The organism is Streptomyces sp. NPDC058671 (assembly GCF_042716475.1).
Taxonomy (GTDB): Bacteria; Actinomycetota; Actinomycetes; order Streptomycetales; family Streptomycetaceae; genus Streptomyces.
On the sequence record NZ_JBHXSA010000019.1, the window covers coordinates 1 to 56365 of the forward strand.

Annotated in this window: 49 protein-coding genes, 3 tRNA genes and 3 pseudogenes (1 of these 55 cut by a window edge); 29 read left to right on the forward strand and 26 right to left on the reverse strand. The window is 72.0% G+C overall.

Annotated elements, in window-relative coordinates:
• Positions 1-94: 94 nt before the first annotated feature.
• The 6 genes from ACFWV2_RS22965 to ACFWV2_RS22990 all read right to left on the reverse strand — a co-directional run bounded on the left by ACFWV2_RS22965 (position 95) and on the right by ACFWV2_RS22990 (position 6826).
• A complete protein-coding gene (locus ACFWV2_RS22965) occupies positions 95-1672 on the reverse strand; it encodes an aldehyde dehydrogenase family protein (protein WP_384407149.1) in 1578 nt (525 codons plus the stop codon).
• A gap of 65 nt (positions 1673-1737) precedes the next feature.
• Entirely contained in the window at positions 1738-2190 is a 453-nt protein-coding gene (locus tag ACFWV2_RS22970) for a hypothetical protein (RefSeq protein ID WP_384407151.1), read from the reverse strand.
• Positions 2191-2198: 8 nt separating this feature from the next.
• Positions 2199-2759, reverse strand: a complete 561-nt coding sequence (locus ACFWV2_RS22975; protein ID WP_384407152.1) for an RNA 2'-phosphotransferase — start codon at positions 2757-2759, stop codon at positions 2199-2201.
• 115 nt (positions 2760-2874) lie between these two features.
• Entirely contained in the window at positions 2875-3804 is a 930-nt protein-coding gene (locus ACFWV2_RS22980; protein ID WP_384407154.1) for a MerR family transcriptional regulator, read from the reverse strand.
• 311 nt (positions 3805-4115) lie between these two features.
• Positions 4116-5981, reverse strand: coding sequence for an SDR family oxidoreductase (locus tag ACFWV2_RS22985; RefSeq protein WP_384407156.1), 1866 nt, complete (start codon positions 5979-5981; stop codon positions 4116-4118).
• Positions 5981-6826: a M24 family metallopeptidase gene (locus tag ACFWV2_RS22990; protein WP_384407158.1), complete on the reverse strand. Its 846-nt coding sequence runs from the start codon at positions 6824-6826 to the stop codon at positions 5981-5983. The genes ACFWV2_RS22985 and ACFWV2_RS22990 overlap by 1 nt, the downstream gene beginning before the upstream one ends.
• Before the next feature lie 250 nt (positions 6827-7076).
• Here ACFWV2_RS22990 and ACFWV2_RS22995 point away from each other — a divergent pair, with 250 nt between their 5' ends.
• The 5 genes from ACFWV2_RS22995 (at position 7077) to lpdA (ending at position 12330) form a co-directional block, all read left to right on the forward strand.
• Positions 7077-8042, forward strand: a complete 966-nt coding sequence (locus ACFWV2_RS22995) for an ABC transporter ATP-binding protein (RefSeq protein ID WP_384407376.1) — start codon at positions 7077-7079, stop codon at positions 8040-8042.
• A complete protein-coding gene (locus ACFWV2_RS23000) occupies positions 8039-8950 on the forward strand; it encodes an ABC transporter permease (protein ID WP_384407160.1) in 912 nt (303 codons plus the stop codon). The genes ACFWV2_RS22995 and ACFWV2_RS23000 overlap by 4 nt, the downstream gene beginning before the upstream one ends.
• Positions 8947-9858 (forward strand): ABC transporter ATP-binding protein, encoded by a 912-nt coding sequence (locus ACFWV2_RS23005; protein ID WP_384407162.1) that lies wholly within the window; start codon positions 8947-8949, stop codon positions 9856-9858. The genes ACFWV2_RS23000 and ACFWV2_RS23005 overlap by 4 nt, the downstream gene beginning before the upstream one ends.
• Positions 9859-9872: 14 nt before the next feature.
• On the forward strand, positions 9873-10592 hold the full coding sequence (locus ACFWV2_RS23010) for an ABC transporter permease (RefSeq protein WP_384407164.1): 720 nt from the start codon (positions 9873-9875) through the stop codon (positions 10590-10592).
• A 334-nt stretch (positions 10593-10926) separates the two neighbouring features.
• On the forward strand, positions 10927-12330 hold the full coding sequence (lpdA, locus tag ACFWV2_RS23015; RefSeq protein ID WP_384407166.1) for a dihydrolipoyl dehydrogenase: 1404 nt from the start codon (positions 10927-10929) through the stop codon (positions 12328-12330).
• A 387-nt stretch (positions 12331-12717) separates the two neighbouring features.
• Here lpdA and ACFWV2_RS23020 read toward each other — a convergent pair whose 3' ends face one another.
• From ACFWV2_RS23020 to ACFWV2_RS23060, 9 genes are all read right to left on the reverse strand, one after another.
• Complete coding sequence (locus tag ACFWV2_RS23020; RefSeq protein ID WP_384407168.1) at positions 12718-13524, reverse strand: HAD family hydrolase; 807 nt, start codon at positions 13522-13524, stop codon at positions 12718-12720.
• Positions 13521-14810, reverse strand: a complete 1290-nt coding sequence (gene serS, locus ACFWV2_RS23025) for a serine--tRNA ligase (RefSeq protein ID WP_360787979.1) — start codon at positions 14808-14810, stop codon at positions 13521-13523. Before serS ends, ACFWV2_RS23020 begins: the two co-directional genes overlap by 4 nt.
• Before the next feature lie 496 nt (positions 14811-15306).
• The gene (pheA, locus tag ACFWV2_RS23030) at positions 15307-16242 is read right to left on the reverse strand and encodes a prephenate dehydratase (RefSeq protein ID WP_384407171.1); all 936 of its coding nucleotides are present in this window, start codon (positions 16240-16242) and stop codon (positions 15307-15309) included.
• 48 nt (positions 16243-16290) lie between these two features.
• Positions 16291-17562, reverse strand: a complete 1272-nt coding sequence (efeB, locus tag ACFWV2_RS23035) for an iron uptake transporter deferrochelatase/peroxidase subunit (protein ID WP_384407173.1) — start codon at positions 17560-17562, stop codon at positions 16291-16293.
• A 3-nt stretch (positions 17563-17565) separates the two neighbouring features.
• The gene (locus tag ACFWV2_RS23040; RefSeq protein WP_384407175.1) at positions 17566-19557 is read right to left on the reverse strand and encodes a copper resistance CopC/CopD family protein; all 1992 of its coding nucleotides are present in this window, start codon (positions 19555-19557) and stop codon (positions 17566-17568) included.
• Positions 19558-19601: 44 nt separating this feature from the next.
• Positions 19602-20060 carry a copper chaperone PCu(A)C gene (locus ACFWV2_RS23045; protein WP_384407177.1) on the reverse strand — a complete coding sequence of 153 codons (459 nt, stop codon included), beginning with the start codon at positions 20058-20060 and terminating at the stop codon, positions 19602-19604.
• A complete protein-coding gene (locus tag ACFWV2_RS23050) occupies positions 20057-20764 on the reverse strand; it encodes an SCO family protein (RefSeq protein WP_384407179.1) in 708 nt (235 codons plus the stop codon). Before ACFWV2_RS23050 ends, ACFWV2_RS23045 begins: the two co-directional genes overlap by 4 nt.
• A 53-nt stretch (positions 20765-20817) precedes the next feature.
• The gene (locus ACFWV2_RS23055; protein WP_384407181.1) at positions 20818-21600 is read right to left on the reverse strand and encodes a YcnI family protein; all 783 of its coding nucleotides are present in this window, start codon (positions 21598-21600) and stop codon (positions 20818-20820) included.
• 142 nt (positions 21601-21742) lie between these two features.
• Entirely contained in the window at positions 21743-22531 is a 789-nt protein-coding gene (locus ACFWV2_RS23060) for a hypothetical protein (protein ID WP_384407182.1), read from the reverse strand.
• A 204-nt stretch (positions 22532-22735) separates the two neighbouring features.
• On the opposite strand from ACFWV2_RS23060, the gene ACFWV2_RS23065 reads away from it, so the two are divergent.
• Complete coding sequence (locus tag ACFWV2_RS23065) at positions 22736-23191, forward strand: ATP-binding protein (protein ID WP_384407184.1); 456 nt, start codon at positions 22736-22738, stop codon at positions 23189-23191.
• Between the two features lie 106 nt (positions 23192-23297).
• Here ACFWV2_RS23065 and ACFWV2_RS23070 read toward each other — a convergent pair whose 3' ends face one another.
• Positions 23298-24758 carry an aminopeptidase P family protein gene (locus ACFWV2_RS23070; RefSeq protein ID WP_384407186.1) on the reverse strand — a complete coding sequence of 487 codons (1461 nt, stop codon included), beginning with the start codon at positions 24756-24758 and terminating at the stop codon, positions 23298-23300.
• A gap of 103 nt (positions 24759-24861) precedes the next feature.
• On the reverse strand, positions 24862-26313 hold the full coding sequence (locus tag ACFWV2_RS23075) for a PP2C family protein-serine/threonine phosphatase (protein WP_384407188.1): 1452 nt from the start codon (positions 26311-26313) through the stop codon (positions 24862-24864).
• A gap of 510 nt (positions 26314-26823) precedes the next feature.
• Between ACFWV2_RS23075 and ACFWV2_RS23080 the strand changes: the two genes are divergently transcribed.
• Together ACFWV2_RS23080 and ACFWV2_RS23085 are read left to right on the forward strand one after the other, a co-directional pair.
• On the forward strand, positions 26824-27504 hold the full coding sequence (locus tag ACFWV2_RS23080) for a bifunctional DNA primase/polymerase (protein WP_384407190.1): 681 nt from the start codon (positions 26824-26826) through the stop codon (positions 27502-27504).
• 167 nt (positions 27505-27671) lie between these two features.
• On the forward strand, positions 27672-28313 hold the full coding sequence (locus tag ACFWV2_RS23085) for a hypothetical protein (RefSeq protein WP_384407192.1): 642 nt from the start codon (positions 27672-27674) through the stop codon (positions 28311-28313).
• A gap of 220 nt (positions 28314-28533) precedes the next feature.
• Here the strand turns inward: ACFWV2_RS23085 and ACFWV2_RS23090 are convergent, their stop codons facing one another.
• The 3 genes and pseudogenes from ACFWV2_RS23090 to ACFWV2_RS23100 all read right to left on the reverse strand — a co-directional run bounded on the left by ACFWV2_RS23090 (position 28534) and on the right by ACFWV2_RS23100 (position 31215).
• The gene (locus ACFWV2_RS23090) at positions 28534-29511 is read right to left on the reverse strand and encodes a DUF5926 family protein (RefSeq protein ID WP_360787942.1); all 978 of its coding nucleotides are present in this window, start codon (positions 29509-29511) and stop codon (positions 28534-28536) included.
• A 154-nt stretch (positions 29512-29665) separates the two neighbouring features.
• A pseudogene (locus ACFWV2_RS23095) lies at positions 29666-30252 on the reverse strand (ATP-binding protein).
• A gap of 141 nt (positions 30253-30393) precedes the next feature.
• Positions 30394-31215, reverse strand: a complete 822-nt coding sequence (locus ACFWV2_RS23100; protein ID WP_384407195.1) for a glycerophosphodiester phosphodiesterase — start codon at positions 31213-31215, stop codon at positions 30394-30396.
• A gap of 202 nt (positions 31216-31417) precedes the next feature.
• On the opposite strand from ACFWV2_RS23100, the gene ACFWV2_RS23105 reads away from it, so the two are divergent.
• The 7 genes from ACFWV2_RS23105 (at position 31418) to ACFWV2_RS23135 (ending at position 37328) form a co-directional block, all read left to right on the forward strand.
• A complete protein-coding gene (locus ACFWV2_RS23105) occupies positions 31418-32896 on the forward strand; it encodes a S1C family serine protease (protein ID WP_384407197.1) in 1479 nt (492 codons plus the stop codon).
• A 48-nt stretch (positions 32897-32944) separates the two neighbouring features.
• Positions 32945-33029, forward strand: a tRNA-Ser gene (locus ACFWV2_RS23110).
• 181 nt (positions 33030-33210) lie between these two features.
• Positions 33211-33516: a hypothetical protein gene (locus ACFWV2_RS23115; protein WP_384407199.1), complete on the forward strand. Its 306-nt coding sequence runs from the start codon at positions 33211-33213 to the stop codon at positions 33514-33516.
• A gap of 177 nt (positions 33517-33693) precedes the next feature.
• Positions 33694-33918 carry an antitoxin gene (locus ACFWV2_RS23120; RefSeq protein ID WP_384407201.1) on the forward strand — a complete coding sequence of 75 codons (225 nt, stop codon included), beginning with the start codon at positions 33694-33696 and terminating at the stop codon, positions 33916-33918.
• Between the two features lie 115 nt (positions 33919-34033).
• Entirely contained in the window at positions 34034-34555 is a 522-nt protein-coding gene (locus tag ACFWV2_RS23125; protein ID WP_384407203.1) for an O-acetyl-ADP-ribose deacetylase, read from the forward strand.
• Positions 34556-34993: 438 nt separating this feature from the next.
• Entirely contained in the window at positions 34994-35539 is a 546-nt protein-coding gene (locus tag ACFWV2_RS23130) for a SigE family RNA polymerase sigma factor (RefSeq protein ID WP_360787925.1), read from the forward strand.
• Between the two features lie 136 nt (positions 35540-35675).
• Positions 35676-37328 carry a long-chain fatty acid--CoA ligase gene (locus ACFWV2_RS23135; protein WP_384407206.1) on the forward strand — a complete coding sequence of 551 codons (1653 nt, stop codon included), beginning with the start codon at positions 35676-35678 and terminating at the stop codon, positions 37326-37328.
• A gap of 61 nt (positions 37329-37389) precedes the next feature.
• Here ACFWV2_RS23135 and ACFWV2_RS23140 read toward each other — a convergent pair whose 3' ends face one another.
• Together ACFWV2_RS23140 and ACFWV2_RS23145 are read right to left on the reverse strand one after the other, a co-directional pair.
• Positions 37390-41205 (reverse strand): PAS domain-containing protein, encoded by a 3816-nt coding sequence (locus tag ACFWV2_RS23140; RefSeq protein WP_384407208.1) that lies wholly within the window; start codon positions 41203-41205, stop codon positions 37390-37392.
• 149 nt (positions 41206-41354) lie between these two features.
• Positions 41355-41819: an SSI family serine proteinase inhibitor gene (locus ACFWV2_RS23145; protein ID WP_384407210.1), complete on the reverse strand. Its 465-nt coding sequence runs from the start codon at positions 41817-41819 to the stop codon at positions 41355-41357.
• 282 nt (positions 41820-42101) lie between these two features.
• Between ACFWV2_RS23145 and ACFWV2_RS23150 the strand changes: the two genes are divergently transcribed.
• A tRNA-Ser gene (locus tag ACFWV2_RS23150) sits at positions 42102-42192 on the forward strand.
• Between the two features lie 283 nt (positions 42193-42475).
• Positions 42476-42548 (forward strand) — tRNA-Arg (locus tag ACFWV2_RS23155).
• 77 nt (positions 42549-42625) lie between these two features.
• On the opposite strand, the pseudogene ACFWV2_RS23160 reads toward ACFWV2_RS23155, so the two are convergent.
• Positions 42626-43126, reverse strand: a pseudogene (locus tag ACFWV2_RS23160) (site-specific integrase); the annotation flags it as partial.
• Between the two features lie 50 nt (positions 43127-43176).
• Between ACFWV2_RS23160 and ACFWV2_RS23165 the strand changes: the two are divergent.
• The 3 genes and pseudogenes from ACFWV2_RS23165 to ACFWV2_RS23175 form a co-directional block, all read left to right on the forward strand.
• Positions 43177-43278: pseudogene (locus tag ACFWV2_RS23165) on the forward strand (GntR family transcriptional regulator); the annotation flags it as partial.
• Positions 43279-43467: 189 nt separating this feature from the next.
• Complete coding sequence (locus ACFWV2_RS23170; RefSeq protein ID WP_384407212.1) at positions 43468-43728, forward strand: hypothetical protein; 261 nt, start codon at positions 43468-43470, stop codon at positions 43726-43728.
• Between the two features lie 509 nt (positions 43729-44237).
• Positions 44238-44531 carry a hypothetical protein gene (locus tag ACFWV2_RS23175; RefSeq protein ID WP_384407214.1) on the forward strand — a complete coding sequence of 98 codons (294 nt, stop codon included), beginning with the start codon at positions 44238-44240 and terminating at the stop codon, positions 44529-44531.
• 47 nt (positions 44532-44578) lie between these two features.
• On the opposite strand, the gene ACFWV2_RS23180 is transcribed toward ACFWV2_RS23175, so the two are convergent.
• The gene (locus ACFWV2_RS23180; protein WP_384407216.1) at positions 44579-45811 is read right to left on the reverse strand and encodes an NAD(P)/FAD-dependent oxidoreductase; all 1233 of its coding nucleotides are present in this window, start codon (positions 45809-45811) and stop codon (positions 44579-44581) included.
• A 93-nt stretch (positions 45812-45904) separates the two neighbouring features.
• Positions 45905-46849 (reverse strand): RNA polymerase sigma-70 factor, encoded by a 945-nt coding sequence (locus ACFWV2_RS23185; protein ID WP_384407218.1) that lies wholly within the window; start codon positions 46847-46849, stop codon positions 45905-45907.
• A gap of 114 nt (positions 46850-46963) precedes the next feature.
• Between ACFWV2_RS23185 and ACFWV2_RS23190 the strand changes: the two genes are divergently transcribed.
• On the forward strand, positions 46964-47329 hold the full coding sequence (locus ACFWV2_RS23190) for a PH domain-containing protein (protein ID WP_360787903.1): 366 nt from the start codon (positions 46964-46966) through the stop codon (positions 47327-47329).
• Between the two features lie 131 nt (positions 47330-47460).
• A complete protein-coding gene (locus ACFWV2_RS23195; RefSeq protein WP_384407220.1) occupies positions 47461-48285 on the forward strand; it encodes a BRO family protein in 825 nt (274 codons plus the stop codon).
• Here the strand turns inward: ACFWV2_RS23195 and ACFWV2_RS23200 are convergent.
• Positions 48270-48710 carry a hypothetical protein gene (locus ACFWV2_RS23200; RefSeq protein WP_384407222.1) on the reverse strand — a complete coding sequence of 147 codons (441 nt, stop codon included), beginning with the start codon at positions 48708-48710 and terminating at the stop codon, positions 48270-48272. The genes ACFWV2_RS23195 and ACFWV2_RS23200 overlap by 16 nt on opposite strands.
• Before the next feature lie 211 nt (positions 48711-48921).
• On the opposite strand from ACFWV2_RS23200, the gene ACFWV2_RS23205 reads away from it, so the two are divergent.
• The 7 genes from ACFWV2_RS23205 to ACFWV2_RS23235 form a co-directional block, all read left to right on the forward strand.
• Positions 48922-49797 (forward strand): DUF2797 domain-containing protein, encoded by an 876-nt coding sequence (locus ACFWV2_RS23205; RefSeq protein ID WP_384407224.1) that lies wholly within the window; start codon positions 48922-48924, stop codon positions 49795-49797.
• Between the two features lie 102 nt (positions 49798-49899).
• Positions 49900-50235: an antibiotic biosynthesis monooxygenase family protein gene (locus ACFWV2_RS23210; protein ID WP_384407226.1), complete on the forward strand. Its 336-nt coding sequence runs from the start codon at positions 49900-49902 to the stop codon at positions 50233-50235.
• Positions 50222-51226 (forward strand): amidohydrolase family protein, encoded by a 1005-nt coding sequence (locus tag ACFWV2_RS23215; RefSeq protein ID WP_384407228.1) that lies wholly within the window; start codon positions 50222-50224, stop codon positions 51224-51226. Before ACFWV2_RS23210 ends, ACFWV2_RS23215 begins: the two co-directional genes overlap by 14 nt.
• Positions 51227-51315: 89 nt before the next feature.
• Positions 51316-52059, forward strand: a complete 744-nt coding sequence (locus ACFWV2_RS23220) for a response regulator transcription factor (protein WP_384407230.1) — start codon at positions 51316-51318, stop codon at positions 52057-52059.
• Positions 52060-52065: 6 nt separating this feature from the next.
• Complete coding sequence (locus ACFWV2_RS23225; RefSeq protein WP_384407232.1) at positions 52066-53706, forward strand: sensor histidine kinase; 1641 nt, start codon at positions 52066-52068, stop codon at positions 53704-53706.
• A 26-nt stretch (positions 53707-53732) separates the two neighbouring features.
• Entirely contained in the window at positions 53733-55085 is a 1353-nt protein-coding gene (locus tag ACFWV2_RS23230) for a glycosyltransferase (RefSeq protein ID WP_384407234.1), read from the forward strand.
• Positions 55082-56365 carry the 5' portion of an ArnT family glycosyltransferase gene (locus ACFWV2_RS23235; RefSeq protein ID WP_384407236.1) on the forward strand. The gene runs 855 nt beyond the window's last position, so the window shows 1284 of its 2139 coding nt (coding positions 1-1284); its start codon is at positions 55082-55084; its stop codon lies off the right edge, out of view. The genes ACFWV2_RS23230 and ACFWV2_RS23235 overlap by 4 nt, the downstream gene beginning before the upstream one ends.

The window sequence follows — 56365 nt, forward strand, 5'->3', positions numbered from 1 at the left end:
GGTGGTGTTCCGCCCCCCGCCCCCGGCGCCCTCGGTGTCTGTGGGCTCCGGGGGCCCGGACCCGGGGTGGTCCGGGCCGCCGGGAGCTGCTGTCTCAGGCTCCGTCGGTCCAGGACGCCGGCAGCCGGTAGGTGAGGTCGGCCTCGACGGTCGCCACGTCCATCTGGGCCTTCTGCAGCGAACCGGAGAAGTCCCAGTTCATCGACTGCCAGCGGGTGAACTGGTCGAGCACCCACACGCCGGACTGACGGCTGCCGTTGCCGGACTTGCCGTTGCCGCCGAACGGAAGGTGGGCCTCCGCGCCCGAGGTGGAGTTGTTGACGCTGATCATTCCGGCGCCGACGCCCTGCCGGAAGCGGAACGCGGTGGCCGGGTCGCTGGTCCACACGGCGGCGGAGAGCCCGTAACCCGGGGTGTTGGCGAGCTCGATCGCCTCGTCGAGCGTCCGGTACGTGGTCACGCCGACGATGGGCCCGAAGGTCTCCTCCAGGAAGATCCGGTCCGTGGGCCGGACCCCGTCCACGAGGACCGGGTGGTAGTACAGGCCGTCCGACGGGTCGCCGACGAAGCCCTCACGGGGTGACTCGGCCGTGATCCGGCCGACCGCGGTCGAGCCGTGGACCGTGTGGTGGTCGTCGATCCAGCTCAGCGCCGTCTCGTAGGTGCGCGCGAACTTCTCGTCGAGCAACGGGCCGTAGACGACGCCCTCGGACGGCTCGCCCACCGCCGCGGTCCGCACGGCCTCGGCGAAGCGGCGTACGAACTCGGCGTGCACGTCCTCGTGCGCGATGACGGTGCCCAGCGAGGTGCAGCGCTGACCCGCCGTGCCGTACCCGGAGAAGAGCGCCGCCTGCACCGCCAGGTCGAGATCCGCGTCGGGCGCGATGACCATCGGGTTCTTGCCGCCGAGCTCCAGGCACGGCGTCTGCAGGTGCCGGCCGCACAGCTCGCCGATCCGCCGGCCGACGAGCGTCGAGCCGGTGAAGCCGACCTTGTCCACCAGACCGCGGCCCAGCGCGGCGTCGAGACCCGCGAACGTCGTCTCGCCGTCGGCGAAGACCAGGTTGAGCACTCCGGCCGGCACGCCCGCCCGCCAGGCGAGTTCCGCCAGGGCGCGCGCGGTCGCCGCAGCGTACTCGGCCGGCTTCCACACCACCGCGTTGCCGCAGAGCAGGGCCGGCGCCAGGTACCAGGAGGGCACCGCCACCGGGAAGTTGCCCGCCGTCACGATGACCGCCACACCGACGGGCATCCGGAAGGTGAAGAGCTGCTTGTCGGGCATCTCGGAGGGCACGGTGTGCCCGTACAGCCGCCGGCCCTCGCCGAGGAAGAACTCGCAGGTGTCGATGATCTCCTGGACCTCGCCCAGCGCCTCCGCGTACGTCTTGCCCACCTCGCGGGTGACCAGCCGGGCGAGGGCCTCCTTGTTCTCCTGCACCAGGCGCCCGAAGGCCCCGACGACCTGGCCGCGCACCGGGGCCGGTACCCGCGCCCAGTCGCGCTGTGCCTCGCGCGCGGCCGCGCAGGCGTCCTGGAACGTTTCCGCGTCGGCCAGCCGGACCTCGGTGACGACGTCGCTCAGGAGCGCCGGATTCCGTGAGGTGTAGGTGACGCCGTCCCCGGCGGTCTCCTTGCCGTCGATCACCGAGTTCAGCGCAGTCGGACCCGCCACCTGGATTTCCTCTCACCATGTCGAATGCGGCCGCGAGTATAGCTGTCGGACCGTGGGCGGCCGGGTCAGCGGACCCGGCTGCTCATCCACGGGGTGAGCGCGGCGCCGTCGACGAGTTCCCTGAACGTCTCGTCGCCCGGGAGTGGCACGACCAGCCACCAGCCGGGCGGGAGGAAACGTCCCTTCACATGGGCGAGTCCGCCGTGCACGGAGCGGAGGAACGCGGGGACGGCGTCCCGGGGCACGTCGTCGAACGTGACGCCGTCCACGACGACCCTGGCGTCGTCCTCGGGGAAGACCTGGACCGTGACGGACGGGCTGCCGCCCAGTTCGACGTAGGCCTCGTGCGGCAGCGAGCCGTCCGCGTCGAGGACGGCGAACGCGCCGGAGGACGTACGCCGGGATGTCCGGTCGGCACCGATGTCGTCGGTCACCGTCATCTCCAGGCCGAACTCCCGGGCGATCTCACGGATCGCGGTGACGGCTGCTTCGGTGCTGGGCAGGTGAGGGAGCGTCATGGGACCGATCATGCCGGAAGGCGCAGGAACTCCGGCGGGACGGTGTCGGCGAGCCAGACCCCGTTGGCGCTGAGGTGGAAGACGTGCCCGGCCCGGTGCATGGCGCCGGCGTCGACGGCGAGCACGATCGGTCGTCCGCGGCGCGCGCCGACCCGGGTCGCGGTCTCCCGGTCGGGCGAGAGGTGCACGTGGTGGCGGTCCATGGGGCGCAGCCCCTCCGTCCGGATCGCCGGGAGCCGGTCGGCGACCGTACCGTGGTAGAGGTACGCGGGCGGTTCCGCGGCCGGCAGGTTCAGATCCACCTCGACGGTGTGGCCCTGACTGGCGCGGATGCGGCTGCCCTCGATCGCGAAGCGCTTCTTGTCGTTGGTCGCGACGACATGGTCGAGTTCCTCGCGGGTGATCGGGAAGCCGTTGCGTGCGGCGGCGTCGAGCAGTGCGTCGATCTCGGTCCAGCCGTGGGCGTCGAGAACGAGGCCGATGCGCTCGGGCTGGTGGCGCAGGTGCTGGGAGAGGTACTTCGATACTTTCACCGTGCGACGCTCGTCCGGTGGTGGTGGGTAGGTCATTCCCTCAGAATGCCGGATGGCCCAGAGGTTTGGTCCACAACCAAAGCGACTTATCCACAGGCCGGTTGAGATTTCTGTGGACAACGGCCCCGTTCCGCTGACCGAATTGAGCACCCTACTCACGAAGAGGGCGATTCGTGGTGAGGGTGTCCATCGTCCTCTTGTGCACCTCTCGTTCCGTGGCGGCGGCGACGAAGGCCGCGACCCCCTCCTGACCCACCAGGCCCTGCACCGCCCTGACGGTCCCGGCCGGAAGCGCCACCGGACGCGGCTCGTCATCCCGCACCGACGGCACGTCCGGTGACAGATGGAGCTGGAGGTGCCGGGTCGCCGACACGCGCATCGCCCGTGCCAGTTCGGCGTCCACCGTCTGCTGGGCGAGCGGCCGGAGCCTTCGCACCATCGTCGCCGCCTCGACGGCGTCCGCGTCCGTCGGCGGCCGGTGCTCCAGATAGCGGGCGAAGACGTGCTCGGTGGTGAACTCCAGGAAACGGGCGGCGATGTGCTCCACCTGGCCGCGGAGTTCCCGTAGATGGCCGGTGATCGCCACGAGCGGGACCCCGGCCGCGTACAACTCGACCGCCACGGCCAGTTCCTGGGGGCTCGGGACGAGGTACTCCTCCGTCTCCCGGTCGGGTATCCGCTCCAGGACGCCGAGTTCGACGGCCTCCCGGATGGCCTCCTCGTCCGGTGTGCCGCCGAAGCGGGCGTCCAGTTCGGCGCGCGAGATGCGGGCCGCCTCCTCGTCCGTCCACGGCCCGTGGACCTCCGCGACCAGACCGAGCACCCCGCCGAGTCCCCGGCCGGTGTCCCAGGCCTCCAGGAGCTCCTTGATCGACGCCAGGGTGTAGCCCCGGTCGAGGAGGTCGGCGATCTGCCGGAGCCGTGCGAGGTGCGCGTCCCCGTACACGTTCGCCCTGCCCCGTCGCTCCGGGCGGGGCAGCAGACCGCGATCCTGGTAGGCGCGGATCGTCCGGACGGTGGCCCCGCTGTGATGGGCGAGGTCCTCGATCCGGTACTCCGGCTGTGCTGACTGCTCGGACAAAACCGCTCCCACCGACCGCTCGCTCCACCCCGCCGCCGGGGCCCCTCCGGACAGCGATCGTACGACCGTGACCCCGAACCCACCCCCGGGCGGGCGAAGCCGCGATCGTGCGACCGCGACCCCGACCCGGCCCCCTTCGCGCGCGGGCGGGCGGTGCCACGGTCGTACGAACCCGAACCCGAACCCGAACCCGAACCCGAACCCCGACCCCTTCCCGCGTGGGCAGGCGGGCGGAGCCCCCCGACCCCCCCCCGCCCGTTTCCGGCTCCGACGGCTGCCGTCGACGAGCGGGAGCCGACAGTGCCCGCTTCCTACGCCGGCGGCTGCCAGCGCGCGAAGGCCCGCAGCACCCCCGGGCTCAGCCGGGACAGGAAGCGGACGCCCCGGGCCTCGGGCGTCACCGGTACGACGGCGCGGTCGTGCAGGACCGCGCCGAGGATCGCGTCGGCGACCTTCTCCGGCGGGTAGTTCCGCAGGCCGTACAGCCGGGACGCGTTCTTCTGGCGCCGCTTCTCCTCCGCCTCGTCCGTGACCCCCGCGAACCGCGTCGTCGCCGTGATGTTGGTGTTCACGATGCCGGGGCATATCGCGGACACCCCGATGCCCTGACCGGCCAGCTCGGCGCGCAGGCATTCGCTGAGCATCAGCACCGCCGCCTTCGTCGTGCTGTACGCGGGCAGGACCCGGGAGGGCTGGAAGGCCGCCGCGGACGCGGTGTTCACGATGTGGCCGCCCTGTCCGCGCGCGGTCATCTGTGCCCCGAAGACCCGGCAGCCGTGGATCACACCCCACACGTTGACGTCCAGGACCCGCTTCCACTCCTCGCTGGTCGTGTCGAAGAAGGAGCCGGTGAGCCCGATGCCCGCGTTGTTGACGAGGACGTCGACGATCCCGTACTCGCTCGCCACCTTCGCGGCCAGCTTCTCCATCGCCTGCTCGTCGGCGACGTCGACGGTCTCGCCCCAGGCCTCGGGGGCGCCGATCAGCCGGGCCATGTCGGCCGTGCGGACCGCACCCTCGGCGTCCCGGTCCACGGCCACGACCCGTGCGCCGGCCTCCGCGAAGGCGAACGCGGTGGCCCGTCCGATACCGCTGGCCGCGCCGGTCACCAGGACCAGCTGGCCGCCGAACCGCTCCGCGTACTCCGGCCTCACCCCGCCCTTCGCCGTCGTCGCGGTGGCCGGCCGACGCGGACCCGCCCCCTTGGCCGCCGGTGCCTCGTTGGCCCGGACGAACGCGCCGATCCAGGCGGACAGCTGGTCCGGCCGGGTGCGCGGCACCCAGTGCTTCGCGGGCAGCGTGCGCCGGGTCAGGTCCGGCACCCAGCGGCCCAGGTCGTCGTGGAGCCGCTCGGAGAGGAAGGCGTCACCGGTCGGCGTGATCAGCTGCACGGGCGCGTGCGCGAACGCGTCCGGGCGCGGCCTGCCGAGCCGGGCGCGGACGTTGTCCCGGTAGAGCCAGGCACCGTGGGCCGCGTCGCTCGGCAGCGACGGCGTCGGGTAGTCACCGGCCGGGACCTTCTCGATCCGCTCCAGGATCCTGGGCCAGCGCCTGCCGAGCGGCCCGCGCCAGGCGAGCTCGGGCAGCACGGGCGTGTGCAGCAGGTACACGTACCAGGACTTGGCGCCCTGGCCGAGGAGCTGTCCGACCCGGCGCGGGGTGGGCCGGGTCATCCGCTGCTTGATCCAGTGTCCGAAGTGGTCGAGGGAGGGCCCCGACATCGAGGTGAAGGACGCGATCCGGCCCTCGGTGCGGGGGACGGTCACGAACTCCCAGGACTGCACCGAGCCCCAGTCGTGGCCGACCAGGTGCACCGGCCGGTCCGGGCTGACGGCGTCGGCGACCGCGAGGAAGTCGTCCGTCAGCTTCTCCAGGGCGAAGCCGCCGCGCAGCGGGGCGGGTGCCGTGGAACGGCCGTGGCCCCGTACGTCGTACAGCACGACGTGGAACTCCTCGGCGAGCCGGGTCGCGACCTCCGACCACACCTCCTTGGAGTCCGGGTAACCGTGGACGAGGAGGACCGTCGGCCGGTCCGTCTCACCGAGCTCGGCGACGCACAGTTCGATCCCGCCCGTACGGACCCGGCGCTCCCGCGCCCCCTCCAGCCCCGTCGTCGTCCCCCCGGTCCGCGTCGCCGGTCCCCCGGGCCCCGTCCTCGTTCCCTTGCGTCCTGCCATCAGACCGCCCCCTCCTTCCAGCGCCGCACGTGCGGCAGATCGTCGTCCAGCCAGAACGCGCTCTGCTCGGGGTCCCGGGAGTCGGTGACGACCAGGATCTCCTCGAACTTCGCGCCCGTCCCCCGGAATCCGAGGTGCGGCTCGACCGCCCACAGGCCGGGCTTCGGCGGGTGGTCGGAGAACGTGTACGGCGACCAGAGGGGCGACCAGCCGTCCCGGTGGCCGTGCAGGGCATCGCTCGCGAGGCCCTTGAGGGCCTGGGTGCCGAAGCCGAAGAGCGTCGGGGCCCAGCGGCGCTCCTTCACCCGGTCGATCTTGTGGGCGATGACGCCGAAGGGATAGGCCCGGTGCCGGTTGGCGTACCCCTGGCGGACCATGAGCCGGTCCACGTCCTGGTAGATCTCGCGGAGTGAGCGCCGCTCGCGGATCTCGCGCAGGATCAGCTCGCGGTGGTCCCGGAGGTCGGCGAGCAGCCTGTCGTGCAGGGGGTTGAGGCCCAGGCAGCCGCTGTAGCCGATGTCGGCGGTGTACCCCTTGTGGACGGGGGCCATGTCGAGGATGAAGGGCATGCCCGGTTCGAGGCGCCGGTTCGTCGGGAAGAACTGGAGCGGGATCCTGAAGTCCACGAAGGCCGTGCGGTCCCCGAACCAGGCGAACGGCCGGTGGAACCAGTCCCGCACCCCCCGCTCGCGCAGCCACTCCCGCTGCATCCGTGCGGCCTCCCGCTCGGTCACGCCCGGTGTGAGCCGGGCCGCGACGGCCTCCGCGCACGCGTAGGCGAGCCGCTGTACCTCCCTGAACCCCCGCAGCTCCGCGGAGAGTTCCCCTGTCACTGCCGAGGCCATGCCACCCGCCGTCCCGTGTGAGCGTCCGATCGCGCTACGCGTTCGTAACGTGACATCGATGAATGTGACAATGCCTGGCGGCTACGTCAAGGGGTCGGACCGGCGCCTGTGGAAAAGTCCGACGCCCGGCCCGGGGAAAAGACTTTCGTCGCGACCCCCCTACTGGGTTTGTACTCCTGTAGTCGGACAAGGATCGAGCCGTTGGGCTGACGACCGCTGTGGCGCACCCCACTACCGTCGAAGCGTGACTGTGATCGCGACCGAAAGCCTCAGCAAGCGGTTCCCCCGGGTGACCGCTCTTGACCGGCTCTCCCTGGACATCGGACCCGGTGTGACCGGACTCGTGGGTGCCAACGGAGCCGGCAAGTCCACCATGATCAAGATCCTGCTCGGGCTCTCCCCCGCCACGGAGGGCCGCGCGGAGGTCCTGGGCCTCGATGTCCGGACCGCCGGCGGCCAGATCCGTGAGCGCGTGGGATACATGCCCGAGCACGACTGCCTCCCTCCCGACGTCTCGGCCACCGAGTTCGTCGTCCACATGGCGCGCATGTCCGGGCTGCCCCCGACCGCCGCCCGCGAGCGGACCGCCGACACCCTGCGCCACGTGGGCCTGTACGAGGAGCGGTACCGCCCCATGGGCGGCTACTCGACCGGCATGAAACAGCGGGTCAAGCTCGCCCAGGCCCTCGTCCACGACCCCAAGCTGGTCCTCCTCGACGAGCCGACCAACGGCCTCGACCCGGTCGGCCGCGACGAGATGCTGGGACTGATCCGCCGGGTCTGGACCGACTTCGGCATCTCCGTCCTCGTCACCTCGCACCTCCTTGGCGAGCTGGAGCGCACCTGCGACCACGTCGTCGTCATCGACGGCGGGAAGCTGCTCCGCTCCAGTTCCACCAGCGACTTCACCCGGACCACCACGACCCTCGCGGTCGAGGTCACCGACTCGGACGCACACCCCGACGGCACGTCGGCGCTCCGCGCGGCCCTCGCCGCGGCGGGTGTCACCCTCCACGCGGGCGTGGAGGAGGGCCTGCCCGGCGCCGGCCACATCCTGCTCCTGGAAGCGCCGGGCGAGGAGACGTACGACCTGGTGCGGGACATCGTCGCCGACCTCGGTCTCGGTCTGGTCCGCATGGAGCAGCGCCGCCATCACATCGCCGAGGTCTTCCGGCCCGAGGCGTCCCCGCAGCACGAGGAGGTGCCGGCCCGATGAGCACCCAGATCCCCCAGCCCTCCCAGGCCGCTCCCGACACGACGCAGATCCACAACATCGGCTACCGGTCGTACGACGGCCCGCGCCTCGGCCGGGCGTACGCGCGCAGGTCGCTGTTCTCGCAGTCGCTGCGCGGCGCGTACGGCCTGGGCCGCAGTGCCAAGTCCAAGGTGCTGCCGATGCTGCTGTTCGCGGTGATGTGCGTCCCGGCGCTGATCATCGTCGCCGTCGCGGTCGTCACGAAGCAGTCGAAGCTCTCCATCGAGTACACGCAGTACGCGATCTTCCTCCAGGTCGTCATCAGCATCTACCTGGCCTCGCAGGCGCCGCAGTCGGTCTCCCGCGACCTCCGGTTCCGGACGGTCCCGCTGTACTTCTCCCGGCCGATCGAGCGCGCGGACTACGTGCTCGCCAAGTTCGGGGCGATGGCCTCTGCGCTCTTCGTCCTCACCGCCGTGCCGCTGCTGATCCTCTGGATCGGCTCGCTGCTCGCCAAGATGGACTTCGCCGAGCAGACCGGGATGTTCGGCCAGGGACTGCTGTCCGTGGCGCTGCTCTCGCTGCTCTTCGGCGGGATCGGTCTGGTCATGGCGGCCCTCACCCCGCGCCGCGGCTTCGGTGTCGCCGCCGTGATCGCCGTCCTGACGATCTCGTACGGGGCGGTCTCCACCCTCATGGGCATCGCCCACGCCACGGAGAACGAGAACGCCATCGTGTGGCTCGGCCTCTTCTCGCCGATGACCCTCATCGACGGCGTGCACACCGCCTTCCTGGGCGCGCCCAGCGCCTTCCCCGGCGGTGAGGGCCCGGGCGCAGGCGCCGGCGTGGTCTATCTGCTGGTCGTCCTCGCGCTGATCGCCGGTTCGTACGGCATCCTGATGCGCCGCTACCGAAAGGTCGGGCTGTGACCACGCTCCACATCGACCACGTCTCCCGCTGGTTCGGAAACGTCGTGGCCGTGAACGACGTCACGATGACGGTGGGTCCGGGTGTCACCGGCCTCCTCGGGCCCAACGGCGCGGGGAAGTCCACCCTGATCAACATGATGGGCGGCTTCCTCGACCCCTCCACCGGCTCCGTCACCCTGGACGGGCAGACGATCTGGGGGAGCGAGTCGGTCTACCGCGAGATCGGTGTCGTGCCCGAGCGGGAGGCGATGTACGACTTCCTCACGGGCCGCGAGTTCGTCCTGGCGAACGCGGAGTTGCAGGGCCTCGGCGCAAAGGAGGCCCAGCGGGCCCTGGGCACGGTCGAGATGGAGTACGCCCAGGACCGCAAGATCTCCACGTACAGCAAGGGCATGCGGCAGCGCGTGAAGATGGCCTCCGCCCTCGTCCACGAGCCGTCGGTGCTCCTGCTCGACGAGCCGTTCAACGGCATGGACCCGCGCCAGCGCATGCAGTTGATGGATCTGCTGCGGCGGATGGGCGCGGACGGCCGCACGGTCCTGTTCTCCTCGCACATCCTGGAGGAGGTCGAGCAGCTCGCCTCCCACATCGAGGTGATCGTGGCCGGGCGCCACGCGGCCTCCGGCGACTTCCGCAAGATCCGCCGGCTGATGACGGACCGGCCGCACCGCTACCTCGTCCGCTCCAGCGACGACCGGTCGCTCGCCGCGGCGCTGATCGCGGACCCGTCCACGGCAGGGATCGAGGTCGACCACGGCGAGGGCGGTCTGCGCGTGCAGGCGGTGGACTTCGGGCGGTTCACGGAACTGCTGCCGAGGGTCGCGCGCGAGCGGGGGATCCGTCTCCTGACGGTCTCGCCCTCGGACGAGTCCCTCGAATCGGTCTTCTCATACCTCGTCGCGGCCTGAAAGGAGCCTGACCGATGTACAACCCCACAGTCGCCCGGCTCACCTACCGGGCCCTCCTCGGCCGCCGCCGGGCCATGATCCTCTTCCTGCTGCCCGGCATGCTGCTGCTCATCGCGGCGGCGGTCCGCGCCTTCAACGGCGCGGACGACCAGGTCGCGGCCGAAGTCCTCGGCGGCTTCGCGCTCGCCACGATGGTGCCGCTGATCGGCGTGATCGCGGGCACGGGAGCGATCGGTCCGGAGATCGACGACGGCTCGATCGTCTATCTGCTGTCCAAGCCGGTGAAGCGGTCCTCGATCATCTTCACGAAGCTGATCATCGCGATCGCGGTGACGATGGTCTTCTCGGCGGTGCCGACGTTCATCGCCGGATTCATCCTCAACGGCAACGGCCAGCAGGTGGCCGTGGCGTACACGGTGGCGGCGCTCGTGGCCTCCATCGCGTACAGCGCGCTGTTCCTGCTGCTCGGCACGATCAGCCGGCACGCCGTGGTCATCGGCCTGGTCTACGCCCTGGTGTGGGAGACCCTCTTCGGCTCCCTGATCGCGGGCGCCCGCACCCTGAGCGTCCAGCAGTGGGCCCTCGCGCTCGCGCAGAAGGTCACCGGTGACGGCCTCGTCACCTCCGACGTCGGCCTCCCCACGGCGGTGGCGCTCCTCGCTGGCGTCACGATCGCGGCCACCTGGTTCGCCGGCCACAAGCTGAGCAGACTGACCCTGGCGGGCGAGGAGTAGCAGCGGGCACACACCGACGCGGTACGGCTCCGAGACCCGCCGCCCCACCCCGAAAGCCCCACCCCGGAGCCGTACCGAACCCCCTCGTCCCCCGCCGTCCGGTCCCGGGCGCGGTACACCTCGACGAAGGCCGCGTCGGGCGTCGCGCCGACGACGGCCAGGTGAAGGGCGAGGTCGGCGTCCGCGTCCCGGTCGCAGGAGTGCGGCCGGTCCGCGGCCGACCTGACGAAGGTGCCTCTGCCCTGGCGCGACTCCAGGAGTCCGGGTCGAGGACACGGGGCTACTGTGGGCGCGTACGCGGACCGAACACCTTCACCCCCCTCGGGAGTCAGTCATGTCAGACCGCTTCGACGTCGTCGTACTCGGAGCTGGCCCCGGCGGCTACGTCGCCGCCATCCGCGCCGCCCAGCTGGGCAAGCGGGTCGCGGTCGTCGAGGAGAAGTACTGGGGCGGTGTCTGCCTGAACGTCGGCTGCATCCCCACCAAGGCGCTGCTGCGCAACGCCGAACTCGCCCACATCTTCCACCACGAGGCCAAGACCTTCGGCATCAAGGTCGACGGCACCGTCACCTTCGACTACGGCGACGCCTACCGCCGCAGCCGCTCGGTCGCGGACGGCCGCGTCAAGGGCGTCCACTTCCTCATGAAGAAGAACGGCATCACCGAGTTCACCGGCCGGGGCACGTTCCTCGACGCGAACACCCTCCAGGTGGCCAAGTCCGACGGCACCTCGGACACGATCACGTTCGACAACTGCATCATCGCCACCGGCGCCACCCCGCGACTGCTCCCGGGTACCGCCCGCAGCGAGCGCGTGGTGTCGTACGAGGAGCAGATCCTCGCCGAGGACGCCCCCAAGTCGATCGTCATCGCGGGTGCCGGCGCCATCGGGATCGAGTTCGCGTACGTCCTCAACAACTACGGCACCAAGGTCACGATCGTCGAGTTCCTCGACCGGATCGCCCCGCTGGAGGACGAGGAGGTGTCCAAGGAGCTGGCGAAGCAGTACCGCAAGCTGGGCATCGACGTCCTGACCTCCACCCGTGTCGAGACCATCGACGAGTCCGGCCCGCAGGTCCGCGTCACCGTCACCGGCAAGGACGGCGCGAGCAAGGTCCTGGAGGCCGACAAGGTCCTCCAGGCCATCGGCTTCGCCCCGAACGTCACCGGCTACGGCCTCGAGGCGACCGGCGTCGCCCTCACCGAGCGCGGCGCGATCGACGTCGACGGCCGCTGCCGCACCTCCGTGCCGCACATCTACGCCATCGGTGACGTCACCGCGAAGCTGATGCTGGCGCACACCGCCGAGGCCATGGGTGTCATCGCCGCCGAGACCATCGGGGACGCCGAGACCATGGAGCTCGACTACCCGATGATCCCGCGCGCCACCTACTGCCAGCCGCAGATCGCCAGCTTCGGCTGGACCGAGGCGCAGGCCCGCGAGAAGGGCTTCGACGTCAAGGTCGCCAAGTTCCCGTTCGTGGCGAACGGCAAGGCGCACGGCCTCGGCGACGCCACCGGCTTCGTCAAGATCATCGCCGACGGGACGCACGGCGAGATCATCGGCGCCCACCTGATCGGCCCCGACGTCACCGAGCTGCTGCCCGAGCTGACCCTGGCCCAGCAGTGGGACCTCACCGTCCACGAGGTCGCCCGGAACGTCCACGCGCACCCGACGCTCGGCGAGGCCGTGAAGGAAGCGATCCACGGCCTCGCGGGACACATGATCAATTTCTGAGTCCCCCCGGGTCCGGGTGATGGGCACGGAAGGTGCCGGCCTCGTGGGACCCCAGCGAGATCCACCCGGGTGGCGAACCGTCCCGACCGATCAGGTCGTGGGTGCGTTCGTCACCCGGTACGCGTCTCCGGCTGGCGGTCACCGCGATCACCAGCCTCGTCATCGCCGTGTCCCCCGAAGGCCGCCACGCTACCCGCTGACCCGCGCCCCCCACGGAAAACCACTCGCACCCGAACGGCGGCCCGGCGCACACTAGTTGTACGGGGGACACGGGGGATCTCCCGGGGCGGCCGCTTCGAGCGCGCGGACTCAGGTCCGCGCGGGCCGCGAACCGCGAAGGCCCGCTCCCCGAAGGGAGCGGGCCTTTCGTACGGTTCCCCGCGCTGCTCAGGCGGCCAGCAGGCGCTCCAGGACGAGCGCGATGCCGTCCTCCTCGTTGGAGGTCGTCACCTCGTCCGCGACCGCCCGCAGCTCCGCGTGCGCGTTGGCCATGGCCACGCCGTGGGCCGCCCAGCCGAACATCGGGATGTCGTTCGGCATGTCGCCGAAGGCGATCGTCTCCGCGGCCTTCACCCCCAGCCGGCGCGCCGCCAGCGAGAGACCCGTCGCCTTGCTGAGGCCGAGCGGGAGGATCTCCACGACGCCCGGCCCCGCCATGACGATGTCCACGAGCCCGCCGACCGTCGCACGGGCGGCCCGGGTCAGCTCGTCGTCCGTCAGCGTCGGGTGCTGAAGGTAGAGCTTGGTCAGCGGCGCCGCCCACAGCTCGGCCGGGTCCTCGTACGGCACGTAGGGCAGCGGCCCCTCGTGGGCCCGGTAGCCGGGGCCCAGCAGGACCTCGCCCTCCAGGCCGTCGCGGCTCGCGGCCAGCGCCAGCGGGCCCACCTCCGCCTCGATCTTGGAGAGCGCGAGCCCCGCGAGCTGCCGGTCCAGGGTCAGCGAGGTGAGGAGCCGGTGCTCCCCCGCGTGGTAGACCTGCGCGCCCTGCCCGCACACCGCGATCCCCTCGTAGCCGAGGTCGTCGAGGATGTGCCGGGTCCAGGGCACCGCCCGGCCGGTGACGACGATGTGGGCGGCACCCGCCGCCGTCGCGGCGGCGAGCGCGTCCCGCGTACGGCCGGAGATGGACTCGTCGGCCCGCAGCAGCGTGCCGTCGAGGTCCGTCGCGACCAGGCGGTAGGGGAAGGAGCTCACTTGGCGATCGGCTCCAGGAACTCGCGGCCGCCGAGGTAGGGCCGCAGCACCTCCGGCACCCGCACCGAACCGTCGGCCAGCTGGTGGTTCTCCAGGATCGCCACGATCGTGCGCGGGACGGCGCACAGCGTGCCGTTCAGGGTGGCCAGCGGCTGCACGGTCTTCCTGCCGCCCTGCTCGTCGCGCATCCGGACGGAGAGGCGGCGGGCCTGGAAGCTGTCGCAGTTCGAGGCCGAGGTCAGCTCGCGGTACTTGCCCTGCGTCGGGATCCACGCCTCGCAGTCGAACTTGCGGGAGGCGGAGGAGCCGAGGTCACCGGTGGCGACGTCGATGACCTGGAACGGCAGCTCGAGGGCGGTCAGCCACTGCTTCTCCCACTCCAGGAGCCGCTGGTGCTCGGCCTCGGCGTCCTCGGGCGCGACGTACGAGAACATCTCGACCTTGTCGAACTGGTGGACGCGGAAGATGCCCCGGGTGTCCTTGCCGTACGTGCCGGCCTCGCGGCGGAAGCAGGGCGAGAAGCCCGCGTACCGCAGCGGCAGCTTGTCCGCGTCGATGATCTCGTCCATGTGGTACGCCGCGAGGGGGACCTCGGACGTGCCGACGAGGTAGTAGTCGTCCTTCTCCAGGTGGTACACGTTCTCCGCGGCCTGGCCGAGGAAGCCGGTGCCCTCCATGGCGCGCGGGCGGACCAGCGCGGGGGTCAGCATGGGGATGAAGCCGGCCTCGGTGGCCTGGGCGATCGCCGCGTTGACCAGGGCCAGCTCCAGGAGGGCGCCGACGCCGGTCAGGTAGTAGAAGCGCGAGCCGGAGACCTTGGCGCCCCGCTCCACGTCGATGGCGCCGAGCGCCTCGCCGAGCTCCAGGTGGTCCTTGGGCTCGAAGCCCTCGGCCGCGAAGTCGCGGATGGTGCCGTGCGTCTCCAGGACGACGAAGTCCTCCTCGCCGCCCACGGGCACGTCCGTGTGGACGATGTTCCCGAGCTGGAGCAGGAGCCGCTTGGCCGTCTCGTCGGCGTCGTTCTGCTCGGCCTCGGCGGCCTTGACGTCGGTCTTGAGCTGCTCGGCCTTCTTGAGGAGCTCGGCGCGCTCCTCGGGGGTGGCCTTGGGGATCAGCTTACCGAGCGCCTTCTGCTCGGAGCGGAGCTCGTCGAAGCGGACGCCCGACGACCTGCGCCGCTCATCGGCGGAGAGCAGGGCGTCGACGAGCGCGACGTCCTCTCCACGGGCGCGCTGGGAGGCGCGAACACGGTCGGGGTCCTCACGGAGCAGGCGAAGGTCAATCACCCCACCAGGCTACCGGTGCCCGTTCACCCGCCCCCACCGGATAACGTCACGCGTGTTGCCGCGCGTACCGTTTAGCCCGAATTGACCGTCAGTGGAATAGGTGGGAACTGAAGCGACGCATTCAGTTATCCACAGGCTGTGCGGAAGATCTGTGGACTACGGGAAAGGTCACGCGGATTCCCGCTCGCGGGCCTGGCAATTCCGTGATCAAACGCCATTCAGGCACTCATTTGGGCAGGAATTGCTCGCTCCAGGGGTCGGCCGAGCAGGGAGCACTGGCGGCGGTGCCCTCTCCCGCTGTGGACAGGCGGGTCCGGGCCGGGAGTGGCTAGGGCGATTTGTCGACCTTGTCGGGGCGGGCTGTCGACTTGTCCCCAGGTTGCCGATGGGGCCTGTGGATAACTCGGATGGGGAAGCCAACATATGCAGGTAGGACTAGTGGTTCGTACCTGTGGACGACCGCTCCCGTCGCCGGGAGCGTTCCGTCACCATCGAGTCAGGCCCGACCGTCCTGGGTCCTCGCCAACCAGTCGGAGGCCGCCATGAACTCCCCGTCCGAGGTGCCGCGCCGCAGCGCCCGCACGTCCTCGACCTCGACGCCCGCCCTCGGGTACGACCCGAGGAAGCGCACCTGCGGGCAGATCCGCTTGAGGCCCATGAGCGCCTCGCCCACCCGCCGGTCCGAGATATGGCCCTCGGCGTCCACGGCGAAGCAGTAGTTCCCGATCCCCGCTCCCGTGGGCCGGGACTGGATCAGCATCAGGTTCACGCCGCGCACCGCGAATTCCTGGAGCAGTTCGAGGAGGGCACCCGGATGATCGTCACCCAGCCACAGCACCACCGAGGTCTTGTCGGCCCCCGTCGGAGCCGCCGGCCGGGCCGGTCGGCCCACGAGCACGAAGCGCGTCTCGGCGTTCTCCGCGTCGTGGATCTCGGTGACCAGGGCTTCGAGGCCGTACGTCGCCGCCGCGAACTCCCCGGCGAAGGCGGCGTCGAAGCGGCCCTCCTGCACCAGCCGGGCCCCGTCGGCGTTGGAGGCGGCCGACTCCCACACCGCCTCGGGCAGGTTCGCCCGCATCCAGTTCCGGACCTGCGGCTGGGCCACCGGGTGCCCCGTCACCGTCTTGATCTCCGACAGCCTGGTCCCGGGCCGCACGAGCAGCGCGAACGCGATCGGGAGGAGCACCTCGCGGTAGATCATCAGCGGCTCGCCGGAGGCCAGCTCGTCCAGGGTCGCGGTCACCCCGCCCTCGACGGAGTTCTCGATCGGGACGAGGGCGGCGGCGGCCTCCCCGTTCCGTACGGCGTCGAGCGCGGCCGGGACCGAGACCATGGGGACGAGTTCCCTCGTCGCGGCCTCGGGCAGCGTACGCAGCGCGGCCTCCGTGAAGGTGCCCTCGGGGCCGAGATACGTGTACCGGTTGGCGGACATACCGTCACCCTAATGGGCCCGGGAGACGCGGACCCCCCGCACGGGGCGTCACGACTCCAGGAGCCGCTGCCCGACGTACTCGCCCTCGGCGGGGCCGCCCGGGACGGCGAAGAGGCCGCTCGCCTCGTGACGGATGAACGCCGACAGCGCGTCCCCCCGGTCGAGCTTGCGCTGCACCGGGACGAACCCCCGCAACGGATCCGCCTGCCAGCAGACGAAGAGGAGACCGGCGTCCGGCGTCCCGTCAGGACCGATGCCGTCGTGGAAGGAGAACGGCCTGCGCAGCATCGCCGCCCCGCCGTTCTGTTCGGGGGCGGAGATCCGGGAGTGCGCGTTGTCCGGGATGACCGTCTCCCCGTCCGGGCCGCGCTTGTCCAGGTCCAGCTCGGTGGTCTCCGTACCACCGGTCAGCGGCGCCCCGTCGGACTTCCTGCGCCCGATCACCTTCTCCTGGCGGTCGAGCGTCAGCTTCTCCCAGTCGTCGAGCAGCATCCGGATTCGGCGCACCACCGCGTACGAGCCGCCGGCCATCCAGGCCTCCGCGCCGGTGGCCCCCGCCGGCACGAAGATCCGCCGGCCGAAGTCGGGGTCGGTGATCTTCGGATTGCCCGTGCCGTCGACCTGGCCCATCAGGTTGCGCGCGGTCATCGGCCTCGCGGTGGCGCCGGCCGAGCGGTTGAAGCCGTTCATCTGCCAGCGGACCCGGGCCGCGTCGCCCGCGTCCTTCTGGAGCGCGCGCAGCGCGTGGAAGGCGACGAGTGCGTCGTCGGCGCCGATCTGCACCCACAGGTCGCCCTCCGAGCGCCGGGGATCCAGGGCGTCGGCGGAGAAGGCGGGCAGCGGGTCGAGCCCGGCAGGGCGGCGCGCCACGAGCCCGGTGCGGTCGAAGAACGTACGGCCGAAGCCGAAGGTGACGGTGAGGGAGGAAGGGCCCGCGTCGAGCGCGATCCCGGTGTCGTCGGCCGCGGCCTCGCCCGACATCACGGCCTTCGCCGTCGCCGACCAGCGGCGCAGCAGAGCGACGGCCTCCTTGCGGCCGGCTCCCGGCGCGAGGTCGAAGGCGATCAGATGCCCCCGGGACTGGAGCGGAGTGGTGATACCGGCCTGATGTTTCCCGTGAAACATCACCTCGGTCGCGCCGACCGAGCTGAGCGCCGGGGCGCCACCGGCCCCGGTCGCGGCGGGAGTGGAATCGCCCGACACGGCGGTGGTGACCCCGACACCTCCGGCGGCGCCGATGACCAGTCCAGCCGCGCCGGCCGCGCCGACGGTGCCGAGCAGACGCCGCCGGGAGATCTCAGGATTGTCGTTCTCGGTCACGGATCAGCCGATCTTCACGTTCTTGTCGATGGTGGTCTGGTCGATGTCGGAGGTACGGACGGTCACCTGGATCCGCCACTCCCCGGGCATCGGGATCTGGACGCCGCCGGCACTCCAGTGTCCGGTCTGGATCCGGTCGGGGGCGACGGGCAGGGGGCCGACGTCCTTCGACTCCAGGGTGAAGGCGACCTTGATCTCGGGGACGTCCAACGGCTTGCCGTTGGGGCGCTCGACGTAGAGGTGGAGCGCGTTGGCGCCGGTGCGACCGGGGTCGAGGTTCAGCCGGACGACGCCCTTGCCGTCGACGCCCCCGGTGTCGAAGGGCAGCCGGATGTCGACGGGCCGGTCGGGCACGGCGGCCGGGCCCGAGGCGGCGGTGCCCCGCGCGGCCTCCTCCTCGGTGCGGCCGGGCTCGGTCGAGGTGAGGACGGTGGTCACGGCGAGGAGTACGACGGCGACCGCGGCCTCGGTCAGGACCGAGCGGCGCAGCCCGGACCGCTCGGGGTCGGCGTCCCGCTCCCGCTTGCGCCGCGCGGTGGCGACGGCGGCCCGCTGCCGGGCGAGCTGAGCGGCCCGCTCGGAATCGGCGGCCGGAGGCGCCACGGCCGCGTCGGCGACGTCGCCCGCGTCGTCCGCTTCGGCCGTCTCGACCCCCTCGGCTTCCTCCGCGGCCTCCGCGGGCTCCGACTCCTCTGTGTCCTCCGCGTCCTGCGCCGTGGACTCCTCCGCTCCTTCGGTCTTCTCCGTCCGTGTCGGGTCGGACAGGCGCTGGATCCAGCGGCGGGAGATCCACGCGATGCCCAGGAGGACGCATATCAGGCCGATCTTGACCAGGAGCAGTTGCCCGTAGCGCGTCCCGGTCAGTGCCGACCAGGAGCCGACCTGGCGCCAGGACTGGTAGAGCCCGGTGGCCGCGAGGACGGCCACGGAGCCGAAGGCCACCCTGGAGAAGCGCTCGACCGCCGCGCGTTCGACGGACGGCGCCCGGTAGAGCGCCACGAGCAGCACCGTGAGACCGCCGAGCCAGGCGGCGACAGCGAGGAGGTGCAGGATGTCGACCGGCATGGCGATGCCCGGCTGGAGACCGGTCGAGGCGTGCTCGGCCAGGGCCCAGGTGCCCGCGATGCCCGCGGCGACGACGGTGCCGCCGATGCCGAGCCCGAAGGCGAGGTCCTTCTTCTCCTTCGGGTCGGTGCGGCGGGCGTAGGCACCGAAGAGGACGGCCACGAAGAGCGCGGCCGCGCCGAGCAGCAGCAGCCGGGACGTGAGCGCCGCCCCGGTCTTCGTCTCGAGGACGGACTTCAGGCCCGCCAGGTCGAAGGCGTCGGAGAGCTCCCCGGAGCCGGTGTACGGATTGCGCAGGAGCAGCATGACGAGGGTGGCGCCGGTGAGCGTCAGCCAGCCCCGGACCACGGTCTGCTGGACGGGCCGGACGCTCGCGCCGCGCGGCCAGCAGGCCAGGACGAAGGCGCCACCGCCGACGAGGACGGCGAAACCCGCGTACGAGAGGTAGCGCGCGATGCCGTAGAGGGTGCCGACGAGCCCGCCGCCCGCCGTCCGGTCGGGCAGGGCGACGGAGGTGGTGGAGGGGGCGCCGATGGAGAAGGTGAAGGCGCCGGAGATGGGGTGGCTGTCGGCCGAGACGGTCTGCCACGCGACCGTGTACGTGCCGTCGGGCAGCCCGGCGCGCAGGCCCACGCCGTAGCGGACGATGGAGCCGCTGCACAGGTCGCGTATCTCGCCGGTGTCGGCCCGCCGGCCCGCCGGGTCGAGGACCCGGATCGAGTCGGCGCTCATGGCGACCTGTTCGGAGAAGGTGAGGTTGACCTCCTTGGGAGCGGTGGCGACCACCGCCCCGTCCTTGGGATCGCTTCCGGTCAGCGCCGCGTGCGCGGACGCGGGGGCGGCGCCGGCGAGCAGCGTGCCGAGCAGCGCGGCCGCGAGGATCAGCAGCCGGGCCAGGGCGGTACCGAGGCGCGGGGCGGTGGTTGTCATCTCTGGGTCACTCCGTCAGTTCTCTCGGAACTCCGTCAACGCGCTCAGTGCTGCCGCGGGTTGTGGCCGGCGGCCTCGACGGGAAGCTCGACCTCGATGGGGTCGGACTTCTCGAAGTGGAGCTCGATGCTGACCTTCTCGCCCTGCTTGGGCTTCTTCTTCAGCTCCATGAACATGATGTGGTTGCCCCCGCGTTCCAGGGAGAGGGTGCCGCCCGCGGGGATGTCGAAGGACTTCACCTCCTGCATCTTCTGGTTCTTCGTCTCGTGGATGGTGACGTCGTCCGAGATCGGGCTGGTGACGGAGGTGAGCTTGTCCGCCGTGTCGCTGTCGTTGGTGATGGTGAGGAAACCACCGGCCATGTCCAGCACCGGCTGCGGCATGAACGCGCCGCTGACCTTCAGCTCGGGCGTTCCGCCGCCGGACGAGGACGAGCACCCGGTCAGCGCGAGAGCGGCGGTGAGCGCCACGGCCGCGGACAGGGTGGTGGTGCGGCGGTTCACGGGTTCTCCCCCTTGATGAGCTTCGGCAGGTCCTTGGCGTAGTCGTCGATGGTCGCGTCCTCGCCGTACAGGACGTAGCCCTGGTCGGTCGTGGGCGAGAAGGCGATCACCTGGGCTCCGTGCATGGAGACGACCTTGCCGTCCTTCTCCTTCTTCGGCGGGTCGATGCCGATGCCGATCTGCCGGGCTCCCGCCTGGATGGTGGAGAACGCGCCGGTGAGACCGGTGAAGGAGGGGTCGCCTGCGGCGGGCAGCCACTTGGCGAGCTCCGCGGAGGTGTCCCGCTCGGGGTCGGTGGTGACGAAGACGACCTGGAGCTTGTCCTGGTCGGCCTTGGGGAGCTGCTTCTTGGCGATGGCGATGTTGCTCATCGTCATGGGGCAGACGTCGGGGCAGTGGGTGTAGCCGAAGTAGATGAGCGTCGGCTTGCCCTTGGTGCGCTCCCGCAGGTCGTACTTCTCGCCCTTGGTGTCGGTGAGGACGAGCGCGGGCTTGGTGAACGGCCGGTCGAGGACGGTGGCGGCCTTGGTGGAGTCGCTGCCACCGGAGATCTCGGCGATCGCGCCGGAGCCCTGGCCGGAGGTCTTGTCGTCGTTGCCGCCGAGGCCGACGGCCGCGGTGATGCCGAGCGCGGCGACGATGGCGGCCGCGGCGACGATCAGGGGGGTGCGACGGCTCGGAGAGGATGTCTTCTCTGCGGACATGCTGTTTCTTTCCGCTTCTTTCCTGGGTCTCAGGGGTGAGGTGCGGCCGGCTGTCAGAGCGAGCGGCGGCGGCCGGCGAGGACACCGAACGCGACGCCGGCGACACCGACGAGGATGCCGATGACACCGAGGATCCGGGCCGTGGTGTCGGAGGAGTCGGCGGCGGCCGTCTCCTTGTGCGACGCGGTCCTGTCCTCGTGACCGGCCTTCTCGTCCGCCGTGGCGGAGGCTGAGACGGTCGGGGTGGCGGCAGCGCCGTGGTGGTCGTCGGAGGCGGCGGAGAGCTTCAGGACGGGGGCGGGGTTCTGCGGCTCCTCCGCGCCCTCCTTCTGCTCCTCGATCCAGCGCACGACCTCCTTGTTGTCGTACGTCTGGACCGCCTTCAGGACCAGCTGGTCGACGTCCTCGGGCAGCCGGCCGAGGGAGAGCGGGAACTGCTGGAACTGGCCGGGGCCGATCTTCGAACCGTCGGCGGTCCAGGTGACCTTGGAGACGGCCTCGTTGATCTTCTTGCCGTGCAGCTCCAGCGGCTTGGCGAGCTTGCTCCTGGTCACCTCGGCCTTCCAGCCGGGCACGGGCTGCGGCATCACGGAGGCGAGCGGGTGGTCGAGCGGGAAGTTGACCTCGACCTTCACGGTGGAGGCGTTGTCGCGCTCGTTCGGGACCTTGATGTTGACGGTCGCGTAGCCGCCCTTGGCGGCCTCGCCCTGCGGCTGCACGCTCACGTGCGCGAAGGCCGTGCCGGACAGCAGCACGACGGAGGAGAGAGCGATGCCACCGGCGAGGGCGACACGGGAAGCGGAGACACGGGAGACGGAGACACGGGAATCGGTCATGGCAGAAGACACTCCAGCTCGGAGAAGGACGGTGGAGTCCGGCACGCCGAAGGAAGGTGAACCGCGGGCGTGCGGACGATCGCGGTCCACGCTCCCGAGGAGCGGACCGCGGCGGACCGCGTCGATCTGCGTCGGCCTGGGGTCAGGCCGCGAGGACGCAGGCGGCGGCCGGCGGGCCGCGCCTGATCACCGTGTCCTCGAGAGCCGCGACCACCGGCGGCGGCGAGGAGCCGAAGGCCGTACGGACCGCCCGTCCGAGACCGGTGCGCGGGACCGTCGACAGCCCGGTGAGCAACGCCCGTACGAGTCGGAGCGCCGCCCGAAGGGCGCGTACCGGGGCGCACTCGGCGAGCTCCGTCGCGCCCTGCTCGGAGAGTTCGACGAGGCGGCTGAGGGCGCGGTCCCCGCGCCGCAGCAGCCAGCCCGTGGCGAGGGCGGCGAGGAGATGGCCGAGGAGCATGGGAAGGCCGGGCAGCAGCTCACCGGCGGGCGTAGCCGCCGTGGCGGCCGTGTGGGCGTGGACCCCCGCCGAGGCGCCGGCCGCCGGGTCGAGTCCGGCGTCGCGCAGGATCCTGGCGGCGTCGGCGGAGTCCAGGGACGCCGTCCCCGCGCCGCAGACCAGCCGGGCGGCCATCCGGATGAGGGCGTCGTCCGCCCCGGGGACCGGTCCGAGCCGGCGCTGTCCGAGGCCGAAGAGGACGTGCAGGCCGAGCTGTCCCCCCGCGAGGGCGCCGACGACGAAGCCGAGGGAACGCTCGCGTCCGGTGACGAGGACGGTGAGGCCGAAGACGCCGAGGAGCCCGGCGAGCAGGGTCCACAGGGCGAGCCCCGCGCAGGCGGCGAGGGCGTGCCCGAGCGCGGCCAGCACGACGCAGACCGCGGTGAACACCGCGGCCCTCAGCAGCCGTGGAGCGAGCGCGGGGGCATTCATGGCGGGCCCATCATCGCACCAGCGCCCCCACCCGCACGCGGCAGGTCCATAAGGTCGTTCTTGAGGGCCTTCGGGGTGACATACACCGGCGCATTGGCCCAGTGCATCCGCCGAACGGGCGCTCTTGTCGCCCTCGGGGGCTTACGAAGCGTCGTCTGCGGCAATACGTAGAGGTATGTCGAGCCGCTACCGGGAGGCCGGAGCATGAGCATCTGGTGGTCACTCCATCTGCGGCGCGAGGCGGCGAGCGTGCCGCTCGCCCGGCGGCTTCTGATGGGGACGATGGAGACGGCGGGCGTCGATCCCGACGTGTCCTACGAGCTGTCGGTCGCGCTGACCGAGGCGTGCGCGAACGCGGTGGAGCACGGCGGCGGCGTCGGACGGGGCCGCGCGCACGGGGCGCCCACGGGGGCGTACCGGGTCACGGCCTACCTGGACGGCGAGACCTGTCGGATCGAGGTGGCCGATTCGGGTCCTGGGTTCCCCGGCGCCGAGGTGCCCACCGCCTCACCGGACGCCGAGAACGGCCGGGGGATGCGGCTGATCGAGGAGCTCGCGGACCATGTGCACTTCGGCAACCGGTCGGGCCGGGGCGGCGCCGTGGTCAGCTTCGACAAGATCCTGAAGTGGAAGGACACCCCGTCCCTCTTGCTGGCGTGACGTCCCGGACGACGTGACGGACGTCCCCGGTGTGCCGTCCCCGCAGAGGGGAAGGGCCCTCGCCGGTCGGTCGACGAGGGCCCTTCGGTTCCAACGTACGCCGTGATCAGCCCTTCAGCGCGGCCATCCACGCCTCGACGTCGTCGGCCCGGCGCGGCAGCCCCTCGGAGAGGTTCCGGTTGCCGTCCTCGGTGACGAGGATGTCGTCCTCGATCCGGACGCCGATGCCGCGGTACTCCTCCGGCACGGTCAGGTCGTCGGCCTGGAAGTACAGACCCGGTTCGACGGTCAGGCACATGCCCGGCGCCAGAGTCGTGTCGACGTAGGCCTCGGTGCGCGCGGCGGCGCAGTCGTGGACGTCCATGCCGAGCATGTGGCCGGTGCCGTGGAGGGTCCAGCGGCGCTGGAGGCCCAGCTCCAGGACGCGCTCGACCGGGCCCTCGACGAGGCCCCACTCGACGAGCTTCTCGGTGAGGACGCGCTGGGCGGCGTCGTGGAAGTCGCGGTAGGCGGCGCCGGGCTTCACCGCGGCGATGCCGGCTTCCTGCGCCTCGTACACCGCGTCGTAGATCTTGCGCTGGAGTTCGGTGTACCGGCCGTTGATCGGCAGGGTGCGGGTGATGTCGGCGGTGTAGAGCTCGGTGGTCTCCACGCCGGCGTCGAGCAGCAGCAGGTCGCCCGAGCGCACGTCGCCGTCGTTGCGCACCCAGTGGAGGGTGGTGGCGTGGGGGCCGGCGGCGCAGATGGAGCCGTAGCCGATGTCGTTGCCCTCCACGCGGGCGCGCAGGAAGAAGGTTCCCTCGATGTAGCGCTCGCTGGTGGCCTCGGCCTTGTCGAGGACCTTGACGACGTCCTCGAAGCCGCGGGCGGTCGCGGCGCAGGCCTTCTCCAGCTCGGCGATCTCGAAGGAGTCCTTGACGAGCCGGGCCTCGGAGAGGAAGACGCGGAGTTCCTCGTCGCGCTCGGCGGTGACCTTGTCAGTCAGCGCGGCCTCGATGCCGGCGTCGTGGCCGCGGACGTTGCGGACGGGGCCGGTGGCCTCGCGCAGGGCGCCGGCGAGCTCGCGTACGTCCTTCGCCGGGATGCCGAGGAGCTGCTCGGCCTCGGTGAGGGAGTGGCGGCGGCCGACCCACAGCTCGCCCTGGCCGTCGAGCCAGAACTCGCCGTTGCCGCGGTCGGAGCGCGGCAGCAGGTAGATCGTCGCCTCGTGGCCGCCCGCCGTGGGCTCCAGGACGAGGACGCCGTCCTGCGTCTGGTCGCCGGTCAGGTAGGCGTACTCCGTCGAGGCACGGAAGCTGTACTCGGTGTCGTTCGACCGGGTCTTCAGATTGCCGGCGGGGATCACCAGGCGCTCGCCGGGGAAGCGGGCGGACAGCGCGGCACGGCGCGCGGCGGTCTTGTCGGCCTGGGCGATCGGCTCCAGACCACGCAGCTCGGTGTCGGCCCAGCCGGACTTCATGTTCTCGGCCAGCTCGTCGGACACGCCCGGGTACAGGCCGTTCTTCCGCTGCTTGATCGCCTGCTCTTCGGTCTCTTCCGGGGTCTCCGGCGTGAGCTCCTCGGCCACGGGTCTGCCTCCTCTTGGTACGACACTGAACCCCCACCATCGTACGGTCGTACCGAAGGGGGCCCAGGGCCGGAAGACCCATGACCGCTGTGTCACCCGTCGGTCACTCGAAGCGGGCGGCGAGCAGGACCACGTCCTCTCCGTCCGTGGTGGAGCCGAGGCCCTCGGGCAGCAGGCTCCGCAGGACGTGGTCGGCGACGGCGCCGGGGTCGCCCCGGTCCGCCTTCGGCACGCTCGCGGCCGCCGCGTGGAGGCGGGTGAAGGCGCGGTCCATGGCGTCGCCGGTACGGCGCAGGAGCCCGTCGGTGTAGAGAAGCACCGTTTCTCCGGGTGCCGGGGACAGCTCCACGCTCGGCGCCTCCCAGCAGGAGAGCATCCCGAGCGGGGCCGACAGCGAGGTCTCGACGAACTCGGTGCGCCGTTCGCCGACGATCAGCGGCGGGGCGTGCCCGGCTCCGGCGAGGACGATGCGGCGTCGGGCGGGCTCGGCGTACGCGAAGAGCGCGGTCGCCGAGCGGGCGGGTTCGGTGAGCCGGAGCAGGAGTTCCAGGTCGGAGAGGACGGCGACGGGGTCCTCGCCCTCCATCACCGCGTACGCCCGCAGGGAGGCGCGCAGCCGTCCCATGGCGGCGAGCGCGCTGGGTCCGGTCCCGGAGACGGAGCCGACGGAGAGCCCGAGCGCGCCCTCGGGCAGCGGCAGCGCGTCGTACCAGTCGCCGCCGCCCCGGGGCCCGGTGCGGTGGCGGGCGGCGAGCTGGACGCCGGGGACGCGGGGGAGGCGGGTGGGGAGCAGCTCCTCGGCGATGGTGGTGACGTGGTCGTGGGCGCGTTCGACCTGGAGGAGCCGGGCGACGTGCTCGGTGGCGAAGCGGCCGTACAACCCGATGAGGTGGCGCTGGCGGTTGCTGGGTTCGGCGGGCTCGTCGTAGAGCCAGACGGCGGCGCCGAGCCGGCCGGCGTCCTCGGTGGCGAGGGGGAGGGCGTAGCTGGCGGCGTAGCCGAGCCGGGCGGCGACCTCGCGGTGGCGCGGGTGGAGGCCCTCCTCGGTGCGGACGTCGCGGATGGCGATCGGGTCGGGGACCCGCTCGGGGTGGCCGGGGTCGGGGATGCCGTCGAGGAGGCGGCCGTAGCTGCTGGTGCCGCGCGGGACGGTCTCGATGGTGCCGAGGTCGGAGTGGGCGAGGCCGAGGCCGATGGTGGTGGCGGGGCCGAGTCCGTCGGCCGGTTCGAGGACGGCCATTCCGCGGCGGGCGCCGACGAGGGCGGCGCCGGCCCCGAGCACCTCGCGGAGGGCCTCGTCGAGGGAGGCGGTGCGGATGAGGCGCTCGGTGAGTTCGTGCAGGGTGGTGAGGTCGGAGACCCAGGCGGCGAGCCTGTCCTGGATCAGCGCCCCGGGTGGCGGGGCCGCGTCGGGGGGTGGCGCCGCCGCCGGTACTCCGGGAAGAGGCGCCGTAGTGTGCGGGGGCCCGGAAGCCGTGGAATCGATTCCAGCCACTTTCGGCAGGTGTGGGGCGCTCATGTCAGTCGGCTTTCCGACCGGTGCGTTTGACGCCATAGCATCGCAAACCCCCATGTCATCCTGCGCCGCTCGATGCATCCACATCTACACGCACCAGAGGAGTGATGTCCAGCATTGTCCCCATGGGACTTGTGGTGTCCATGGGGTTGTCCGCAAGGTGGTGCGCAAGGGTTGAACTCCGCGAGAAGTTGGCCGAAAATTGTCCCCGGTGTGCACCTTTAGCGGTCGACTGGCGTCGTTTGAAGGCGCGTCATTCCGAGCGTGCTGGGTACGTAATCGGTGACAGGCAGGGGCAGTTGGAACTGCCCCGGAACGGGACGTGGGTCCCCGGCGTCTCTCATGCCACAGGCCGCAGCCCGTCATCGAGTGGCGGGGAACGTGTTCTGACCGCCCTGGCTCCGACCCGGCTCCATCTCGTTCTGACCTGGCTCCACCCCCACGGGTGGCCGTCACCCCGCCGGAGCGGTACGCGCTGATACGCACGGTGAAAAGTCCTGCACATGGTGTGATGTGGATTCGGCGTTCAACGGAAAGGAACGAGCGCTCATGCGCGAGATCCTCGGAAGGCGACGCATGTTCCGGTTCCGACGGAAGGCGAGGACCGCCCGGCGTGACGCGGCGGTCACCTTCGCCCGATGGAACTGGCCCGTCCTGCCGGGAGCAGGTCTGAGAGCGACGAACCGTACGGGCACGGGGGCCGCCGCCTGCTCCTGCCCCGACCCCGACTGCGTGGTGCCCGGCGCCCACCCCTTCGACCCGGGACTGCTCGCGGCCACCACGGACGAGCGGATGATCCGCTGGTGGTGGACCCGGCGCCCGGACGCCCCGGTGGTCCTCGCCACGGGCGGCAGCGCGCCCTGCGCGGTCAGCCTGCCCGCGGCGGCGGGCGCACGGGCGCTCGCCGCGCTCGACGCGTCGGGCATGCGGCTCGGCCCGGTGGTGGCGACCCCGACGCGGTGGTCGATCCTCGTCGCCCCGTACGGCCTCGAACGGCTCGGCGAGCTGCTGTACGCGAAGGACAGCGTGCCGAGTTCGCTGCGGTTCCATGGAGAGGGCGGCTATCTACTCCTGCCCCCCTCGGTCGCCGGGACCGGACAGGTCCAGTGGGAACGGGCGCCGCTCGCGGGCTCGGCCCGGCCGTGGCTTCCCGACGTGGAGGCGGTGGTCGACGCCCTGGTGGAGGCCAGCACCAGCGCCCCGGACGGCGGAAGCCGACTCGCGTACTGACGGGGGACCGGGGCCCGGGTTCCGGGGCACGGTCGTTCACCCGAAGGGGTGCGTCCCGGCCCCACTTCTCCGGGAAACGCGCGTGCGGCCGGCCGGAGAGGCGCCGGCCGCCGCTATGTTCACCCCACCGTTCGAGATCTCCAGCCGAGCAGGAGCAGGTGGGACGCATGAGTCCGGTGAACCTCCGCGTGATCGGACTCGGGGCCGCCGTCACGGTCGCCGTCCTGCTGCCGCTCGTCGCGACGGCGGGACCGACGGGGCCGGCGGGCGATCCCGTACGACCTGCCGACACGGCTGACGCGAAGGTGGGGGGCCTGCTGCCGGGCCTCGGCCTCGGATCCCGCACACCGGCGTCGCCGCCGGCCGGCGCCGCCCCGAGCGCCCCGGGTCCTGCTTCCCCTGCTGCTCCCCCCGCTCCTTCCACCCCTCCCGCCTCCTCCGCCCCGGCGTCCCCGGAGCGGGTCTCGCGGTGTGGGCCGGAACTCGCCTCTCCCGACGGCGTCGAGGCGCAGACCTGCGTACTGGCCGAGGGACCCGACACCTGGGCGCGTACGTACTACCGGAACGCCACCGGCCAGGAACTCGACGCGTTTCTGACCCTGATGGCCCCCGGCGGACGGACCGTGCAGGTCCGCTGCCGGGTCCCCGCACAGGACGAACCGGGGACCTGTGAAACGCCCGGGGAGCGCGGTAAGGGCGAGGCCACGGCGTATACGGCGGTCGCGGAATTCGCGGGCACGGGCGAGGGTGACAGCACTCCGCTGCTGCTGCGGGCAGGCAACAACACGGCGGATCGGGAAGGAAGTTGAAAGTCGACGCCCCGGACCCTGCCGGAAGCGGACATGGAAAGGCCCGATCGCTGGCGACGGGGGATGCACCAGCGACCGGGCTTCCAGAACGGTAACAAGAGATCTGCTGTTCGCAAATTCGATCTCGGTTATTCGGACAGGGATTTACCCGTCCGCCGACCGGGTTGTGGCGGAAGTCACCGACCGGTCGGTCTGTCGGTCACCGATACCGGGCGGGGGATCAGCTGAGAGTCACCTGACGGTTCGTGAGGCCCCCGCGCGCCCGCCGCTCCTCTGCGGTGAGCGGGGCGTCCGAGGCGAGCGCCCCGGCCAGCCGCTCGGCGAACTCGGCGGCAGGCTTCTCGCACTCCTCGGCGGTCATCGACGTCGGCAGGTCCCAGACCGGCACCATCAGACCGTGGGCGCGGAACGAACCGACGAGCCGGGTGTCCGCACCGATGGAGGTGCCGTCACCGGCCTGGAGACGGGCGAGCGCGTCGAGGAGCTTCTCCTCCGGGTACGGCATGACCCAGCGCAGGTGGTTCTTGTCCGGCGTCTCGCACCAGTACGCGGAGTCCACGCTCGTCAGCTTGACGGTCGGGATCGCGGCCGCGTTGGCCCGCTCCAGGGAGGCGGCGACCTCCGGGTCGGCGCCGTCGGCGGACTGCGGGATCCAGAACTCGAAGCCCGAGTGGACCTCGGGCGCGAAGGCGGCGTCCGCGTCCAGCAGGTCCTGCAGACGCGGGCCTTCGGCGGGCACCCGGCGCGGCGGGACGGGGGTGCCCGGCTCGGTCTCCAGGGCACGCTGGAGCGTGTCGGCGAGGTCGCGGGCCAGGTCGCCGGAGGTGGAGTCGTTCTGCAGGGCGAGCAGGACGGAGCCGTCGTCGCGGCGCAGCGCCGGCCACGCCATCGGCAGCACGGTCGCGAGGGTCACGGACGGCACGCCCTCCGGGAGCCCGCCCTTCAGGGTGAGCGGCACGGTGGCGGCGGGCACCAGCTCGCGCAGCGCGACCCAGTCGCACTCGCCGGGCAGCCCCTCGAAGGGACGCTGGACGAGCTCGGTCACGGCGTGCGCGGCGGCCCGGCCGTGACACGCCTTGTAGCGGCGGCCCGAACCGCACGGGCACGGCTCGCGGGCGCCGACGACCGGGATCTCCCCGCTCGTGACCTGTGCCTGGCCGGTCTTGCCGGCCTTCGTCTGGGGGCGCTTCTTGGCCATGGTGTGGCTTTCTCCCGATCGCGGCGGTGCGGTGCTTGTTCCGGGCGCGAGCCTAGCCGCACCGGGCACCCACACCCCTCAGGCGGGGCGCGCTGCCCCCGCCGGGGCCGCGGCGGGGGACGCGTACGCCCGCCGCCCCCGCACAACGCGCGTGTCAGTCGAGATCGTCGTACGCGTCCAGGATGTCGAAGCGCGAGCCGCCGCCGACCCGGGCCGCGAAGTCCTCACGGCGGTGTCCCTCGGTGACCACCACCCAGACCGTGACCTCGCCGGTCGCGCTGTCCCGCACGCCCCAGTCCTGGGCCAACGCGCTGATGATGTTCAGCCCGCGGCCTCCCCGTGCGGTGACCGAGGGCGTCGACGGAACGGGCCTGGTCGGACCACCGCCGTCCGTCACCTCGACCCGCAGGCCGCCCGCGGAGTCCACCCGCCAGGCCGCCCGCACATCTCCGTCGCCGCGATCCGCCCGCCCCAGCGGCCTGCCGTACCGGCAGGCATTGCTGAGCAGTTCGGAAAGGATCAGCACCGCGTCGTCGACGACCGAATCGGACACCCCGCTGCGGTACAGCTCGTCCCGCATCCGGTGTCTCGCCTCACCCACGCCCGCCGGGCCATGAGGTACGGCCATGCTCGACGACGTGGGCACCTCTTGTGCCACCACCAACGCCACCCCCGAGACCTCCTTTGCCCCACGCACGGTGTGGATGCCCCAATGGCCTGGACCGGAAACCGGCCAATCATCGTTCGATGAGGCACTCGTGACGATCGCGTAGGTACCGAACGCGCCGGTGCACGCCCTGCGCGACCCGTAAACCCTTCGTAAACCCTTGTGACGCAAGGGAGAAGAGAGGCCGTCGGGGCGGTGAAGGGCGGGGGCGCGGGTCAGTCGCGGCCCAGTTGGGAGAGCACCTGCTTCGGACGGTTCGTGATGATCGCGTCCACCCCGAGGCGCTCGCAGAGCTCGACGTCCTCGGCCTCGTCCACCGTCCAGACGTGGACCTGGTGCCCGGCCTTCCGGAGCCGAAGGATCACGGCGGGATGGTGCCGGACGATCCGGATCGAAGGGCCGGCGATGAGCGCGCCCGTGGGAAGTCGTCCGTCACGCATGCGCGGAGAGACGAACTGGGCCAGGGAGACGGTGGGGAGCGTGGGCGCGGCGACGGCGATCCGCTGGAGGGAACGGGCAGAGAAGCTCATGACGCGTACGGGGGATTCGTCGGGGGACGCGGGCGCGTGGAGGTCGAAACGCTTGAGGAGCTGGAGGAGCCGTTCCTCGACCTGGCCGGCCCAGCGGGTGGGGTGCTTGGTCTCGATGGCCAGCTCGACCCGGCGCCCCGCGTCGGACACCAGCTCCAGGAGGCGCTCCAGCGTGAGGACGGAGGTGGACCCGGGGGCGCGCCGGTCGGGGCTCTCGCCGGAGTCCTCACGGCCCTTCCAGACGCCGAAGTCGAGGGCGGCGAGATCGGCGAGTTCGAGGGCGGAGACGGCACCACGGCCGTTCGACGTGCGGTCGACGCGCCGGTCGTGGACGCAGACGAGATGACCGTCGGCGGTGAGCCGGACGTCGCACTCCAGGGCGTCCGCCCCGTCCTCGATGGCCTTCACATAGGCGGCCAGGGTGTGTTCCGGTGCGTCCTCGGAGGCTCCACGGTGGGCGACGACCTGGAGGGGGACGCGGTTCGGGTGCTGCCGTGCGTGAGTCACGGCGTCATGGTGCCATTGGCGGGGCGACGGGGGCGCACCGGAAGGCGTCCGTTCTGCCCGTATATAAAGGAGGAGGTGCGAACGCACAGCTCCGCCTTACAGTGCCCTGACGCCCGGTGGGAAAAGCTGGTGCAACACCCTGGATCCCGTAGGTGACCCCGTAGGCACCACCACCCCGCGCAGTCAACGAGGAGAGCGAGCTGTGAGCACCGAGAACGAGGGCACGGCGGTTCCGGCGGACCCGGCTGCCCCGTCCGCCCCGCCGACACCTCCCTCCACGACGCCGGACCAGCGGACGACGCCGGTCCAGGCGACGACGCCTGTCCAGCCGACGCCGCAGACCCCGACGCCGCCGCCCCCGCCGGTGGCCGCCCCTCCGTCGGCCCACGGCCCGGAGGCCACGGGGGCGACCCCGGCTCCCGCCGCCGCCCCTGCCCACGCCCCGGCCCCCACTCACGCCGCGGCGGGGGGCTGGCCGCCGCCTCCGCCGACCGTGCCGGCCTGGGGCGCCCCGCCCCCGTCGGCGTCGGCGACCCCGGCCCCCGGCTCCCCGCGCAAGCGGACCGGCGGGCTCGTGGCGGCCGTCCTCGCGGCGGCGCTGCTCGCGGGCGGCATCGGCGGCGGTGTCGGCTACTGGGCCGCCGAGCGAGGTGACGACGGCGTCAGCTCGACGACGGTGTCCTCGGGCGAGGCCCCGGCGGCCTTCAAGCGGGAACCCGGCACGGTCGCGGCGGTCGCGGCGCAGGCACTGCCGAGCGTCGTGACGATCCAGGCGAAGTCCGGCGCCGCGCAGGGTGAGGGCGAGGGCGGTACGGGCACGGGCTTCGTGTACGACCAGGAGGGTCACATCGTCACCAACAACCACGTGGTGGCGTCGGCGGCGGAGGGCGGCACGCTCTCCGTGACGTTCCCTGACGGCAAGGCGTACGACGCGGAGGTCGTCGGCCGGGCCGAGGGCTACGACGTGGCCGTACTGAAGCTCACGAACGCGCCGAAGGGGCTGAAGCCGCTGCCGCTCGGCGACTCGGACAAGGTGGCCGTCGGTGACTCGACGATCGCGATCGGAGCGCCGTTCGGTCTGTCCAACACCGTGACGACGGGCATCATCAGCGCCAAGAACCGTCCGGTCGCCTCGGGCGACGGCTCCGGCGGCGGCAACTCGTACATGAGCGCGCTGCAGACGGACGCGTCGATCAACCCGGGCAACTCCGGCGGCCCGCTCCTGGACGCGAGCGGCGCGGTGATCGGCATCAACTCGGCCATCCAGTCCACGGGCAGCGGCTTCGGCCAGTCCCAGGCGGGCTCGATCGGCCTGGGCTTCGCGATCCCGGTGAACCAGGCGAAGAACGTGGCCCAGCAGCTGATCAAGACCGGCAAGCCGGTCTACCCGGTGATCGGCGCGACGGTGAACATGAACGAGAGGGGCGAGGGCGCCACGATCGCCTCCCAGGGCTCGGGCGGCACCCCCTCGGTCGTCCCCGACGGCCCCGCGGCGAAGGCGGGCCTGAAGGCGGGCGACGTGATCACGGGCTTCGGCGACCGCCAGATCGACAGCGGCCCGACCCTGATCAGCGAGATCTGGACCCACGAGCCGGGCGACTCCGTCAAGATCACCTACGAACGCGACGGGAAGACCTCCACGACCACGGTCACCCTCGGCGAACGCACCGGCGACAACTGACCGGCTAGGCTGTCCCCCGCGCCGTCCGTGGACACACCGACGGCGCGGGGTGGGTTGCCCGAGCGGCCTAAGGGAACGGTCTTGAAAACCGTCGTGGCGCGAGTCACCGTGGGTTCAAATCCCACACCCACCGCAGTGGAACGGCCCCTGACCAGGTGATTCGGTCGGGGGCCGTTCGCATGTCCGTACAGCGTCACAGCTCGATGTGACAGTTCGATGTTTTCCCGTGGCTCCCGGCTGATCGGGCACGCGAGGGGCACGTTGAGGGTCAGGGCGGCTGCTGAGCCTGTCTACCCTGCTGCTTTGATCGGGGGATGACCCCCACTGATGATCCGACCGGCGACATATCCGGGAGGATGAGCCGTTCCGTCGTTTTCGGGGCCGCTTCCGTTGCGTTCTGGTTCTGCTGCCCGTTCTGGATGCTCGTCTGGGTTCTGGCCCTGCCGCTCGGCCTCACAGGCCTCGTCCTGGGTGCCCTCGAACACCGCGCCGCCTCACGCCAGGGCGTCAGCCGTGCGCAGCCCCTGACCGGCTTGGCGCTCTCGTCGGTGGGTACGGCAGCGGCCGTCGCGTACATGCTCTTCGTGTTCACGCATCCGGAGCTGCCGATTCAGGGGTAGGACCCACCGCAGTGGAACGGCCCCTGACCAGGTGATTCGGTCGGGGGCCGCTCGCTTTGCGTGTCCTGTGCCAGTCGGTCGTACGGCGTCGGGGGCAGGGGCGGGGTGCTCAGCGGATGCGGGACTCGGGTGATGCCGCGATGCTGGAGGGGCTGAAACAGCGGCTAGGAGGGCCAGATGTCTGTGTTCGACAAGCTCAAGGGGATGCTGAAGGGCCACGAGGATCAGGCCTCCAAGGGGGTCGACAAGGCGGGTGACTACGTCGACGGCCGGACCCAGGGCAAGTACAGCGGTCACGTCGACACCGCCCAGGAGAAGCTCAGGCAGCAGATGGGCGGCACGGGCCAGGGGCCGGACGCCCCACCGCCGAACTCGCCGCCCCCGCCCCCGCCGCAGCAGTAGCGCGGAGGCGCGCATCGCCCGTCAGGGGCGCCCCGGAGACACTTACGGGGCGCCCCTTCGGGTTGATCGGGTTTCATGGCCTCGTCGTGAGGGTCACCGGAGAAAGGGTTCTGTCGTGGTGCGGATCGTGCTCGTGCAGGGGGACATCACCGCCGAGCCGGCGGACGCGATCGTCAACGCCGCGAACTCCTCGCTCCTGGGCGGCGGCGGAGTCGACGGGGCCATCCACCGGAAGGGCGGCCCGGAGATCCTCGCCGCCTGCCAGGACCTGCGCCGCTCGCACTACGGCAAGGGGCTGCCGACCGGGCGCGCCGTGGCCACCACGGCGGGGCGGCTCCCGGCCCGCCACGTGATCCACACGGTCGGACCCGTCTGGTCGCGGGAGGTGGACCGATCGGACTCGCTGGCCTCCTGTTACCGCGAATCGCTGCGGGTGGCCGACGAACTGGGGGACCGCACGGTCGCGTTCCCCGCCATCTCCACCGGGATCTACGGCTGGCCGATGGAGGACGGCGCCCGGATCGCCGTCGAGACGGTACGGGCGGCCCGTACCGAGGTGGAGGAAGTGCGGTTCGTGCTCTTCGACGCGCACGCGTACGCGGCCTTCGAGGCGGCTGTGGGTCAGGAGATCCCGTAGGGGCCCGGGATTCCGCGCGCTCTGGTCGCTCCGGGCTCCCGTGCCTTTGAGGATCGAACTCTTCGCCTTTTCTGCTTGTTGCATGCGGTGTCATGCGGGGGCAACTCCGGACTCGCGACGTCGAGTACGAACACACCGGGGCGGCCGGCCAACTGTTCTGGAAACGGCCGTGGTGCACGAGAGTCCGGAACGCCGTTACGGGGGGCCCCACCTCGGGGGCTGATCCCGGGCGCGGCCGACGGAGAAGGTGGGCCCGTCGCCCTCGTCGCCCTGCCCCGGGGGCGGGGCCCTTCTCGCTCACCCATGACCCTGAGGTGGTCCCCCAGGGTCTCCACCCAGAGGAGGTGGAGCGGTCCCCACCCCTACAACCTGAGGCGGACTGCGGGTCGGGACCTGGGGCCGATCCCCCGGACACCGCTCCCCTCCTAGCGTGGAGCCATGACTCCGCCACCCTCTGGCCCCGTCTGTGCCGGTGCCTCGCAGTACGCGTCGTACCCGACCTTCTCCTCGTACGTACGGGCGCGTGGACCCGTGCTCCTGCGCACCGCGCGTTCCCTGACCGCCAACCCCTGCGACGCCGAGGACCTGCTGCAGACCGCGCTGGCCAAGACCTTCGTCGCCTGGGAGCGCATCGAGGACCACCGGGCCCTGGACGGTTACGTCCGCCGCGCGCTGCTGAACACCCGCACGTCCCAGTGGCGCAAGCGCAAGGTCGACGAGTTCGCCTGCGAGGAGCTGCCCGAGCCCGTGGGCCTCCCGGTGCCGGACCCGGCCGAGCGGCAGGTGCTGCACGACGCGATGTGGCGTGCGGTGATGAAGCTGCCGGAGCGGCAGCGTCAGATGGTGGTCCTCCGGTACTACGAGGACCTCAGCGAGGCGCAGACGGCCGAGGTCCTCGGGGTGTCGGTCGGCACGGTGAAGAGCGCGGTGTCCAGGGCGCTCGGCAAGCTCCGCGAGGACCCGGAACTGACACCCGTACGGTAGGGACCGGCGCCGCCGATCGGGTCCCGCCAGTCATCACTGGCAATTTTCGTACTCCCGGGTAGTGACATACCGCTTGGTATGTGCGCAGAATCTCCCCACCCTTTCTGCCACGTAGCGCCCACCGGGAGGACGCCCCGTGTACAGCACCATGCAGGACGTACAGCTGACCGTGAGCCGCATCCTCAAGCACGGGATGACGATTCACGGAAAGTCCACCATCACCACCTGGACGGGCGAGCCCGAGCCGCAGCGCCGCACCTTCGCGGAGGCCGGGGCGCGCGCGCACCAGCTGGCCAACGCCCTGCGCGACGAACTCGGGGTCACCGGCGACCAGCGGATCGCCACCCTCATGTGGAACAACTCGGAGCACGTCGAGGCGTACTTCGCGATTCCCTCCATGGGCGCGGTCCTGCACACCCTCAACCTCCGCCTGCCCCCCGAGCAGCTGGTGTGGATCGTCAACCACGCCGCCGACCGGGTCGTCCTCGTCAACGGCTCCCTGCTCCCGCTCCTCGCCCCGCTGCTCCCGCACCTGCCGACGATCGAGCACATCGTGGTCGCGGGCCCCGGGGACCGTTCCGTCCTGGACGGCGTGGCGCCGCGCGTCCACGACTACGAGGAGCTGATCGCCGGCCGCCCGACCACGTACGACTGGCCCAAGCTGGACGAGCGTTCGGCCGCCGCCATGTGCTACACCTCCGGCACCACCGGTGACCCGAAGGGCGTCGTCTACTCCCACCGCTCGATCTACCTGCACTCCATGCAGGTGAACATGGCCGAGTCGATGGCCCTCACCGACAAGGACACGACCCTGATCGTCGTGCCGCAGTTCCACGTCAACGCCTGGGGTCTGCCGCACGCCACCTTCATGACCGGCATCAACATGCTCATGCCGGACCGTTTCCTCCAGCCCGCCCCGCTCGCCGACATGATCGAGCGCGAGCGGCCGAGCCACGCGGCCGCCGTCCCCACCATCTGGCAGGGCCTGCTGGCCGAGGTCACCGCGAACCCCCGCGACCTCTCCTCCATGACCCAGGTCACCATCGGCGGCGCGGCCTGTCCGCCCTCCCTGATGGAGGCGTACGACAAACTCGGTGTCCGCCTCTGCCACGCCTGGGGCATGACCGAGACCTCGCCGCTGGGCACGATGGCCCACCCGCCGACCGGTCTGACCCCCGAGGAGGAGTGGCCGTACCGGATCACGCAGGGCCGCTTCCCGGCCGGCGTCGAGGCGCGTCTGGTCGGCCCCGGCGGCGACCACCTGCCCTGGGACGGCGAGTCGGCCGGCGAGCTGGAGGTGCGCGGCACCTGGATCGCCGGGTCGTACTTCGGCGGCGTCGACGGCGAGGTGATCCGGCCTGCCGACAAGTTCAGCGAGGACGGCTGGCTCAAGACCGGCGACGTCGGCGTGATCAGCCCCGACGGCTTCCTCACCCTCACCGACCGCGCCAAGGACGTCATCAAGTCGGGCGGCGAGTGGATCTCCAGCGTCGAGCTGGAGAACGCGCTCATGGCCCACCCGGCGGTCGCCGAGGCCGCCGTCGTCGCCGTGCCGGACGACAGGTGGGGCGAGCGGCCGCTGGCGACCGTGGTGCTCAAGGAGGGGGCGTCGGCGGACTACGAGATGCTGCGGGCCTTCCTCGCCGACGAGGGCGGCATCGCCAAGTGGCAGCTGCCGGAGCGCTGGGCGATCGTGCCGGCGGTGCCGAAGACGAGCGTGGGCAAGTTCGACAAGAAGGTCATCCGCAGGCAGTACGCGGAGGGCACGCTGGACGTGACGCAACTGTAGAGACGTGACGGGGTGATGGCGCCCCGGCCGCGACCGATCGGCATCAACCGGCCCTCCGGGGCTAGTTGGTGCCGATCTTCGCGAGCAGGTCGACGATCCGGGCCTGGACCTCGGCGCTGTTCGAGCGCTCGGCGAGGAAGAGGACCGTCTCGCCGGAGGACAGCTTCGGCAGCTCCTCCTCGTCGAGGTCGGCCGAGGTGTAGACGACGAGCGGGGTGCGGTTGAGCTGCCCGTTCGCCCGCAGCCAGTCGATGATCCCGGCCCGGCGGCGGCGCACCTGCATCAGGTCCATGACCACCAGGTTCGGCCGCGTCTGCGTGGCCAGCGCGACCGCCTCCGTGTCCGTGGCCGCCCGCGCGACCTGCATCCCGCGCCGCTCCAGAGCCGTGGCGAGCGCCTCCGCGATGTCCTCGTGCTCCTCGATCAGCAGGACCCGGGACGGGTGCTGCTCGCTGTCGCGCGGCGCGAGCGCCTTGAGGAGTACGGCCGGATCGGCGCCGTACGCGGCCTCGCGGGTCGCCTGTCCGAGCCCGGCCGCGAGCAGGACGGGCACCTCGGCGGCGACGGCGGCCTGTCGCAGCGACTGGAGCGCGGTACGGGTGATGGGCCCGGTCAGCGGGTCGACGAAGAGCGCGGCCGGGAAGGCGGCGATCTGGGCGTCGACCTCCTCACGGGAGTGCACGATCACCGGCCGGTAGCCCCGGTCGCTCAGCGCCTGCTGGGTCGAGACGTCGGGCGCGGGCCAGACGAGCAGCCGGCGCGGGTTGTCGAGGGGCTCGGGCGGCAGTTCGTCGTCGACCGGGCGCGGGGCCGGCCGGTTGGCGACCTCGAAGGCTCCGCCGGGGCCGTCGAGCGGCTCGGGCCCCTCGGCGGAACCGGCGGCGGGCGCTCCTATGGCGTACGCGCGGCCCTCGGGGGCGGCGGGGACGAGGCCGAGCGCGGGCTCGGGGTGCGTGGGGGCCGGAGCGGACGGTTCCGTCTGCGGGTGCGGCCTGGCCTCGCCCGCAGCCGGTACGGGGGGCGTGGGCGCCGGGGGGTCGACCTCCGGCGGGGTGGCGAGCCTGCGCCGCCGCCCGGAACCGTTGGAGGGCGCGCCGGGCGCCGCGGGAGCCGGGGGTGCCGCAGGGGCGGCCGGTGCCACGGGGGCTGCCGGGGCCGGGGGCGCGGGAGGGGCCGCGGCGGCCGGGGGGACGAAGGGGACGCCCTGCCCGAGGGTGCGGACGCTGAACGCCCGCCCGTGGCTGGCGTCCTTGGGCATGGGCAACTCGGGCGGGAGCGGAACGGAACCGGTACCGGTAGCGGAACCCGTGCGGTTACGCGGCGCGGCCTGCGGCTGCGAGAGCGGTTCCGGCTCCGGCCGCGGCGGCGCGACGGCCCGCCGACGCCCGGTCGGTTCGGCCGGCGGCATGGCCGGGGGGACGACCGGCGGGACGTGACCCTGGGGGGCGCGCCCCGGCGGCTGCGTGTGCGGATGGGGCTGCGGAGGCGTGTGAGCGGCGTCCGGGACACCCCGTACGGCCTCGTGCTGCCCCGCGTCGGAGACCGGCAGGGGCCCGGGACCCGGCAGCGGCCCGGCGCCCGGCTCCGGGCGGTCGGCGTCGGCGGGCGGCAGCGCGAACGGTGTCCGGGGACCGGCCTCGGCCGCGGCCGCCCGCTCCTGAGCGGCGGCCAACGCCCGGCGACGACGCCCACTGGGCTGCCCCTCAGGCCCACCCTCACCGGAACCGGAACCGGAACCGGAACCGGAACCGGAGGCGACGGCCGGAAGGGCACGGGCCAGGGCGGGAGCGCCCGAGGGCTCGACGGCGACACCCTGCGGCGGCACGGCGGCGCCGAGCGCGGCCCGCCCCTGCGCCCCTTCGGCGGCGGTCACCACGGAACCCTCGGCGGGCCGACCCCGTCGACGCCCGGTGGGCTCGACACCGGAGCCGGCGGACCCACCGGGCCCGCCAATCCCGCCGGAGGCACCGGACGCGCCGGTGGACGCGTCGGCAGAGGCGGGCGCGGCAGGGCCCGCGGACGGGACGGGGGCGGAGTCGACGGCCGCGTTCTGCTGGGCCGGGATCAGCTCGGCGGGGCCGGAGGCCCCTCCCGTACGGGCACGGCGGCGCCCGCTGGGCTCCGTACCGCCGGCGGGGCCGACCGCGCTCTCCAGGAAGGCGTCCGTGGAGCCGCGCCGGGCCCGCCGCCGCCCTCCACCGGAGGTCTCGGGGGAGTCCGCGGCCGGAGGAGGCGTGTAGGGAGCGCCGGCCTGAACGGGCAGCGCGAGGGCCTCGCGGCCACCACCGGCCTGCGCGGTGGCCCTCGGCGCCGCGGGGACGGTGCCCCTCCCGCTGCCGAGCGGCACTTCGAGGACGTACGCGCCGCCGCTCGTCCCGGGCACCTCATGGGTCTGCACGACACCGGCGTGCGCCGCCACGATCCCGCGCACGACGGGCCCGTGGACCGGGTCGCCGCCCGCGTACGGGCCGCGGACCTCGATCCGTACGACATCACCGCGCTGGGCGGCGGCGACGACGATCGTGGAGTCGGCGGGCGCGGCACCGGGGACGGCGGCACGGTTCTTGCCGGTCGCGTCGACACCGGCGACGTCCGCGACGAGGTGCGCGAGCGCCGTCGCGAGCCGGGCCGCGTCGACCTCGGCCTCGATGGGCGGCGCGTGCACGGCGAACTGCGCACGGCCCGGCCCGATCAGCTCGACGGCCCGGTCGATGCCGGCCGTCACGACCGTGTCGAGGAGCGCGACCCGCTTGTCGAGCCGCTCCGCGCCGGAGTCCAGGCGCTGGTAGCCGAGGACGTTGTCGACGAGCGCCGTCATCCGGGCGTACCCGGCGGTCAGGTGGTGCAGGACCTGGTTGGCCTCGGGCCACAGCTGCCCCGCGTCGTCGGCGGCGAGGGCGCCCAACTGGGTGCGCAGCTCCTCCAGGGGGCCGCGCAGCGACTCGGCGAGGACGGCCGTGAGCTGCTCGTGCCGGGCGGCGAGCGCGGCGTACCGCTCCTGCTGCGCCTCCCGTTCCGCCGCGTTCCGCTCGGCGCGGTCGGCGAGTTCGGCGGCGTGCTCCTCGGCGAGCTGCTCGTACGGCCTGCGGTCGGTGAAGGTCATGACGGCGCCGACGAGCTGGTCGCCGTCGCGTACCGGAGCGGTCGTCAGGTCGACGGGCACCCGCTCGCCCTTCTTCGACCACAGGACCTGCCCGCGCACCCGGTGCTTGCGGCCCGACTTGAGGGTGTCGGCGAGCGGCGACCCCTCGTACGGAAACGGCTCGCCGTCGGCGCGCTTGGCGAGGATCAGCGGGTGCAGCTCCTGACCGCCGAGCTCGCCGGCGCGGTAGCCGAGGATCTGCGCGGCGGCGGGGTTGACGAGGACGATCCGGCCGTCGGTGTCCGTACCGACGACTCCCTCGGCCACGGCGCGCAGGATCATCTCGGTCTGCCGCTGCGAGCGGGCGAGTTCGGCCTCGGTGTCGAGAGTGCCGGTGAGGTCCCGTACGACCAGCATGAGCAGCTCGTCGCCGGTGTAGCCGCTGTACGAGTCGTAGGCCTCGCGGCCGTCCTCCAGGCTGGCGCTGGTCACCTCGACGGGGAACTCGCCGCCGTCCGTGCGGCGGGCGATCATCCGGGTCGGCTTGGTACGGCCCCGCTCGTCGGTGCCCTCGGGACGGCGCATGGAACCGGGGATGAGCCGTGAGTCGAAGTGCGGCAGGAGGTCCAGCAGACCGCGCCCGACGAGGGCGGTGCCCGGCGTCTCGAACATGCCGAGGGCGATGGTGTTGGCGTTGACGACCGTGCCGTTGCAGTTGACGAGCACGAGGCCGTCGGGGAGGGCGTCGAGTATGGCTGCGAGGCGAGCAGCGCCTCGGGATGGCCTGCTGCTCACGACGACGCTTCCTCCCTGACGCACTGCACGCGCTTGCCTATCGGCCGGCCGGCCCCATCTTGCCCCTCGGGCCGCAGCCTGTCACTGAAGGGAGTCTAAGGGAGCCTCCGGGGGTGCCCCCTTCCTCATGCCCTGCCCCGTGCCCCGACTCACCCCCTGACGAGGGGAAGGACCGGCTCCAGGTTCTCCCAGCGGTCGATCTCGCAGCCGTCGGCGCGGGAGAAGCGGGCGTCGACCGTGCGGCCCTGCCAGGTGCCGGTGATGTGCGCGACGGCGGACCCGCCGTAGATCTGCGTACAGACCTGGTCCTCGGGGACCGGCAGGAACGGGTCCCCGCCCGCGTCGGCGAGCTGGTCGAGCCGCGCGCAGGCCTTCGCGCGGGCCGGGTGGTTCCCGCCCGGCTTGTCGTCGCACGTCAGCTCGAAGGTGCCGTCGGCTTCCCGGTGGCCGCTCTCGGCGACCGTCACGGTCAGCGTGTCGGGCGGCGTGAGCAGCGGCAGCGGCAGCGGGCCGAGTCCGGCGGCGCCGGCGGCGGTGGTGGCGAGGGTCGCGAGGGCGAGGCGCAGCATGGGGATCTCCAGGAGCGAGGGTGTACGGCGGGCACGGGCGCGCACACGCGTGCCCCGCCCCCTCTAACGCTCCGGGCGCCGAGGCGTTGCGCAACCGGGATGCGCCGGGCGGGTGGGACGGCCCCGCCGAGGGCCTTCCGAGGGACTATTCCGGGGGACATCCGACGGGCTTACGAGGGACATCCGAGGGGCGTCCGGGGGGCGTGGAGGCCGCCGTGGGGCTTTGCCCTCGACCCCGGAGGGCTAGTACGGTGAGAATCGATTGGTGACAGCCGGTTCGCCTGTGTCATCATCTGCACGCACCACTCGCGTATGCGCGGGGTGCATGGAGGCGTCGCCTAGTCCGGTCTATGGCGCCGCACTGCTAATGCGGTTTGGGTCTTAAAGCCCATCGAGGGTTCAAATCCCTCCGCCTCCGCCCCTACCGAAGCCCCGGCCCCCAGGCCGGGGCTTCGGCCGTTCCCGACCACACCCCGGCGGCATCTGTGACCCCGGTCTCTTTCGGCCCGTTCCCGCCCGCGCGCCCCCTGCGACGGCGGTCGGGACGCTGACTCCCCGGTGCACCCCGGGACAGCGTTTTCGCAGGTCGCAAGGGGTGTGGCCAATGGATTTCACATGGCGGCGGCAGTCATGTAATGTTCTTCCTGTCGCCGCGAGCGGGCCGAAAGGCCGGGGAGCGAAGACAAGAAACAACAGAACAAGCACTCGTAGCTTAACGGATAGAGCATCTGACTACGGATCAGAAGGTTGCAGGTTCGAATCCTGCCGAGTGCACACAGGTGAGAGGCCCCGGACGAGAGTCCGGGGCCTCTTGCGTTGGGGTCGTACAGCAGCGAAGTACAGCAACCGGGTCAGCCGTCACCCCCCATGGCGTCGGACAGCTTGCCGATCGCGGCGCGCACCTGCTCCTCGCTCGCTTCGGCGTAGACCTCCATCGTCATGGCGATCTGCGAGTGCCGCAGGATCCTCTGCGCCACCTTCGGGTGGACCTTGAGGGCGACCAGGAGCGAACTGCACGTGTGCCAGGTGTTGCGGAGCGGGATCACGCGCACGCCGGCGCGACGGGCCCGCAGGGCGAACATCCGGGTGAGGTTCCCCGGCTCGTTCGGGGTGCCGTACTTGGTGGTGAAGACGAGCCCGCGGCCGTCCTGCCACAGCTCGCCGGCCGCCTTACGGTCCCCGGTCTGCTGAGCGCGGCGCATCCGGAGAGCCTTGAGGCAAACGACGGGAAGCGGCAGGAAGTCGTCCGACTCCTCGGTCTTGGTCTCCCGGTGGAGGAGCTGGCGCCCGGCGCGCTGGATCTGATGATCCACGTACAGCTCGCCCGCTTCGAAGTCGACGACCGACTGCCACGGTCAGCTTGTCGAGCCGCTTCGTACCGAGGTGCGGGGCGATGTAGAGCCGGACGTACTACAGCGATCAGGGGCGGCCCGTGGAGACAGCGGACATTGTCGTTCCCGCCGCCCTCTGCGAGATCGTCTATGAGGTCCCCATCAACTCGTAGTCGCCGGACACACCGCCACTGCGCCGCGGGTTGGAGCGCAGCCTTGGACGTCACAGTGCGTCTTGACATCACCCGGGGGACTGGGGTTCTGACCAGGAACCGCCCGTACTCGCCCACGGGCTGGCTGGCATCATCCTCGGACGACCGCTGGTCACGGCGGGTGCTCAAGGGAGGGGTTCGGCTGTGGTTGTGGGTATCACGCTGTTCGTACTGGGACTGGCGGGAATGGCGTGGGGGGCGATGCTCCTCTTCAACGTGCGCGGCACGGTGGACAAAGCAGTCGCGCGGCGCAACGCCGTCAGAGCTGTGACCGGAGCACGGACGCTGAACATGAGGCTTGCGGAGCCATCGCGCCTCGGCCCCTGGTTCTTTCGGCTCACGGGCGGCATCATCTTTGTCTGCTCGCCGTCGCTCGTGCTCCCCGGCCTCACCATCGCCATGCTCGAATGACAGCGTGATCTGCAAGTTTGATCGAGAAGGTGCCGCCTCTACAGGGCAGGGCGGCGCGGACGTGGCCGCTATGGCGGCGAGGCGGGGAATCGAGTTGCCGGAGATCGCGGACCGCTGCCGTGACTGGTGACCGTCGTGCGGTACAGCAGCGCGGTACCGCAACCCCAGCAACCAACCTCGTCCGGTACTGTCCCCCCGGGGCCTCAGAGCGGCCGGTATGGCCGCGCTGAACGATCCGGCTAGAGCTACGGATCAGAAGGTTGCAGGTTCGAATCCTGCCGAGTGCACATGGATCAAGAGGCCCCGGACGAGAGTCCGGGGCCTCTTGCGTTTCCGGGCGGTACGGCGGCGAGGTACGGCAACCGTGCCGATCACGATCGGACGGTGGCGGTACCGCCCATCGCATCGGACGGTTGCGGTCACGGTCCGCGCCGCCTTCTCGCCCGCCTCGGCGTCGGGGGTCCAGGTCGTTCTCGGGGTGAGTGGTCGGTTGAGGGCATGATGGCGCCATGGCAGATCCAGCGCGGCGTCCCCTCAGCGAACTCCGTGAAGGCGAGACAGTTCAAGCCACGATCACTGGTCACCAGCCGTGGGGGCTGACGGCAGAGCTCAACGAGTACGAAGCCGTGGGCGCGTCACTCGACATCATGCGCCGTGGCAGCGAGCCCGGAGTGCAGCGATTCGTCCAGGAGCTGCCGCCTGTAGGCGGAATTGTCGACCTCGTCGTAGGCGAAGTGCGTACGTGGCACCGCGAGCCGGGGATATGGGTGGATCTCACGGCACCCGGCCACGGCCGCGCCTGACCGTGGGCCGACTGGGCCCACGGTGGAGGTGGCGGGGGCCTCCGGGGTCAGGCGGCCGGGACCCGGGTGGGGGTGGTCGGCTGGGGCTGGGGGTTCTGGATGTGGCGGCGGCGGGTGGGGAGGCCCAGGGTGGGGTTGGTGATGGTCCAGGCCGCGCCCTTGCAGACCAGTTCCTTGTAGGTGGCGGCGAGTCGGCCCGTCAGGGCCCTTTCCACGGCGCGGTCGTCCGCCGTGACGTACTGGATCAGGCCGTTCCTGCGGCCGAGCGAGACGCACTGGTTGAAGTAGCGGAGCGGGATGTTCGGGATCTTTCCGCCGGTCAGCCGTGCCGCGATGGCGTCGGCGGCCTGCCACGCCATGGGGCCGCCCGTCGCGCAGGCCATCCGGAGCGGCTTCCCGCTGCTGCCCAGCGCCATGGCGGCGTCGCCGACGGCGTACACGTCGGGGTGCGAGACCGAGCGCATGGTCGCGTCGACGATGATCTGGCCGGCGTCGGTGACCTGCAGGCCGGTGGCCCGGGCGAGGGGGTGGGCCGCGAAGCCGGTGGTCCAGACGGTGACCGCGGCCGGGAGGGAGGTGCCGTCGGCCGTCGTGACGTGGTCGGCCGCCACCGCGGTGACCGCGGTCCGTTCGTGCACGGTGATGCCGAGCTCGTCGACGACCTTCCGCAGGTGCCGGCGGCCCTTCGGTGAGAGCCAGTCGCCGAGGTCGCCGCGGACGGCGAGGGCGACGTCGAGGTCCGGGCGGGACTCGGCGATCTCGGTCACGGCCTCCACACCGGTGAGGCCGCCGCCGACCACGACCACGGGCTGTCCGGCGTCCAGCCGGGCCAGGCGCTCGCGCAGCCGGAGCGCGCCGGGGCGGCCCGCGATGTCGTGGGCGTGCTCGGCGGTGCCGGGGACTCCCTGGCTGTTCCACGCGCTGCCGAGGGCGTACACGAGGGTGTCGTAGGGGAGTTCCTCCGCGCCGTCGGCCTGCCCGGTTCGCCCGGCGCCGTCCGGGTCCACAGCGGTGACGGTGACGGTCTTGCGGTCGACGTCGACGCCGGTGACCTTCGCGAGCCTCAGTTCGACGCCGGTGCCCGCGAACACCTCGCTGAGGGGACGCGGCCTGAGGTCCTGGCCGGCCGCCAGCTGGTGCATCCGGACGCGCTCGACGAAGTCGGGCTCGGCGTTCACGACGGTGAGGGCGATGTCGTCGCGGTGCAGCCGCTTGGCGATGCGCCCGGCGGCGATGGCTCCGGCGTAGCCGGCTCCCAGAACGATGATGCGGTGCTGCATGTCCGTGCTCCTGTCTTCCGCGGGTTCGCCTCCTGAACAGGGCAGCCCGACGATTCCTGACAGGGTCCCGGTGTGAAGCAGCTCACACCGGGTTCAGAAGGCCGTGTACAGGGGTTCCCCGTGGTCGTCGGCGGCCCACCGGCCGGTCGCGCGGTGGAGCTTGTCGGGGTTGACCTGGTTGCGGAAGGCGACGATGCCCTCGGTGGTGATCTCCAGGCACATCACGCCGACCACCCGCCCGTCGACGACCGCGACCACGGCGGGAGCACCGTTCGCGGTGGTGACGTGGACCTCGGCGGAGCCGCCGACGAGGGAGCGCTTCGCCTGGCTGGGCTTGAACAGGCCCCGCATGAACTTCGCGACCGCGACGGCGCCCTCGAACGCCTTGGCGCGGGCCGGGACCTTCCCGCCTCCGTCGCCGATCGAGACGGCGTCCTTCGTGAGCATCTGTACGAGCAGGTCGGTCTGTCCGCTGGTGGCGGCCGCGAGGAACTCCTCGACGATCCGCCGGGCGGCGGCCTCGTCGACCTCGGTGCGGGACCTGCCGTCCGCGACGTGCTTCTTGGCGCGGTGGAAGATCTGCTGGCAGGCGGACTCGGTGAGGTCGAGGATCTCGGCGATCTCCCGGTGCGTGTACGCGAAGGCCTCCCGCAGCACGTACACCGCCCGCTCGTTGGGCGTGAGGCGTTCGAGCAGGGTGAGGACCGCGTACGAGACCGATTCACGCTGTTCGGCCGTGTCGGCGGGGCCGAGCATCGGGTCCCCGGCGAGCAGCGGCTCGGGGAGCCATTCGCCCACGTAGGTCTCGCGTCGCGCGCGCGCCGAGGTGAGCTGGTTGAGGCACAGGTTGGTGAGGACCTTCGTCAGCCAGGCCTCGGGGACCTCGATACGGTCCACGTCGGCGGTCTGCCAGCGCAGGAACGTGTCCTGCACGGCGTCCTCGGCCTCGCTCGCCGAGCCGAGGAGGCGATAGGCGATGGCCTCGAGGCGGGGCCTGGAGGCGGTGAACCGGTCGACGTCGTTCACGGTCAGGGCCATGCCGAGGATCGTAGCCCCGCTCTCGCTCGACGGGGCGCGCCGGTCGGGCGCCTTGCCTTGGAGAGTGGCCGGGTCGGATGATCGTTCCTTCACTTCACTTATGGGGGTTGGGGCATGGCACTCTTCGGGAACGCGCACGCGATCGATCCGGCGCAGGCGCAGCAGGACTACGCGCGGCTGCTCGGGCAGGGGGAGCAGGTGCACGCCGCGTACCTGCTGATCCGCGACACGATCTTCTTCACGGACCGGCGGCTCGTGCTGGTCGACAAGCAGGGCATCACCGGCAAGAAGGTCGAGTACCACTCGATCCCGTACCGGAGCATCACGCACTTCGCCGTCGAGACCGCCGGCACCTTCGATCTGGACGCCGAGCTGAAGATCTGGATCTCGGGCAGCCCTGTGCCCGTGCAGAAGACCTTCACCAAGGGTGTCGACATCTACGAGGTGCAGGCGATCCTGACGCAGTTCGTCGCGAAGTAGGCGCACGTTCACTGCCAGGCGGAAGGCCCCTGGGAATCCCCGGGGGCCTTCCCCTTTTGGGTGAACCTGTCTGATTTGCATGTCAGTTGAATATGCCTTCGGCCTAGCTTGCGTGGCGGAGGTGATGATCGATGGAAGCGATCGACATCGATGACCTGGTGTACGCCGCCACCGGCGCGCCCCTACGGCGGCTGACCGCGCCCGACGGAGGGCACTGGTTCCCGGTGGTGGATGTGGCGAGACGCCTGGGGTACGGGGGGACCAGGGAGGCGCTGCGGACGGTGGCGCTGCCCGAGGCGTGCCTGGCGTCCGCGCGGGAGCTTGCCGGAGGTGAGGATGCCCCCGGGCGGAACGGGATCAGGGCGTCGACGCGGATGGTGAGCCTTCAGGGGCTCGTCCAGCTCGTCGGGGCGTGCCGCAGGCCGGAGGCCGGGCCGTTCCTGGCGTGGGCGGCCGAGGTCGTGGCGGCGGTCCAGCGGTACGGCGGCTACGGGCTCGAACCCTCCCCGGTGCACGCCGGGTTCGTCCTGCCGCCGGAGCTGGTCGACGTCCTCGTACGGCTGGAGGGGCGGTTCGACGAGAGGTCCCCCGCGTACGGCGGGCACACCGATGACGTGGAGCTGCTCCGCGAGACCCGGCGGAGCCTCTCAAGGGTCGCCGACTCCCTTGAGCGTCTCTCCCTGCCCCGTCAGCGCACCCGCGATGCGGTCGCGTGCACCCCGCAGGAGCTCGTCGAGTCCTGGGCGGTCGCCGGGGACGTGCGGACGGTCGCCACCTGCCTCGCTCCCGCTCTGGTCCGGGGCGGCGTCCGCTACCGGACGCAGGACGTCACCAGGCGCACCGGTCTCTCCCGCGAGCGCGTCCGGGACTGCGTACGCCTCCTCATCGAGCTCGGCTGCATACGGGAGGTCGGCGGGCCCGACGCGGGCGGGGCGCGGATCTACGTCCTGCCCTGAGACGCCGCCGGGGCCGGGGGTCCCACCGCCACCACCTGGTACGCGTCCTCGTACACGATCCGGCCCGGCCGGGCCGACTCCAGGCGTACGCAGGGCACGCCGTGGTCGCGCAGGATGCGCAGGTACGGGGCCACCCTGGCCAGTGCCTCGGTCGCCGTCGCGCGGAACCAGGCGGCGGCTCCCGGGTTCAGGAGCGGGTCGTAGACCGTGGGGTCGACCGTTGAGGGGTTCGGGAAGTGGGCGTCGTACCAGTCGTTCGACGCACGCCAGATGGCGTACTCGGCGGGGGAGAGCCTGCCCTCCCGCGCCAGTGCGTTGGCCAGGCCGAAGACGCCGGGGTGATGGCCCCGGGGGCTCCTGGTCGGGGACTGGAAGCGGATGTGTCGGAGACTGGACGGCGGGAGCGGGGGCAGGGGAACTCGCACGGAGGCAGTCTGCACCTGGGCGGGCTGGGCGGCAGGGGGGCCTGGGCGGCCTGGGCCGGGGCAGCTTGGGCTGCGGTCGGCTTGCACCGGGGCAGCTTGGGCTGCGATCGGCTTGCACCGGGGCAGCCTTGGGCCGGGGCAGCTTCGATCGGGGGCGTTCGAGGAGCCCTTCGGGGGTTCGGGGGCGGGACGCGGGTGAAGGAGGAGCGTCATGGAGTGGTGGTGTCGGGGGATCACCTGGAGCGGTGGGGTGCCCGGGCTGCGGTGGCGGGGCGGGAAGGTCAGCGCCCTCTCGTACGGTCAGCAGCTCGCCTTCCGCGCCGTGGGGGAGCGGCGGTGCCCCGGCGCCCGGGGGAACCCCTGTCCCCTGGACGCCGTCGTGTCCGGCCGGGCGACCGGTGGGCGGTGCCCGGAGTGCGCGCGGCTCGACCGGGCCCATTCGGTGGCCGCCGACACCTTCCTGGACGATCCGCAGCCGTACCGCGTGTACCTGGCGTGGTTCGGGCCGGGCATGACCAAGGTGGGGATCACCGCCGAGTCCCGGGGTGATGCCCGGCTCCTCGAACAGGGCGCCGTCACGTTCAGCTGGCTGGGGCGGGGGCCGCTCATGGCCGCCCGGCGGACCGAGGAGGTCCTGCGGCAGGCGCTGGGTGTCCCGGACCGGGTGGCGTACGAGCGGAAGCGCGCAGCCCGGCACGCCCTGCCGTCCGCGCCGGACCGGGCCGGGGAGGTCGAGGCGCTGCACCGGCGAGCGGGCGAGGTCGGGGGCTGGACGGAGACCCTGGAGCCGCTGGAGTTCGTCCCACGCGACCACGTCGAAGCCTTCCATCTCGACGGGCTGCCGCCGCTCGCCGGGACCGTCTCCGAACTGGTCGACGGGGGTGTCGTCAGCGGGCGTCTCCTCGCCGCGGCAGGGCCCGATCTGCACCTGCTCGATCCCGGAGGGCGCTGTCTCGCCCTCGACACCCGGCTGATGGGCGGGTGGGTGCTCCGGAGCGCGGAGGAAGGGCACCCCTTCTCCGTGCCGTTCGCCGCCGCGGCACCCGTGCCCACCGGCGACCCGAGCACCCAGGGGGAGCTCTTCTGACAGGAGAGCCTTCGGGCGCGGTCGGCGGGCACTTCGTAAAGTCTTGGATCCCTTTGCCCTGCGCCCGTGGACAGGTCCACCGGCCCCCGCGAGGGTGATCACATGACCCAGAAGCTGGTGGCGGGCCTGGAACCGCCCTATTACACCGCCCTGTTCACCTCGATCCGACCCGAGGCCCCCGAGGGCTACGCCGAGACCGCCTCCCGCATGCAGGAGATCGTCAAGGAGATACCCGGGTTCCTCGGCTACGAGTCCGCCCGCACCCCCGGCGGCATCGGCATCACCGTCGCCTACTTCCGTGATCTGGAGTCCCTCGACGCCTGGCGCCTCGACACCGAGCACCAGGCCGCCAAGGCGTACGGCCGGGAGCACTGGTACGAGAGCTACAGCGTCCACATCGGCAAGGTCGAGCGGAGCTACGGGTATGAGCGGGAGTGACACCCCGGTGGCGAGCGCCGGAGACACGGCAGGCAGGGCGAGCACGGCAGGCACGGCGAAGACGGCGAGTACGCCGGGTGGGGCGAGCGCCGGAGGCACGCCGGGGGTGGCGGACATCCCCGCGCTGCTCGCGCGCCTCGGGATTCCCGGGCTCGTCGACGTGCACACACACTTCATGCCGAAGAACGTCCTCGACAAGGTCTGGGCCTACTTCGACGCCGTCGGCCCCCTGACCGGGATCGAGTGGCCCATCACCTACCGCGAGGAGGAGGACCGCCGGCTCGACCTCCTGCGCGGGTTCGGGGCGGTCGCCTTCACCGCGATGCTCTACCCGCACAAGCCCGGCATGGGTGCCTGGCTGAACTCCTGGGCAGCAGACTTCGCCGCCCGTACCCCCGACTGTCTGCACACCGCGACCTTCTTCCCCGAGCCGGGCGTCGACCGGTACGTCCGCCAGGCGCTCGACGCCGGTGCCCGGGTCTTCAAGGTGCACCTCCAGGTCGGCGGCTTCGACCCGAACGACGTCGAGCTGGACGCCGTGTGGGGGACCCTCGCAGACAGCCGCACGCCCGTCGTCGTCCACTGCGGCTCCGGACCCGCGCCGGGGAACTTCACCGGCCCCGAGCCCATGGCGAGGCTGCTCGCCCGCCACCCCCGACTGCCGGTGATCGTCGCCCACATGGGGATGCCCGAGTACGGCGATTTCCTCGACCTCGCTCAGCGGTACGAGGGGGTCCACCTCGACACCACCATGGCCTTCACCGACTTCAGCGAGGGGCTCGCGCCTTTCCCCGAGGCGGAGTTCCAGCGGCTCGTCGACCTGGGCGACCGGATCCTCCTCGGATCCGACTTCCCGAACATCCCGTATCCGTACGCGCACCAGCTCCACGCCCTCGACCGCCTCGGGCTCGGGGACGACTGGCTCCGGGGGGTCCTCTACGAGAACGGGGCCGCACTGTTTCACGTGAAACCGCCGCACTGTTTCACGTGAAACCGACCGTGGGCCGCCGAGGTTCTTTCTCAGGGAATTCACAGGAAAGGGAAAGAGGTCTCTCAGCGGCGGGGGCGAGCGTGGGACCCATGACCGTCACCACGCGCCGCCCCGGCACCCGCGCCGACATGCTCCGTGCCGACGGCACCGCCGTCCGCGTCCTCGTCGTCGACGACGAGGCGTCGCTCGCCGAACTCCTCTCCATGGCCCTGCGCTACGAGGGCTGGCAGGTGAGGAGCGCCGGGGACGGCGCCGCCGCCCTGCGCGCCGTGCGTGAGTTCCGGCCCGACGCCGTACTCCTCGACATGATGCTCCCCGACGCCGACGGGCTGAGCCTGCTGGGCTCGATCCGGCGCGAGCTGCCGGACGTCCCGGTGCTGTTCCTGACGGCGAAGGACGCCGTCGAGGACCGGATCGCCGGACTCACGGCCGGCGGCGACGACTACGTCACCAAGCCCTTCAGCCTGGAGGAGGTGGTCGCCCGGCTGCGCGGCCTGATCCGGCGTTCCGGTGCGGCGCAGGCGCGCAGCGAGTCGCTGCTCACGGTCGGAGATCTCACCCTCGATGAGGACAGCCACGAGGTCACCCGGGGCGGGGAGTCGATCCATCTCACGGCCACCGAGTTCGAGCTGCTGCGCTATCTGATGCGCAATCCGCGCCGGGTGCTGAGCAAGGCGCAGATCCTCGACCGGGTCTGGTCGTACGACTTCGGTGGCCAGGCCAATGTCGTCGAGCTCTACATCTCCTATCTGCGCCGGAAGATCGACCTCGGCCGCGCCCCGATGATCCACACCCGGCGCGGAGCCGGGTACCTCATCAAGCCGGGGGAGTAGCGTCCCGTGCGTGTACGGCGACGGCGGCCGTGGTCGCTGCGTACCCGGCTCGTGGTGGCGGCGGTCGCGCTGATCGCGGTCGTCGCGGCCGTCATCGGCACGGTCACGACGATCGCGTTCCGCTCGTACCTGTACGACCAGGCCGACGAACAGCTCCGCAACGTCTCGGTACGGGCCTCGGGTCCGCCGGCCGCCATGGTGCCGCCGGGGCTGCCCGACCCGAACTGGGTGAAGGACCCGCTCTCGTTCCTTCTGGGCCCCGGCGCCCCGATCGGCACCCTGGGGGCGGTCCTGGTCGACGGCGAACCGGCCTCGGCCGGGTACTCGGCCGAGGTCGACGCCGAGCTTGAGACCGGAGCCGGGACCGCGACCGGGGACGGGAATGGGACCACGACCGGGGACGAGAATGGGAACGGGACCGCGACCGGCGACGGGAATGGTGGCAGGTACGGGCGGAACGTCCGGACCACGGCGCTCGACGCGGCCCAGCGGGCCGCGCTGGCCGCCGTTCCCCGTGACGGCGAGCCGCACACCGTCGAGCTGCCCGGCGGCCTCGGCTCGTACCGGGTCGAGTACGCCGTCGGGGTCCATGGCGCGTTCCTCACCGGCATCCCGCTCGCCGGGGTCGAGAAGGCCCTGTCCACCCTCGTCCTCGTCGAGCTGAGCGTCACCGGCGCCGGACTCGTCGCGGCCTCGCTCGCCGGGACCGTGCTCGTCGGGGTGGCCCTGCGGCCGCTGCGACGGGTCGTCGCCACCGCCGGTCAGGTCGCCCAGCTACCGCTGCACAGCGGCGAGGTGGCGCTCCACCAGCGGGTCCCGGAGACGGAGGCCGATCCCCGGACCGAGGTCGGTCAGGTCGGCGCGGCGCTCAACCGGATGCTGGACCACGTCCACTCGGCCCTCGACGCCCGCCAGCAGAGCGAGACCCGGGTCCGGCAGTTCGTCGCGGACGCCAGCCATGAACTGCGCACCCCACTGGCCTCGATCCGGGGGTACGCGGAGCTGACCCGGCGCGGCCGGGAGCGGTGCGGCCCCGACACCCGGCACGCGCTGGGTCGGATCGAGTCCGAGGCGACGCGGATGACGGGGCTCGTCGAAGACCTCCTGCTGCTCGCGCGGCTCGACGCCGGACGGCCCCTCGCGTACGAGAGCACCGACCTCGTGCCCCTAGTGGTGGACGCCGTGAGCGACGCCAGGGCCGCCGGGGCCGGACACCACTGGCGCCTCGAACTGCCGGAGGGCGGCGGGTCACCCGTACAGGCCGACGGAGCCCGGATCCAGCAGGTGCTCGTCAACCTCCTCGCCAACGCCCGTACCCACACCCCGCCCGGCACCGAGGTCACCGCCCGCGTCCGCGCGGAGGCCACGGCCGCGGTCGTGGAGATCGAGGACGACGGGCCCGGCATCCCGCCCGAGCTCCTGCCCTCCGTCTTCGAACGGTTCGCGCGCGGCGACGCCTCCCGTTCCAGGAACGCCGGATCCACCGGGCTCGGGCTCGCCATCGTGCGCGCGGTCGTCCTCGCGCACGGGGGTGACGTGGCCGTCGACAGCACGTCCGGGCGGACCGTCTTCACCGTCCGACTGCCCGTCGACGAGACCCCCCGCACGCACTCACAGGCAGGGCACAGGCTCGTCACACAGCCGTGACAGCGGCCCCGGCGAGGGTCTTCGGCATGCGAACCCCAACGATCGCGGGCCCCGCGTCCGGTACTCCCGGAGCCCTCCCCGCCCGGGAGCACCTGCCGGTGAACATCGCGGGACGGCCCGTCCTGGACGTGGTGATCCCCGTCCACAACGAGGAGAAGGACCTGGAGCCGTGCGTCCGCCGGCTCCATGAGCACCTCCTGCGGACCTTCCCGTACGGCTTCCGCATCACCGTCGCCGACAACGCCTCCACCGACAGCACCCCCGCCGTCGCCGCCGGCCTCGCCGCCGAGGTGCCCGAGGTGCGCTCCGTACGGCTCGAACAGAAAGGGCGCGGCCGGGCGTTGCGGACGGTGTGGTCGGGCTCGGACGCGCCCGTCCTCGCCTACATGGACGTCGACCTCTCCACCGATCTGAACGCCCTGCTGCCGCTGGTCGCGCCCCTCATCTCGGGCCACTCCGACCTGGCGATCGGGTCGCGGCTCGCCCGCTCCTCGCGGGTGGTGCGCGGGCCGAAGCGGGAGTTCATCTCACGGGCCTACAACCTGATCCTGCGCGGTTCGCTGGCCGCCCGGTTCTCCGACGCGCAGTGCGGGTTCAAGGCGATACGGCGGGAGGTCGCCGAGCGGCTGCTGCCGATGGTCGAGGACACCGGCTGGTTCTTCGACACCGAACTCCTCGTCCTCGCCGAGCGGGCCGGGCTGCGCATCCACGAGGTCCCGGTCGACTGGGTCGACGACCCCGAGTCGACCGTGCACATCGTCAGGACGGCGACCGACGACCTGAAGGGCGTCTGGCGGGTCGGGCGGGCCCTCGCGACCGGTTCGCTGCCGCTCGACCGGCTGGCCAGGCCTTTCGGGGACGATCCCCGGGACCGCGAGATCAGCGGGGTGCCCGGCGGTCTCGCCCGGCAACTGGTGGGTTTCTGCGTGGTCGGGGTCCTGTCCACGCTCTTCTACCTCGGCCTGTACTCGGCCTTCCGTCTCGGTGTCGGCCCGCAGCTCGCCAACGCCGCCGCCCTCCTCGTCTCCGCCGTCGCCAACACGGCGGCCAACCGACGGCTCACCTTCGGCGTCCGGGGCCGGGACCGGGCCGTCCGCCACCAGGCGCAGGGGCTCGTGGTCTTCGCCGTCGGCCTGGCCCTGACCAGCGGTTCGCTCGCCGCCCTCGGCGCGGCGACCGGCGACCCGGCGCACTCCACCGAGCTCGCCGTCCTGGTCGTCGCCAACCTCGCCGCGACCGTCCTGCGCTTCCTCCTCTTCCGGCTCTGGGTCTTCCCCGACCGGACCGTCTCCCCGACCTCTCCGCGCGCCTCCTCGCAGACCTCCCCGAAGACGTCCTCGCAGACCTTCCCGAAGACCTCCCTGAGGAACCGACGATGACCACCCCGTCCACCGCGGCCCCTGCCGTCCCCCGCGCCGGCCGTCCCGCCCGGCTCCTGCGCGGACGCGCCGAGGACGCCCCCTGGGTCCGGCCCGCCTTCCTCGGCCTGCTCACCGTGACCACCGTGCTCTACCTCTGGAACCTGAGCGCCTCCGGCTACGCCAACTCCTTCTACTCCGCTGCCGTCCAGGCGGGCGCCGAGAGCTGGAAGGCCTTCTTCTTCGGCTCGCTCGACGCGGCCAACGCCATCACCGTCGACAAGCCGCCGGCGGCCCTCTGGCCGATGGCCCTCTCCGTCCGCCTCTTCGGTCTCGGGTCCTGGCAGATCCTCGTGCCCGAGGTGCTCATGGGCGTGGCCACCGTCGCCGTGCTCTACGCGGCCGTGCGGCGCCGCTTCGGCGCGGGTGCGGGCCTGATCGCGGGCGGGGTGCTCGCGCTGACACCCGTCGCCGCCCTGATGTTCCGCTTCAACAACCCGGACGCGCTGCTCGCGCTGCTCATGACGGTGGCCGTGTACTGCGTGCTGCGGGCCCTCGAACAGGACGCGGGCGCGGCGAAGTGGCTGGTGTGGGCGGGGGTGGCCTTCGGGTTCGCGTTCCTCGCGAAGACCCTCCAGGCCTTCCTGATCCTGCCGCCGCTCGCCCTCGTCTACGGGGCGTGCGCACCGGGTGCGATTGGGCGCCGGATCGGCCGCCTCGCCCTCGCCGGGCTCGCGACCGTCGTGTCGGGGGGCTGGTGGGTGGCCCTGGTCGAGCTGTGGCCGGCGTCCTCCCGCCCGTACGTCGGAGGCTCGCAGAACAACAGTTTCCTGGAGCTGACCTTCGGCTACAACGGACTCGGCCGTATCAACGGCAACGAGACCGGCAGTGTCGGCGGCGGGGGGCGAGGGGGCGGCTGGGGCGAGACCGGGATCGGCCGGATGTTCAACGACTCGGTCGGCGGCCAGATCTCCTGGCTGCTGCCGGCCGCGTTGATCCTGCTGGTCGCGGGTCTTGTCGTGACCCGGCGGGCGCCCCGGACGGACACGGCGCGGTCCGCGTTCCTGGTGTGGGGGGGTTCGCTGCTGATCACCCTTGCCGTGTTCAGCTTCATGGCCGGCATCTTCCACGAGTACTACACGGTGGCCCTGGCGCCGTACGTCGCCGCGCTGGTCGGCATGGGCGCGACCGTGCTGTGGGAGGAACGCACCCGCCTCGTCGCCTCGGCGGCCCTCGCGGTGACGGCGGCGGTGACGGCCGTCTGGGCCTGGAGCCTGCTCGGCCGTACGCCGGACTGGTCG

Excerpts from the sequence above, each read along its gene's own strand:
- pheA (WP_384407171.1), bottom strand. The coding sequence starts at position 16,242 with ATGTCCGCCAACCGGTACACGTATCTCGGCCCCGAGGGCACCTTCACG.
- ACFWV2_RS22975 (WP_384407152.1), bottom strand. The coding sequence starts at position 2,759 with ATGACCTACCCACCACCACCGGACGAGCGTCGCACGGTGAAAGTATCG.
- ACFWV2_RS23180 (WP_384407216.1), bottom strand. The coding sequence starts at position 45,811 with ATGCAGCACCGCATCATCGTTCTGGGAGCCGGCTACGCCGGAGCCATC.
- ACFWV2_RS23230 (WP_384407234.1), top strand. The coding sequence starts at position 53,733 with ATGCGAACCCCAACGATCGCGGGCCCCGCGTCCGGTACTCCCGGAGCC.
- ACFWV2_RS23055 (WP_384407181.1), bottom strand. The coding sequence starts at position 21,600 with ATGACCGATTCCCGTGTCTCCGTCTCCCGTGTCTCCGCTTCCCGTGTC.
- ACFWV2_RS23050 (WP_384407179.1), bottom strand. The coding sequence starts at position 20,764 with ATGTCCGCAGAGAAGACATCCTCTCCGAGCCGTCGCACCCCCCTGATC.
- ACFWV2_RS23090 (WP_360787942.1), bottom strand. The coding sequence starts at position 29,511 with ATGGCCAAGAAGCGCCCCCAGACGAAGGCCGGCAAGACCGGCCAGGCA.
- ACFWV2_RS22970 (WP_384407151.1), bottom strand. The coding sequence starts at position 2,190 with ATGACGCTCCCTCACCTGCCCAGCACCGAAGCAGCCGTCACCGCGATC.
- lpdA (WP_384407166.1), top strand. The coding sequence starts at position 10,927 with ATGTCAGACCGCTTCGACGTCGTCGTACTCGGAGCTGGCCCCGGCGGC.
- ACFWV2_RS23080 (WP_384407190.1), top strand. The coding sequence starts at position 26,824 with ATGCGCGAGATCCTCGGAAGGCGACGCATGTTCCGGTTCCGACGGAAG.
- ACFWV2_RS23215 (WP_384407228.1), top strand. The coding sequence starts at position 50,222 with ATGAGCGGGAGTGACACCCCGGTGGCGAGCGCCGGAGACACGGCAGGC.
- ACFWV2_RS23000 (WP_384407160.1), top strand. The coding sequence starts at position 8,039 with ATGAGCACCCAGATCCCCCAGCCCTCCCAGGCCGCTCCCGACACGACG.
- ACFWV2_RS23130 (WP_360787925.1), top strand. The coding sequence starts at position 34,994 with ATGACTCCGCCACCCTCTGGCCCCGTCTGTGCCGGTGCCTCGCAGTAC.
- ACFWV2_RS22985 (WP_384407156.1), bottom strand. The coding sequence starts at position 5,981 with ATGGCAGGACGCAAGGGAACGAGGACGGGGCCCGGGGGACCGGCGACG.
- ACFWV2_RS23205 (WP_384407224.1), top strand. The coding sequence starts at position 48,922 with ATGGAGTGGTGGTGTCGGGGGATCACCTGGAGCGGTGGGGTGCCCGGG.
- ACFWV2_RS23190 (WP_360787903.1), top strand. The coding sequence starts at position 46,964 with ATGGCACTCTTCGGGAACGCGCACGCGATCGATCCGGCGCAGGCGCAG.
- ACFWV2_RS23115 (WP_384407199.1), top strand. The coding sequence starts at position 33,211 with ATGACCCCCACTGATGATCCGACCGGCGACATATCCGGGAGGATGAGC.
- ACFWV2_RS23085 (WP_384407192.1), top strand. The coding sequence starts at position 27,672 with ATGAGTCCGGTGAACCTCCGCGTGATCGGACTCGGGGCCGCCGTCACG.
- ACFWV2_RS22990 (WP_384407158.1), bottom strand. The coding sequence starts at position 6,826 with ATGGCCTCGGCAGTGACAGGGGAACTCTCCGCGGAGCTGCGGGGGTTC.
- ACFWV2_RS23185 (WP_384407218.1), bottom strand. The coding sequence starts at position 46,849 with ATGGCCCTGACCGTGAACGACGTCGACCGGTTCACCGCCTCCAGGCCC.
- ACFWV2_RS23195 (WP_384407220.1), top strand. The coding sequence starts at position 47,461 with ATGGAAGCGATCGACATCGATGACCTGGTGTACGCCGCCACCGGCGCG.
- ACFWV2_RS23175 (WP_384407214.1), top strand. The coding sequence starts at position 44,238 with ATGGCAGATCCAGCGCGGCGTCCCCTCAGCGAACTCCGTGAAGGCGAG.
- ACFWV2_RS23010 (WP_384407164.1), top strand. The coding sequence starts at position 9,873 with ATGTACAACCCCACAGTCGCCCGGCTCACCTACCGGGCCCTCCTCGGC.
- ACFWV2_RS23040 (WP_384407175.1), bottom strand. The coding sequence starts at position 19,557 with ATGACAACCACCGCCCCGCGCCTCGGTACCGCCCTGGCCCGGCTGCTG.
- ACFWV2_RS23210 (WP_384407226.1), top strand. The coding sequence starts at position 49,900 with ATGACCCAGAAGCTGGTGGCGGGCCTGGAACCGCCCTATTACACCGCC.
- ACFWV2_RS23075 (WP_384407188.1), bottom strand. The coding sequence starts at position 26,313 with ATGGCGTCAAACGCACCGGTCGGAAAGCCGACTGACATGAGCGCCCCA.
- ACFWV2_RS23065 (WP_384407184.1), top strand. The coding sequence starts at position 22,736 with ATGAGCATCTGGTGGTCACTCCATCTGCGGCGCGAGGCGGCGAGCGTG.
- ACFWV2_RS23060 (WP_384407182.1), bottom strand. The coding sequence starts at position 22,531 with ATGAATGCCCCCGCGCTCGCTCCACGGCTGCTGAGGGCCGCGGTGTTC.
- ACFWV2_RS23120 (WP_384407201.1), top strand. The coding sequence starts at position 33,694 with ATGTCTGTGTTCGACAAGCTCAAGGGGATGCTGAAGGGCCACGAGGAT.
- ACFWV2_RS23220 (WP_384407230.1), top strand. The coding sequence starts at position 51,316 with ATGACCGTCACCACGCGCCGCCCCGGCACCCGCGCCGACATGCTCCGT.